Origin of the sequence: Aureimonas glaciei (genome assembly GCF_014643375.1) — a bacterium.
Taxonomy (GTDB): Bacteria; Pseudomonadota; Alphaproteobacteria; order Rhizobiales; family Rhizobiaceae; genus Plantimonas; species Plantimonas glaciei.
The window spans coordinates 1-56,822 of sequence record NZ_BMJJ01000018.1 but is presented as its reverse complement, the minus strand read 5'-3'; the positions used below and the strand labels follow the sequence as shown (position 1 = coordinate 56,822).

The window sequence follows — 56,822 nt, the reverse complement described above, 5'->3', positions numbered from 1 at the left end:
TCGAAGCGTGGTAGCAGACTGATAGCAGGAGGATGAGGCCGCGTGATACGCAATAATAATTTCTGGCACCCTAACCCGTTGAATTTGCTATCCCCCGATAGGTCTTGGCGTCCGGTGGACGCTCGGGCAAACTGACTCTTAATCAGCGGGTCCACAGTTCGAACCTGTGCACACCCACCATCACTTCCGCCGATACTGCAATTCTCTAATCAATTATAGCTGATTAGAGTTGAGGAGTTGTGCTACAAAGGTGGCGCACATGACCTTTCGATTGGTCTCCTCCGTGAAGCGTAGCTGTTCCGCAAATTCCTACTTCGTCCAACGCATTCGGACAGCGCTTCGGGAGCGCGCGGCTGGCCTACCGGGTGCGCTTCATCGGGAGGACGACGACCAGTGAAAGCTATAGCCGCAATCGGGAGCGTTATTCTCCTAACGTGCGTGGTGCCTTCGGCTGCCTTTTGCACCGACACTTCCTTCTATGGCAATGCCCCTGCTGCGCCGGGCGCGCTCGGTAAGCCGTCCGTCCCCTATTGTCTCGCAGGATATTCATATTCGCGAACGCATACTTGCGAGACTTGGGAGCTAGAGAGCTACAAGAGCGACGTTGAGACCTACATCAGGAAGCTGCGAACGTATGCCGAGGAAGCGCAAACGTTCGCCAATGAAGCGGTCAACTTTGCAAACCAGGCCGCTGACTTCGCCTCCTGCCAAGCCAAGGAGGTGGCAACCCAGCACGAGTGAGGCACTACACACATTCTGCCCTGTGGAACGCTGCAGGCAATTCTCGGTGCTGCGATGTGCATCTGACAAAGTTGGCGACGGGGCGCGTGGCCACCAATCTTCAGCAGGCGACCGCCATCCCCGTGCCTCATGGAATCGGATACGGCAACCATCTTCGCTCCACTCTCATGCGTCGCCCGGAAGATGGCGCCGTGCCCATAGGCAGGCTTTGGGTTGGGCATCAGGAGCCCACATGCAGAGCGCCTTCGCAAACAACCATCGTTAGCCTCGCCCGACAGGCCTCGGCGGAACGCTTTTCATCCATCCCAGCGCTGCGCGATTCGCCGCCATCCCGCCGGCCCTTTGCCCGGCGGCGCCCATGCTCCATCGCGGAGGCTGGCGCTCCCGCGCGCGGGAGCCGCTGGGGATGACGGTAAGCGGGTAAGACTGTCGCCGGCGATCCAGGATTTTGTGGGTGATGTCGCACCGGCAAGGGCCGGCTCGCTCGCCAAGCGCATCTCGAAGCCGCTATCGTCCGCACATCGATTTGCAGCCAAGGTCCTCTCGATGAACGCTTCCTCCCCCACAGCCTTTGATCTCACCGGCCGAATCGCCCTCGTGACCGGCGCCAGCCGCGGCATCGGGGCGGCGATCGCCGTGGCGCTGGCGAAGGCCGGCGCGGACGTCGCCATGACGGCACGCCGCGTCGGGGACCTTGCCGAGACGGTCGCGGCGATCGAGGCTGTCGGCCGGCAGGCCCTGCCGCTGTCCCTCGACGTCACCGAGATCGCCGCCATGCCCGAAACCTTCGCCACGATCGAGGCTCGCTTCGGCCGACTCGACATCCTCGTCAACAATGCCGGCACCGAGGAGGTGCGTCCGTCGCTCGAGGTCGACGAGGCGCTGTGGGATCGGATCGTCGACACCAATCTGAAGGGCGCCTTCTTCGTCGCCCAGGGCGCCGGACGCCTTATGGCGAGGGGAGGCGGCGGCAGCATCGTCAATCTCTGCTCGGTGACCTCCTTCGTCGGCATTCCGACGGCAGTGCCCTATGGCGCGTCGAAGACCGGCCTTCTCGGCATGACGCGGGCGCTCGCCGCCGAATGGGCGGCGCTCGGCATCCGCGTCAACGCCATCGCCCCCGGCTATTTCCGCACGGCGATGACCGATGCCTTCTATGCCGACGAGGCCTGGGAAAAGGGCATGCGGGCGAAGATCCCGATGGGTCGTTTCGGCGCGATGGGGGATCTCGGCGACGTCGCGGTGTTCCTCGCCTCCTCGGCGTCGGGCTATGTCACGGGTCAGTGCCTGACGGTCGACGGCGGCTTGCTGGCTTCGATCTGACGGTAGAACGACCGGCGTAGCGTGCCGCGTCCTGCAGGGCGAACGCTGCCGACATTCTCGCCAATTCCGCGGCTGCCTCGTCTTGAAGCAGTCGGCCGAACCTGTATAGACTTGTCTAGGTATCTCGGCCGTCTCGGCCGCAACGAGCCTTTGCGCCGGGAGTGGCCGTGTCGGGTAAGCACGCTGAAATCGCTGTCTCCGTTCGGCATGTCGATATGGTCTACAACGGTCAGCACGCCGTCGCCGACGCCTCGTTCGAGCTGCAGCGCGGCCGTTTCCTGACCATTCTCGGGCCCTCTGGCTCCGGCAAGACCACCCTGTTGCGGATGATCGCGGGCTTTCAGGCGTCGACCTCGGGCGAGATCGCGATCAACGGCCGGCAGGTTTCCGACGAGCCGCCGCACAAGCGCTCGATCGGCATGGTGTTCCAGAAACTGGCGCTGTTCCCGCATCTCACCGCCGCCGAGAATGTCGCCTTCCCGCTGAAGATGCGCCGCTTCGATGCGCGCGAGATTCCGGCGCGGGTGGCGCGCTATCTCGATCTCGTGCAGCTCGGCGGCTATGGCGACCGGCGCATCCACGAACTCTCCGGCGGCCAGCAGCAGCGCGTCGCCATCGCCCGGGCGCTGGTCTTCGAGCCGGACCTGCTTCTGCTCGACGAGCCGCTGGCCGCGCTCGACCGCAAGCTGCGCGAGGAGACTCAGCTGGAGTTCCGCCGCATCCAGCGCGAACTCGGCGTCACCACCATCAACGTCACGCACGACCAGCGCGAGGCGCTCGTCGTCTCCGACGAGGTGATCGTGATGGACAAGGGCCGGATCCAGCAGATGGCCGAGCCGACCATCACCTATCGGCAGCCGGCGACGGCCTTCGTGGCCAATTTCATCGGCGTCACCAACCGGCTGGACGCCCGCGTCGAGGCCGTGACGTCGGATACGGTAGTCCTGCGCATCGGCGCCATGACGGTGTCCGGCCGGCCCACCGGCAACGGCGCGTTCCCGGCCGTCGGCGACGCCGTGGTCGGGGCGCTGCGCGCCGAGCAGATCCGCATCGCATTGGAGGCCGAAAGCCTCGCCGGGCTCGAAACCGTGGTCGCCGGCACGGTCGCGGACATGATCTTCGAGGGCGAGCGGGTGGTCTACCAGGTCGCGGTGCCGGCGCTCGGTGGTCTGGTGCTCAGCGTCTTCGACCACGATCCTGCCGGCCATGCGCCGCGGCCGGCGGGCAGCACGGTTGCGCTCGGCTGGAACGTCCGCGACCTTCTCGTCTACATCCGACCCTAAACCCACACCAACCCAAGGAGACCCGCATGGCCGATGGCACGAACCTCACCGCACTCTCCCGCCGCCGCTTTCTCGCCGGCACCGCCGCCGTGGGCTCCTTCGCTGGCGCCTCGGCGCTCGGCCTTGGCCGCGCCTTCGCGCAGGAGCCGGAAAAGCCGGCGGAAATCATCGTCCGCGCCTGGGGCGGCAGCTGGGTCGACGCGCTGAAGGCCGGCGTCTCCGATAGCTTCACGGAGATGACCGGCATCGCCGTTCGCCACGACCTCACCGAGGACAACGAGATCCAGCCGAAAGTCTGGGCCGCCGTGGCGCAGAAGCGGGTGCCGCCGATCCACATCAACTGGGACACCACCACCAACGCCACCAAGTCGGCGCTGCGCGGCGTCACCGAGGACCTGTCGGATCTGCCGAACCTCAAGAACGTCTCGGATCTGGCCAAGCCCGTCGGCCTCGACGGGTTCCCGATCGTCAACACCTACGGCTACGTCTACGTCCTCGCCTACCGCCCCGAGGCTTTCTCGGACGGCCCGCCGACCTCGTGGACGGCGATGCTCGACCCGAAATTCAAGGGCCGCATCGCGCTCTACAACGACGGCATCGGCTTCCACTTCCCGGCCCAGGTCGCCGGCGGCGGCAAGCTCGAGGACATTCCCGGCAACATGCAGCCGGCCTGGGACTTCATCGCCAAGATCAAGGAGCAGCAGCCGCTGCTCGGCGAGGACCCGGACTTCACCACCTGGTTCCAGAACGGCGAGATCGACCTTGCCTGTACCATCTCGACCAACGCCCGCGAGGCCAAGAAGAACGGCGTGGACATCGCCTGGGTCGTGCCGGAGGAGGGCGCCAAGTTCGACACCGACGGGCTGTGGATCCCGAAGGGCCTGCCGGAGAACGAGCTGTACTGGGCCAAGCAGTACATCAACCACGCGATCACCAAAGAGGCCCAGCAGGTCTGGCTCGACGGCCTCGGCCTGCCCGGCGTCGTGCCCGGCCTGACGCCGCCGGACGATCTCGTCGGCGACCCGTCCTATCCGACGCAGCCGAAGGATTTCGAGCACCTGATCCGCATCTCCTCCAAAATCCAGGTCGAGAACGAGAGCGAGTGGTTCGGCAAGTTCAAGGCGATCATGCAGGGCTGAGCGCCCGCCTTCGGACCCGCCGCGCCTCGGCGGCGGGTCCCTCTCTCCCCGACCGGAAATCCTGATGCCGCTCCGTCCCGCCCGCCGCGCCTATCCGCTGTCCTGGCGCGTCCTCGATGCCCTCGAGACTGCTGCCGGCGCCGTCTGGCCGCGCTCCTTTGCAAAGGGACTGCCCTATCTGATGCTGCTGCCGGCGGTGCTGCTGGTCGGGCTGCTCGTCCTCGGCCTCGTGGAGATCGCCGACCTCAGCCTGCGCACCCTCGACACTTCCACCTTCCTGCCGTCCGAGGACTGGTCGCTCGCCAACTATATCAGAGCCTTTTCCGAGCCGCTGTTCTTCACCGTGGCGCTGCGCAGCCTTGGCGGCGCGCTGCTGGTGACGGTGGTGACGCTGATCCTCGCCTTCCCCTATGCCTATGTGATGGTGCGCACGCCCTCGAAAGCGCTGCGCAAATTCCTCCTGATCGCGCTGTTCCTGCCCTTCTTCATCGGCCAGGTGGTGCGCGCCTATGGCTGGCTGATCATCCTCGGCAATCAGGGGCTCGCCAACGAATTCCTCGGCCTGTTCGGCATCGGTCCGATCCGACTGTTGTTCAACTACTGGGCCGTGCTGTTCGGCCTCGTCCAGTACATGCTGCCCTTCGCCGTGCTGATGCTCGCCCCGGCGCTGACCGCAATCCCCGAGGAGATCGAGGCTGCCGCCGGCTCGCTCGGCGCGAGCTGGGTGAAAGTGTTCAGCCATGTCGTCATCCCCATGGCGCGGCCGGGCTTCATCGGGGCCGGCCTCGTGGTGCTGACCCTGTCGCTGACCGATTTTGCCATTCCCGCCATTCTTGGCGGCGGCGGCCAGGATTTCATCGCCAACGCGATCTACGACCAGTTCTTCCGCACCTCCGACCAGGGCATGGGCGCGACGCTGACCATGCTGCTCGTCGTCGCCGGATCCGCGCTCGTCGGCGCGGTGTTCGCTCTGTTCGGCGCCGGTACGCTGGCGCTGGGAGCCAGGCGATGAGCGCCTCCCGCAGCAAGTCCTTCACCCTCAACGGCTTCGTCATCCTGGCGCTGGTGATCCTGTCGGCGCCGACGCTGGTGGTGCTCGGCGCCTCGTTCACATCCGGCAACCTCATCACCTTTCCACCGGACGGGTTTTCGCTGAAGTGGTACGCCAAGGTGTTTGCGGCGAGCGACCTGCGGCGGGCCTTCTTCCGTTCGCTGCAGGTGGCGGTGATCTGCACCTTGATCGCCATCCCGGTCGGTACGCTCGCCGGCCTCGCGCTGACGAAATACCGCGTGCGCTTCGGACAGGGGTTGCAGATCTACCTGCTTCTGCCCTTCACCATCCCGCTGATCGGCTCCGGCATCGGCCTGATGCTGGTCTTCGGCGAGGCGGGCGTTCTCGGCTCGCTCTGGCCGGTGGGCGTCGCCGCCTGCGTCATCAACCTGCCCTTCATGATCTGGGCGGTGACGGCCAGCGCCGCCTCGCTCGACCCGGACCTGGAGCTGGCCGCCGCCAGTTGCGGCGCGCCGCCGCTGCAGGCCTTCCTGTTCGTGACCCTGCCGGCGGTGATGCCGGGCGTGATCTCCGGCTCGCTGCTGATGTTCATCCTGGCGCTGAACGAATTCCTGGTCAGCCTGCTCCTCGTCGACGCGCGGATCGTCACGCTGCCGGTGCAGATCTACAATTCCATCCGCTCGATCATCACCCCGGACCTCGCCGCCATCTCCGTGGTGTTCATCGCCTGCGCGGCGGCGGCGATCTTCGTGCTCGACCGGCTGGTCGGCCTCGACATCTTTCTGAAATCCAAGTGACAGGGACTGCGATGCCCGAGATCTGCTCCTTCCATGATCTTTCGACGCTCGACGCCAAGGGCCGCGCCGCGCTGACGCGGCGTTCGGAAACCGACCTCTCCGGCTTCGTCGAGCGGGTGAAGCCGATCATCGAGGCCGTCCGCACCGAAGGCGACGCCGCGCTGCTGCGCTTTGCCCGCGACTTCGACAAGTCCGAGGTGAAGCCCGGCCAGATCAAGGTCTCCGAAGCCGAGTTCGACGCGGCCTTCCAGGCCGTCGATCCCGAGGTGATCGAGTCCATCCGCTTCGGCATCGACAACATCCGGCGATTCCACGAGGAGCAGAAGCCGGAGCCGATGTGGTTCAAGGAGATGCGCCCCGGCTCGTTTGCCGGCGACCGCTGGACGCCGATCCAGTCCGCCGCGCTCTACGTGCCGCGCGGCAAGGGCGCCTTTCCCTCGGTGACGATGATGACCAGCGTCCCGGCGGTCGTCGCCGGCGTGCCGAACCTCTGCATCGTCACGCCGCCGACCCCGGACGGCTCGGTCGATGCCGCGACGCTGGTCGCCGCGCGTCTTGCCGGCGTCGAGACCGTCTACAAGGTTGGCGGCGCGCAGGCGGTGGCCGCCGTCGCCTACGGCACGGAGACGATCGCGCCGGTGCTGAAGATCGTCGGGCCCGGCTCGCCCTTCGTCGTCGCGGCCAAGAGCCTCTTGTCGGGCGTCATCAACACCGGCCTTCCGGCCGGCCCGTCCGAGGCGATCATCTTTGCCGATGAGACCGTCGACGGCGCGCTGGCCGCGCTCGACGTCCTGATCGAGGCCGAGCACGGACCGGATTCCTCCGCCTACATCGTCACCCATGACCGCAAGGTGGCGGAGGCCGCGATGGCGGCACTGCCCGGTTACTGGGAAGCGATGACCGAGCAGCGCGTCGGCTTCTCGCAGACCGTGCTGCAGGGTGCCTATGGCGGCATCATCCTGACGGCCTCGCTGGAGGACAGCTACGCCTTCATCAACGACTACGCGCCGGAGCACCTGGAAATCCTGTCGATGGAGCCGTTCCGCCATCTCGGCCGGATCACCGAGGCGGCGGAAATCCTGATGGGGCCGCACACGCCGATCACCCTCGGCAATTTCGTGCTCGGCCCGAACGCCGTGCTGCCGACCAGCCGCTGGGCGCGCACCTACGGCCCCCTGTCGGTGACCGACTTCCTGAAGCGCTCGTCGATCGGCTACGTCACCTCCGCTGGCTATCCGGAACTGGCGCTGCACGCGCGGCGGCTCGCCCGCTACGAGGGATTTTCCAGCCACGAGAACGCCATCTCGGAAATCCGCGACCGGCTGCTGTCGGGCGAACGGGGATGAAAGCGGCGCGCCTCTACGCTGCCGGCGACATCCGCGCCGAAGAGATGCCGGCGCCGCCGGCCCCGGGTCCGGGTGAGGTGCTGCTGGCGGTCGAGGCCGCCGGCATCTGCGGCTCGGACTTGCACAATTTCCGCACCGGCCATTGGATCAGCCGCTCGCCCTCGGTGGCTGGGCATGAGCTGGCGGGGCGGTTAGTGGCCGTCGGTCCCGGCGTGGAGGGCTTTTCACCGGGCGATCTGGTCGTTGCCGATTCCCGCGTCTGGTGCGGCACCTGCAGCGAGTGCCGCGACGGACGAAAACAGTTCTGCGAAAACCTCGGCTTCGTCGGCGAGGTCTGCGATGGCGGGTTTGCCGAACAGGTGGTTTTGCCGGCCCGGCTGCTGCATGCCGTCGATCCCGCGCTGGATCCTGCGATCGCGGCGCTGGCCGAGCCGCTGGCCGTCGCCCTCCATGCGGTGTCGCGCCTGGCGCCCGCGCCGGGCAGCGCCGTGCTCGTCGCCGGCTGCGGGCCGATCGGCGGGCTGGTGGCGCTGCTGCTCTCGCGCCGCCACGACGGGCCCCTGCTGATCGCCGAGCGCCATGCCGGCCGCGCGGCGCTGGTTGCCCACGTCACCGGCGCGCGCCTCGTCACGCTCGACGCGGGCAGCATTGCTGAAGCCCTGAACGGCGCCCGGCTGATGGCCGCGGTCGAGGCGACCGGCCAGATCCCGGTGCTGTCGGCTCTCCTCGACCGTGTCGCCGGTGGCGGCCGCATCGCGCTGGTCGGCATCTTCCATGAAACGCTCCATCTCGATCCGAACCGGCTGGTCGAGCGCGGCGTCGCGCTTCTCGGCTGCCACGCCTTCGCGGACGAGATGGCGGAGGCGGCGGCGCTCTTGCCAGAACTGGCGCCTCAGCTGCGCCGCTTCGTCGCCGAGGAGATCGCCATCGACGCCGTGCCGGCCGCGTATGAACGGCTGCTGGCCGGGCAGGGCGCCGGGCTGAAGACCATCGTCCGGCCGGCGCTGCCATGAGCGTTCTGCGCGAGGCGGCGAGCCCGCTCTACGAGAAGGTGAAGGTCTACGTCCTGGCCGAGATCGAGAAGGGCGCCTGGGTCAGCAATGACCGGCTGCCCTCCGAAAACCAGCTGGTGCAGTCGCTCGGCGTCTCGCGCATGACCATCAACCGTGCGCTGCGCGAGCTCACCCATGAGGGCGTGCTCGTCCGCGTGCAGGGCGTCGGCACCTTCGTCGCGGCGCCCAAGCCGCGCTCGGCGCTGCTCGAGATCGCCAACATCGCCGCCGAGATTTCCGCGCGCGGCCATGCACACCGCGCGAAGGTGCTGGCGCTGGACCGCTTCGTGCCGCCGGCGGACATTCTCGCCTCGTTCCAGTTCGCAGAGCCGAGGGTGGTGCAGCATTCGCTGGTGCTGCATCTCGAAGACGAGCGGCCGGTGCAGCTGGAAGAGCGCTTCGTCAATCCGGACCTCGTGCCCGACTACGACCGCCAGGATTTCACGGCCATGACCACCTACGACTACCTGCAGGGCGTGACGCCGCTGACCGAGCTCGAACACGTCATCTCCGCCGTCGCCGCCGACCCTGTGAGCGCCGACCACCTCGGCATCGAGCCGGGCGAGCCCTGCCTTCTCCTGCACCGGCGCACCTGGACCGGAACGACGGTCGCGACCGTCAACCGCCTGACCTATGCCGGCAAGCGCTATTCGCTCGGCAGCCGCTACAGCCTGGAGACACGGCCATGACGCTGACCTTTGCCAGCATCGGCGACGCCCGCTTGGCGGCGAAGCGGCGGCTGCCGAAAATCTTCTTCGACTATATCGACGGCGGCTCTTCGGCCGAGGAGACGCTCGCGGCCAGCACCGGCGATTTCAGCCGCTGGCAGCTGGAGCAGCGGGTGCTGGCCGGCGTGCAGCCGCGGAAGCTGGCGACCGATTTCCTCGGGCGCCGCAACGCGCTGCCCTTCATGCTCGGCCCCGTCGGCTTCCTCGGCCTGTTTGCCGGCAAGGGCGAGATCCTCGCGGCCAGGGCAGCCCATGCCGCCGATATCCCGACCTGCCTGTCCAACTTCTCCATCGCCTCGCTCGCCGACCTCCGGCAGGCCGGCTGCGACGGCCCGCTGCATTTCCAGCTCTACGTTCTGAAGGATCGGGGCCTTGCCGAAACCTTCGTCGCGGCGGCGGAGGTGGCCGGCGTCGACACGCTGTTCCTTACCGTCGACACCGCGGTGACCGGCGTGCGCGAGCGCGATGCCCGCAACGGCTTTCGCGCCGTCACCCGCATCGGGCCGCGCATGGGCTTCGGCATGGCGCTGCGGCCCGCCTGGTGCCTCGACATGCTGAGGGCGGGAAAACCCGGCGTCGGCGCGGTGCGCGGCCAAACCGAGTTCGGCGCCGGCATCCTCGAACAGGCCGCGACGCTGTCGCGGCTGATCGATCCGGCGCTGTCCTGGGGCGATGTCGCCTGGTTGCGGCGGCGCTGGACGGGACGGCTGGTGATCAAGGGCATCCTCCATGCCGACGACGCGCTTCGCGCCCGCGACGCCGGGGCCGATGCCATCGTCGTCTCCAACCATGGCGGACGCCAGCTCGATGGCGCGCCCTCGACGATCGCCGTCCTGCCGGAGATCGTCGACGCGCTCGCCGGCGACATGGAAGTCCTGATCGACGGCGGCTTCCGGCGCGGCACCGATATCATCAAGGCCATCGCCCTCGGCGCTTCCGGCGTCCTGCTCGGCCGTGCCACCGCCTTCGCCGTCGCGGCCGGCGGCGAAGCGGGCGTCGCCCGGGCCATCGATCTCCTGCGCGGGGAGATCGACGTCACCCTTGCCCTGATGGGCCTGTCTTCGGTGGACGAACTGAAGGCCAAGGGGCGCGGCGTTCTGCGAAAATCACGCTGAGGGCGGAAGAACCGAGGTCCGATACCGTCCGTCCGGAGCCTGGGTCGCGGGCGATGCCCACCCGCCGACCGTCCTCCCGTCGCGGGTGGACCGCGTCCGATCGGCAGCAAGTCTCCCGGGGCATCTAGCCGCCCCGGTCCCGCCGATACTCCAGGTCGAAAAGCACGTCGCTTCCCAGGTCATACGTCTTGCACGGCGCGCGCAAGGCCTGGTCGAGGCGCTCGATGGCCGGGAGGTTCAGCCCGGCCGGGCCCGAGCCGATGACGATCGGCGAGATGGCGACATGCAGCCGGTCGATCTGGCCGCTGTTCAGGAAGGCGCCGATCGTGTTGGCGCCGCCTTCGACGAGCACTGAATGGAGGCCGCGGGCGGCCAGGGCGCCGAGGATCGAGTGGGGCGACAGCCGGCCGTCGATCGCGTCGAGATGAATGATGGTGTCGGCCGCGTCGCGACACTTCGCGCGGTCGCGGATCACCAGCGGCGGCGGGCCCTTGCCGCTGAGCAGGCCGGCATCGCTGGGCATGCGTCCCGCGGGATCGATGACCACACGGACCGGGCAGGGGCCTTCGACGTCCCGCACGGTCAGCTGCGGGTCGTCGGCGACGACCGTGCCGACGCCGACGATGACGGCGTCGACCAGAGCGCGCAGCCGGTGCAGATGGAGAATCCCGTCTGGGCCGGAAATATCGCGGGCATCCCCGCTCGCCGTGGCGACGCGGCCGTCGAGCGACTGGCCGACCTGGGCGATCACGAAGGATGACCGCGAGCGGCAAACCAGCGGGGAATAGACCTGCCAGGCCGGATCGTCGCGGTCCGGCTCCGCCGTTGCGCCGCCAGCCGATCGCTTCAGGCGCAGCAGCGCCTGCCATGTCTTGTCGCTGACGGTCAGCCTTTGCATGGGGTCATTTTTCGCCTCGTTCTGCGTTTTCAGCGGTGCCTGTGCTCGTCGGGCGATCGCTCATGGCCCGCACGAATGCTTCCCGGAACGACCACATGGCGATGACGTCCCCGTCCCCTCGCGGCACCATGCCATCGGTCAGCGCCATCGCGTCGAGACGCTGGAGAAGGGCGGGATCGTTGGCGATGACGTGGAAGGGAACGTCGCGCGTGGCATCCTCGCCGGTCACGATTCCGGCCGGCTGATGGTCGCCGAGGACGACGAAGACCGCGTTTTCGCCGAACTTTGCGACGAACGCGCCGATCGTCTCCAGCGCATAGTCGATGGACAGAAGGTACTGCGCCCGCACGCGTTCCGGGTCCGCCCAGATGGCGGCGGGCGTGTCGCCCGAGAGCGCCTGCGCATTGAAGATCCGGCCGTCGCCGACGTCCTCCCAGGGAACGAGCGTCGGGATCGGCGTCCACGGCGCATGGCTGGAGATCAGCGCGGCTTCGACCATGACGGGCGCCGTCGACTGCGCCACGATCCGGTGGGCGGCCGTCAGCGTATACTGGTCCGGCATCGTCACCCAGTTGAAGGGCAGACCGCGATAGCCGAGCCCGGTCGACGCGTAGACGGCGTCGTAGCCGAAATAGGCGCTTTCGGGCCAGTCCATGGTAATCGCGGGCATGACCGCAACGGTATGCCAGCCCGCGTCCCGAAACAGCGCGTTGAGGCTCTTGCGCGCGCTGGCGATCATGCGTCCGTAGCGATTCTGGTCGGTGACCGGCAGGCCGGAGAGCAAGGCTCCGTGCGCGAGCCAGCTCTGTCCGCCGACGGTTGGCGACGTCATCCAGCCCGACCGCGCCGCATATCCGGCCTTGCCGATGAGGTCTTCAACGGCGGCCAGGCGCGGGCCGATCCGCTCGCTGTAGGCCGGGTTCGACAGGACGCTGCGGCCGTAGGATTCGACGAAGAGCACATAGACGTCGCGCCCCGCGAGCGCCTGGAACAGCTGTTTCTCTGAGAGATCGCCGAGCGGATCCTCGGCAAGCTCTGCCTCGAAGCGGGCGAGATCGCGCGCGGACTGGCGCATGAGCGCGACCCGGTCGACCGCATAATCGGCGGCGCCGAGCGCGAAGACCGGGGCGGGGTCGGGCGTCTCGCGCAGCCAGATCACGAAGACGCAGGCGACCGCGGCCAGGACGGCGGCGAAACCGCCCGCCAGGCGGCGCCTCGGCGGGCGGATCGTCCTGGCGCCGGCGAGGCACCAGGCCGTCAGCGCCGTCGCCCCGACAAAGCAGAGGAGCGCGCCGGCGACCGCGGCCGCGGCCTTCGCCGGGCCGACCGTCCCACTGAAAAGGGTCCAGCCGTCTTTGAGGAGAACGAGATCGAAGAGCGGGTTGAAGGGACGGCCGAGCGCGGTGCTGGTCCCGAGATCAGCCAGCTTCGACAGCAGGAGCAGGGCCGCAAGGACAGTGAGGGTTGCCAGTGCAAGACGGAACAGCCAGCCGCGCAGGAGGAGCAAAAGGCTCGCGGCGACCAGCACTTCGACCGGAACGCCGTGCAAGGCATCGACGGAGAGGTCGGACGGGCGAGACGGCAGCATCACCACCCCCGCCAGAAGGACGCAGCCGACGAGAAAGCGAAGCGCGCCGAACCTTGCCGCCGTCTTTTCGGTCCCGCCGGGCGGCGGATCGGAACGGGCCGGGGTCATGAGCGCTCGGCGACGGGAGTGGATGGCGGCGGAGCGATGCCGCGACGGGCGGAGAATCCCTCGCGCGGCGGGCGCCTCACGATTCCGGTGCCGCGGCGCCGGAAGGCGCGTGCCGGCGCGACAGGCCCGCTCACGGCTGCGCCCCCTCGGCTTGTGAGGGCAGCAGTCGCGCGTAGACGTCCCCGGAGGCGCCGGAGCGACTGATCATGCGCAAGACCGGGCGAAATTCTGCCAGTGTCATCCAGTCCGGGCGGTGAAAGCGCTGGCGCTCGCCGACGACCAGGTTGCATTCGTAGGATCCGAGCTCCGACAGGCGGTCGAGGCAGCGCTCGGCAATGTCCATCGCGGCGGGCAGGTATTCGAAGGAGACGAGCGGCAGCGCCTGCGTCAGCCCTTCCAGCACGTCGGCCTCGCTGCCCTCCACGTCGATCTTCACGAAATCCGGCCGGCCGTATCGAAGGATCAGCGCGTCCATCGTGACCATCGGGACGTCGATCTCCTCGTCCCACTCGACGCCTTCAAAGCCTTCTGCGCAGCCGATCCGGCCGGGCCAGTCGGGCCGGATGCTCGACAGCGTCGGGTGGCGCTGCGAGATTTTGAGCCGGGCAGTGCCGGATGTGCGTCCGACGGCCTCGCCGCGAACGTCGATGGCGCGGCCGGAGGCCATCCTGTCCAGCATCCGCCGGAAGGCCGGTTGCGGCTCGACCGCAACGACGCGGGCGCCGGCCTTGGCCAAGGCCAGCGAGCGGTTGCCGGCATGGGCGCCGATGTCGAAGGCCAGCGCGCCGGGTTCGACAAGGTCGCGCATGAAGCGCCGCAGGGCCCAAACCCGCCATGGCTGCCCGTGATAGACCAGGAGCGAGCGCACGAGCCCGATCGCGGAGGCGAAGCGGGAGGCCATCCTATCCGGTCTCTCGACCGGCGCCGTGCCGGACCTGCCCGAACAGGTCGCGCCCGAAGGAGGCCGAGAGCAGGAGAAGCGCGGCCAGCGCGACGGCGTTGGAAAAAGGCGGCTCGACCACCGGTGTCATCACCGCGCACAGCGCGGCGATCTGGATCACGCAGACGGCTTTGCGCAGGGCGCTCGGCGGCAGCTTTTTCGACAGGCGCGGCAGAATCGCGTGGATGGCGAGATAGACGTACCGCATGGCGCCGAGGAGAATGACGAAGAACCCGGCCTTGCCGCTGGCATAGGCCAGAAGGGAGAGAACGAGGATCATCAGCGCGTCGACCTCCATGTCGAAGCGTTCGCCGAAGTTTGAGCCCGTCCCCTGCGCGCGGGCGGCGTAGCCGTCGACGCCGTCGAGGACCAGCGCGATGATGGCGACGGAGACCAGCGCCCAGGCGAGCGTTTCGTCGCCGCCGGGTCCGAGGCGTTCGACCTCGACGAGCGCTGCGGCGACGAGCGCCGTCAGGCCCGCCCGGAACCCGGTGATCATGTTGGCAATGCCGAGCCGGCGATGCGGATGATCGTCGAGGCCCGCCAGCGCGACGACGACCACACCGCCATAGACGAACAAGGCGATGACGACGAAGCGCCAGTCGGAAGCGGCGAGTTCCGCCGCGGCCGGCGCCGCCAGCGCCAGGGCCACGGCGAGAACGCCGAAGACGAACAGGGCTTCCAGCATCACCGGGCGGATGCTCGGCCGGCTGCCGAACAGCCGGGCGGAGATCGCGCGGGCTGTTGAGCCGGCCTCGCTCATTTCCTGACCAGGGCCGCGGTGATCGAGGCGACGTCGAGCAGGTGTCCCGCGCGCCGTGCCTTCGTCGCGAGGTAGTTCCGGTTGTCGCCGGTGACTTCCCCCAGCACCGGCGTCCGGCGCGTGACCGTGATGCCGGCCTTCTCCAGGAAGGCGGCTTTCGACGGGTTGTTCGTCAGAAGGTCGACCTTCGAAATCCCGAGGACGCCCAGCATGGCACTGGCGGCGTGGTAGCGCCGTGGGTCCGGGCCAAAGCCGAGGGCGGCGTCGGCATCGATCGTGTCGAGCCCGCGCGACTGGTAGCCATAGGCGCGCATCTTGGCGCCGATACCCGTGCCGCGCCCCTCATGGTCGAGGTAGAGGAGAACGCCGCCGCCGCGCGCGGCCATCGTGCGGAGCGCGCCGTGCAGCTGATCGCCGCAATCGCATTTCAGCGAGCCGAAGAGATCGCCCGTGATGCAGGAGGAATGGATGCGCGTGGGAACGGAGCGCTCGAGATCCGGGTCGCCGACGACGATGGCGATCTGATCGCGCTGCGAGAGACCGCCGCGGAAGACGATGAACTCGCTCTGCGGCAGGTCCGGCAGCGGCACGATGGTCCGCGCGACGATCTCGAACCGCTGCTCTGCCTCGCTCGCGATCTTCATCTCGTCCGGCGTGACCTGCGCGATCCCGGCGAAGGCATCGTCGTCCGGTTCGATCTCGACGACGACGAGCGCCGGCAGGAGAAGCGCCAGACTGGACATCAAGGCGAGTTGGGACAGCTCCGCCGGCGCCTCGGACCAGGTCTCGGGCTTCTCGACATCGAGGCGATAGCCGAGAGCGCAGGCGCGCTCGAACGAGGCGTCCCGAAGCGAGACGAGGGCGCCGGTCGTCGTCGCCAGCCCTATCGCCGTGGCCCGCGGCGGTGTCAGATAGATCGAGTGGGTTCCCTCGGTCACCTCGGCGAAGCGATCATAGCCGGCGGCGCTGGCCGCATCGAGCGCCATGGCGGCGAAGCTGCGATCGGAGCGGAAGACGATGGGGCGTCCATAGCGCAATTCGGCCGCCGCGATCTCACAGGAGCGATGCGCGACATCAGTGGGCCCGAGGAACGCCTTCGATACTCTGCCCACGCCCGCGTCGGTCTTCAGCATTGATGCGTCCCGGTTCTGGTTGATCTGCCCGCTCGCCAAAAACTAGGCGCAGCATCGCGCTTTGCCACTTCATGGCGCTGCGTCAATTGGGCGCGAGAGGTGGCGAATTGGCCCGCCTCTCTATTTACGAAACCCCGGACCGCCCAAAGGTTCATCGTTCGAAAAGCTTCGCCCTTGCAAGATAGCTATTCCTTCAAAGCCTTATGGCTGGAAGCCGAAAATCGTCCGGCGCTGCGCGAGGGCCGAGTCGCGCCGACAAATGACGGGGATGTGATCGTTTCCGCCCGCTTTGGAGCGATCAGCCGCGGAACGGAATCGCTCGTGGCCACGGGAAAGGTGCCGCCGGGCGAAGCGGCGCGCATGCGCGCGCCCTTCCAGGAAGGGGATTTTCCTTTCCCCGTGAAGTACGGCTACGCCGTCGCCGGCATCGTCGAGGAGGGGCCCGACGGCTGGGCCGGTCGTGCGGTCTTCTGCCTGCATCCGCACCAGAGTCGTTTCACCGTCCCTGTCGAGGCGCTTCGTCCCGTTCCCGGCGGCGTGCCCCTCGGCCGGGCGGTGCTGGCCGCCAACATGGAGACCGCGCTCAACATCGTCTGGGACGCGGGCATCCAGCCCGGCGACCGGGTCGCGGTCGTCGGTGCGGGTGTGGTCGGCCTACTCACCGCCTTCCTGGCGGCCTCGATTCCCGGCACTGAAACCGTCGTGATCGACATCGACCCGCAGCGCGCGGCGACGGCGGCGCTGCTCGGGCTCTCCTTCGCCATGCCCGAGCAGGCGCCGGTCGATTGCGACGTCGTCGTTCATGCCTCGGGATCGCCCGACGGGCTTTCGGTCGCCCTGGCCGCCGCCGGTTTCGAGGCGCGCCTCGTCGAGGCCAGCTGGTATGGCGACAGGCTCGTCTCGGCGCCGCTCGGCCAGGCCTTCCATTCGCAGCGGCTGACGCTGGTGAGCAGCCAGGTCGGGCATGTCCCGGCATCCCGGCGAGCGCGCTGGAGCCGGACGCGGCGGCTCGATCTCGCGCTCGCACTGCTCGCCGATCCCCGACTCGACGCCCTCCTGCCGGCCGAAACCGCCTTTCTGGACCTGCCGCGCGTCTACGCGGACATTCTCCGGGACCCGGCCACCCTTTGCCATCGCATCCGCTACTGAAAGGATCCTCCATGTTCGCCGTCGAAGTCACCGACCACATCATGATCGCCCATTCGCTCCCCCGTCCGGTCTTCGGGCCGGCGCAGGGCATGCATGGGGCCACCTTCACCGTGGATGCGGCCTTCTTCACCGTCGATCTCGACGAGGACGGGCTGGGCGTCGATATCGGCGCGGCGATGGAAGTCCTCGCCGAGGTGCTGAAACCGCTCAACTACGGCAATCTCGACGAAATGCCCGCCTTCAAGGGCAAGGTGACGACGACCGAGTTTCTCGCCAAGCATATCTTCGAGGCCATTGCGGCGCTGATCGCCGCCGGCCGCATGGGAGAAGCCGGCGGGCGGGTGGAGCGCCTGCGCATCCGCTTGCACGAGTCCCACGTCGCGCGCGCCTGGTACGAGGCAGCGCTTTGAACCGACCCCTCGTCTTCGCGATCCCCGGCGACATCATGACGAAGACCGGCGGCTATGCCTATGACCGGCGGATGATGGCCGAACTGGAGAGGCTCGGCTGGTCCGTGACGCATCTGGCCCTGCCGGACGCCTTTCCCGATCCCGAGCCCTCCGATCTCGCTGAAACCGCGCGGCTTCTGGCCGGGATCGGTGACGGCACGCCGGTGCTCGTCGACGGCCTTGCCTTTTCGGCGGCGCCGGACGTCTTTTCGCCGGAAGCGGCCCGCCTTCGCCTCATTGCCCTCATCCACCATCCGCTCGCCCTCGAAACCGGTCTCGACGCCGAGCGGGCGGACGCCCTCCGCGTCGCCGAGACCCGCGCCCTCACGCTCGCCCGGGCCGTCGTCGTCACGAGCGCCATGACCGGCCGGACACTGACCGAAGCTTTCGGCGTGGCCGCGACGCGGATCACGGTCGCCGCGCCTGGCACCGATCGTCAGGCGCAGGCCAGGGCCGCGGGCGCGCCGCCGCTGATCCTTTCGGTCGGGACGCTCGTCCCGCGCAAGGGCCACGACGTGCTGATCGCTGCGCTGTCCAGGCTTGGCGACCTCGACTGGCGTTGCCGCATCGTTGGGGACGCGACACGCGACCCGCGCCACGCCGCCGCCCTGGCCGCGCTGCTGGACGATCTGGATCTGGCCGACAGGGTGACGATGGTCGGCGGCATGGACGATGTCAGCGCCGAATTCGCCGCTGCCGATCTCTTTGCGCTCGCCACCCATTACGAGGGGTACGGCATGGTCTTCGCCGAGGCGCTGGCGCACGGGCTTCCGATCGTCGGCACGCGCGCCGGGGCGGTGCCCGAAGTGGTGCCGCCGGAGGCCGGCATTCTCGTCGAGCCGAACGATGCGACGGCGTTCGGGAAGGCGTTGCGAAGCCTCCTCGAGAACACGGCGCTGCGCCGGCGCACCGCCGAGGGCGCGTGGCAGGCGGGACAGCGGCTTCAGACCTGGGAAATGTCGGCGCGGCTCATCGACGACACGCTTCGGGGGATCGCGGCATGAGCGGGTTCGAATCCGACTGGCTCTCGCTGCGCGAGCCCGCCGATCGCCGGGCACGGGACCGGGACCTGCTGACGATGGCGGCCGACCATGCATCGACGGCGCGGGGAGCCGTCGTCGATCTCGGCTGCGGGACCGGTTCGACCTTCCGGGCGCTCGACGGGCTTCTGGCGGAGGGAACGCCCTGGATCTTCGTCGACGACGACGCGGCCCTTTTGGCGCGCGCGCAGGCCCTGCAGGCGCCGTCCGCCCGCGCGCGGGTCAGGTTGCATCCCGCCGATCTTGCCGCCCTCGACGACGGGCTCTTTGACACCGCCGCGATGGTCACCGCCTCGGCGCTCTTCGATCTGGTCTCCCAGCGTTTCATCGACGCCTTCGCGGACCGGATGGCAAGCCGCGGCCTCGCTGTCTACGCTGCGCTCACTGTCGACGGCCGCATCGCCTGGGACAGCCCGCATCCGCTGGACGGAGAAATCGTCGAGGCCTTCACCGCCGACCAACGGCGCGACAAGGGCTTTGGTCCTGGCCTCGGCGGCGATGCGGCAGCGCGTCTTGACGAAGCCTTCCTCGCCAGGGGCTACACGGTGCGGTCCGCGCCGAGCGACTGGACACTCGGTGCCGACGATCTCGCTTTGCAGGAGGCGTTCCACGCGGGACTGGCAGGGCCGGCCGGTGCGGCGATGGGCGGGAAGGTGGGCGATTGGCTCCGCCACCGCGCCGATGCCGCCCGCGCCGGCGCCCGCGTCCGCGTCGGCCATCGCGACATGTTGGCGCTGCCGCCCGTCTGAAATCCCGATCGCGAAGCTTTCGGCGCCGCGATCCGTCGGCGCCGATGGGGCGGATCCCAGGCGCCCGGCGCCTCAGATGATGCGATAGAGCGTGGCGTCGCGGCGGAAGACGTGGTGGAGGAGGACCCCGCCGAGGTGCAGCAGGAAGAGGACGAGGATCGTCCAGCCGAGCACCATGTGGATGGTCATGAAGATTGGAGCGAGCGCCGCGTCCTTGCCGACCGGGCTCGGGATCGGCAGGATTCCGAAGAGGCTCAAGGGAAAGCCGAAGGCGTTGGTCGCGAGGAAGCCGGCGATAGGCATTGCGATCAGCGCGACATAGAGCGCGACATGCACGGTTCCGGCCAGGCGCGCCTGCCAGGGCGGCATGGGCTCGTGCGCCGGCGCGCCGCGCACGAGCCGCACCGCGAGCCGCGCCAGCATGATCCACAGGATCAGGAACCCGAAGGATTCATGCAGGAGATAGGCGATCGTCTTGTTCTCCTCGGCCAGGAACTCGATCACCATTCCGGCGGGCCAGACGACAAGAACCAGCGCCGCGACGATCCAATGCAGCACCCGGGAGGCGGCGGCATAGCGGGACGCCTGCGGCAGCCCCTGGGCGATGCCTCTCTCGTCATACACCTGCATATCCAAGGCCTTGGGTTCGGGGCGAGGGGAGATCGGGCTCGCGCCTCAGTGTCGCTTTCCCGTCTCCCTGCGTCAATTGCCTCGGTGCCCGCAGTAGCCGGCCGCACGCGCTGTTCCGCGCGCCTCCTCCTGACGACGACGACCCTGCCAGTGCGAGCGCGATCCCTCTGGAAACGGGCGGAGGTGGTCCAAAGCGCGGCGAGGCCGAAGAGCGTCGGGAAGCCCGATTGAGGCGCGGGAACGGCCCGCCCGTTTTGGCACCTTTTTCGAGCCCAAGTCGCTTGCAAGACTTCCTCGCCGGGGATGGCATGTTAACCCACTGGGTCTGAGGGCTCGGTCGAGCCTATTGCGTCCGCCGTCGGAGAGGGATCCTTCGTGATTCACGCGGTCCACCGCTTTCTGCGTCGCGAACCCTGAGCGCAGGCCGTTTCGGGCCCTGGCTGCGGCCGAGGGCATTTCCCTCTTCGCCTGTCCCGCATCGTTTTGATGGTCCGCCGTCACCGTCCTCCTCATCGATCGGGCGCTCTTCCGCCGATGCGGAACCGGGGACCGGCGACAGAGAGGCGCTGCTCGACAAGCGCTTCCGGGCCGACGTCCGAGCGGTTGCCGTTCGGCGGCGTCTGTCAGCAGTCTTGCGAAGTCAACAACACTGACAAATTTCGACGCTAAGTTATCAATATCTCTTACAATAGATCATTTAAGTTAAAGTCAGGTTCAATACAGCAATAGATTTTATCAGATAGCCAAGACCAGATCAGAAATCGATGGGGCATTCATCCTGGTTCGATACAATATTGTGTCGCTTACTATCGACGGATATCGCCATCAAGTGGAGAGATGAAGGGTCATGGACGGTGGCTTCATCGGGTCGAGGTGGGGTCGGTGGTGTTTGTTGCCCAGAACAGCGTCCGTGAAAGTCAAGGGGACGAAGAAAAACCTCTGGGGAGCATTCATCGCGTCAATGAATCAAAGTGCCCTATTCGGATAATGCGCCGAAGTCGGGTGGAAATAAGCCAAAATATCAGTTTGGCAAACTAACGGCCGCGCGCCAATTGTCGGAGAATGAAGAAATGGCCCTTGTGAAGAAAACCGCGCTCGGTGGATCGACGAGCAGTGCAGCGTCGCCCGAGGCGCAGAGCCTGGGTCGGTTGTCCCGGCTCGCCGACGAAAGCCGGCGCAACGTGCGGACCCACGCCCGGCAGCAGAAGTCGGCCGAGCGCATCGCCAGCGCAACGGCCGAGCTCGCGGCCGGCATCAGCGAATCCGCTTCGGCCGCCGAAGAGCTGCGCAAGGCCATGGAACTCATCGCCGCCGGAGCGGAGGAGGCATCCAGCGCCACCGAGGAATCTCGGCGTGCCGTCACGCTGATCGCCGGCACGCTCGCACAGGCCAAGAACGGTGCGGAACTGTCGCGCAGCAAGACCGACGCGCTCAGAACCCTCGTCGGCGACGTTTCCCGTCAGATCGGCGCCAGCGTCGACAGCATCGGCACGGCGGCCGACCGGCAGGCTGCCTCGGTCACCATGGTCCTCGACCTGGAGCGCCAGGCCGCCAGCATCGGCGAGATCGTCGGCGCCGTCGGACGGATCGCGGACCAGACCAACCTCCTGGCGCTCAACGCCGCGATCGAGGCGGCCCGCGCCGGTCAGCACGGCAAGGGCTTTGCCGTCGTCGCCGACGAGGTTCGCACCCTGGCGGAGACGTCTGAAAAGAGCGCAAGCGAGATCCAGCAGCTGATCGGCACCATCCAGGGCGACGTCAGCACCATCGTGGAGGGGATCAACCGCTCCGCCGAAACCGCGCGCGCCGAGGTGGTCAAGGGACGGGCGATCTCCGTGCAGCTCGACGAGATCCGGACCGGCATGGGGCGCGTCCTCAAGGGCGCGGAGGAGATCCTGCGCTATTCGGTCGAGAGCGAGCGGGCGTCGGTCGAGGCCCAGAAGGGATCGGAGGCGATCGCCGCGGCGGCCGAGGAACAATCGGCGGCGTGCGAGGAAGCGCTGAAGACGATCGATCAGCAGACGACGGCGCTCTCGCAGAGCGATCAGGCCTCGAACGAACTCTCGGCGCTGGCCGAAGAGCTGAAGAACGCCACCGACGTCGGCAAGAGCGCCGAGGGCGTTGCCTCCGCCGCGGAAGAGCTGTCGTCGGCGGTGGAGGAGATCAACCGCGCGGCCGCGCAGATCATGACGGCGCTCGATCAGATCAACCGGGGTGCCCAGCAGCAGTCCTCAGGGGCTCAGCAGGCGGCCGCCGCGACGTCGCAGATCGAGCGCGGCTCGCTCGTCACCCAGCAGCAGGCGCGCGACTCCCTCGAACTCGGCCAAGCGATGGCGCAGCAGATCGCCGACAGCAGCGTTGCGATCGGGGCGCTGATCAGCGCCGTCAGCGCCTCGCTGGAGGAGACCAACCGAACCCGCGACCAAGTCAACGCTCTCGAACAGGTGAGCCGCCGCATCGACAAGATCGTCGACGCGATCTCGACCGTCGCCATCCAGACCAACATGCTGGCGGTCAACGGCTCGATCGAGGCGGCGCGCGCCGGCGAATTCGGCAAGGGGTTCATGGTCGTGTCGACCGATATCCGCAATCTCGCCCGGGATTCGGCGGAGAATGCCGACCGGATCAAGGATCTCGTCAAGTCGATCCAGGACCAGGTCGTGGCGGTGCGGCTGGATCTCGACGGCATTTCCCATCTGGCCGCGCAGGAAGTCGAGAAGAACAAGGCAATCACCGCCAATCTCACGGTCGTGCGCGCGGATCTCGAAAGCGTCGCCGCCAGCAACCAGGAGGTCCTCTCCGGCAGCGACGAGATCGTCCGCTCCATCGACGAGTGCAAGCGGGGGATCGAGCAGATCACGGCCGCGGCCCAGCAGGCGGCGACGGCCTCCGGCCAGGCGCAGCAGGCCTCGCGCGAGCAGGCCAAGGGGGCAGAGGAACTGGCCGCCGCCATCGAGGAAGTCGCCGCCCTCGCCGACGAACTCCAGAACCTCAACTGAGGTGAGCGCCGAGGAGGCGTCGACCATGTCCGACAACAACGAGGCGGGGCCTCTCAGCCCCGCGGTACCGCTGGCCGACAGCCGGGCCAGGGACGAGCTGGGACCGACCGAGGGCGGCGCGGCGGAAGGCGCCACCGTGCGCCAGTTCGTCACCTTCCAGATGGGGGAGGAACTCTTCGCCGTGCCGCTGACGGACGTCCAAGAGATCATCCGCCTGCCGAGCATCGTCGAGGTGCCGATGTCCATTTCGAGCCTGGAGGGGCTCGCCAACCTCCGCGGCTCGGTGCTGCCGATCATCAACCTGCGCCGGGTCTTCAACCTCGACCCGACCCAGCACAACGATGCCACCCGCGTCGTCGTCGTCAACAAGCGCGGACTGGTCGGCTTCATCGTCGACCGCATGTCGCGCGTGGTGACCGCCGAGCCGCGCGAGATCGAGACGGTCGGCCGCAGCGGCTCGACCATCGAGACCGAGCTTCTGGAAGGCGTCGTCAAGCGCGGCCAGTCGATGATCATGATCCTCGACACCGACCATCTGACGGGCCAGCTGCAGACCCCGCCATCCCACCGCCCGCGTCGCGAGAATGGCGGAACCTTCGTCGACCGCGGCGACGGCGAGGGATCGTCGGACGAGGTCCAGCTCGTCTCCTTCGAACTCGACGGCCAGGAATACGCCCTGCCGATCGAATGCGTGCAGGAGATCGTCCAGGTGCCCGAGAGCATCAGCCGGATCCCGCTCGCCTCCAGCCATTCGCTGGGGATGATGAATCTGAGGGACCGGCTGCTGCCGCTCGTTAGCCTGCGCTCGATGTTCGGCATGCCCGCCGCCCCGGTCGGCGAGCAGAGCCGCATCGTCGTGGTGGCCCATTCCGAAGGCGGTGCCGAGATGACGGTCGGCGTGGTCATCGACACGGCAAAGGAAGTGCTGCGGGTTCCGCGCTCGATCGTCGACCCCGTCCCGGCGATGTTGTCGGCGGGCGGGCAGGCCAACGAGGTGGACCAGATCTGCCGGATGGAGGATGGCCGCCGCCTGGTGTCGATCCTGCGGGCGGACCAGCTCTTCCTCAACTCGGCGGTGCGTGCCGCGATCGACGATGCAGATCTTGCAAGAGGGAAAGATGCCGTGGGTGAACCGGAGACACAGAGCAGCCATCCGATCGACGAGGACGAGCAGTTCGTCGTGTTCCGGGTGGCGGACGAGGAATACGGGGTGCCGATCGAATCCGTCCAGGAGATCGTGCGCATTCCCGACCAGCTGACCCGGGTTCCCACGGCCCCGTCCTTCATCGAAGGCGTCGTCAACCTGCGCGGCTCGGTTCTGCCGGTGATCGACCAGCGGCGTCGTTTCGCGCTCCCCGACATGGAGCGAAACGACCGGCAGAGGATCGTCGTGTTCCTCATTCACGGCATGCGGACCGGCTTCATCGTGGATTCCGTGTCCGAGGTCCTGAAGATCTCCAAGTCGCGCATCTCGGACGCGCCCGACATGTCGCTGCAGCACGGCAGCGCCATCACCCGGGTGGCCAACATCGTCGAGATGAAGCGCATGATCCTGATGCTGGAAGTGGAAAAGCTTCTCGACCGGTCGGAGACGGCCTCGCTCAAGGCGGCTGCCTGACGGCGCGGCCGGGGCGCGGCCCGGGCGCTGCGATGCCGGGCCAGCCTCCGGGCCCCGGCATCGGCCCCGCCCCGGCAGGGGCATCGGGCGCAGCGCCCGGTGCCGCCTTCACCCACGATCCACCATGGCCCCTGAACAGCCAGAGACACCCATGACCAAGCTTCTGATCGTCGACGATTCGGCGCTGATGCGGAAATATCTCCGCGAAATATTCGAAGCCGAAAGCGCCTTCACGATCGCGACCGCCCGCAACGGGCAGGACGCGCTGGCGCAGATCGGGAGTTTCAATCCGGATGTGGTGACGCTCGACGTCAACATGCCGGAGATGGACGGCATCACCTGCCTCGCCGAGATCATGACCAGCGCGCCGCGCCCCGTCGTGATGGTGTCGTCGATCACCCGCAAGGGCGCCGAGGTGACGCTCGAGGCGCTCAAGCTCGGAGCCGTCGACTTCGTCGAAAAGCCGGGCGGCACCGTCTCCTTGAACATCGACAGCATTCGCGGGCACATCGTGGCGACCGTGAAGGCGGCCGCGCGCGCCAAGCCGCGCCGGGCGCGGGGCCTCGTCGACCGTGTCCGCCATGCGGCGGAACAGGCGGCGCAGCCGCGCCCGCTCTCCGCTTCCGAGAACGCGAGCGGTCTCGTTCTCGTCGGCGTCTCGACCGGCGGCCCGCGCACGCTCGAGGACATCCTGCCGGAGCTGCCGCAGGATTTCCGCTACCCCGTCATCGTCGCGCAGCACATGCCGTCCGCCTTCACCGCCTCCTTCGCGGCGCGGCTGGATACGATCTGCCGGGTCAAGGTCGTCGAGGTGACGGGCCCCATGCCGCTAAAGCCGGGCCATGTCTACATCGGTCGGGGGGATGCCGACGTCGTCGTCGAGAGCCGCCTGGGGCGCCCGGTGGTGAACACGGTGAAGCTCGACGCCCAGTATCTCTGGCATCCCAGCGTCGAGCGCCTCGTCAAGTCGGCGATGGGCGTCCTCGATCCGCGCGCTCTCCTGGCGGTGCAGCTGACCGGCATGGGCAATGACGGCGCACCGGCCATGACCGAGCTGCGCCGTCTCGGCGGCCGCACCATTGCCGAGCACGAATCCACGGCGATCGTCTTCGGCATGCCGGCCGAACTGATCCGTCTCGGCGGTGCCGACAGGATCCTGCCCTCCGATCGGATCGCCGATCAATTGATCACCTGGAGCAAATGAGGTTTCGCCGTGCCCCTGATCCTGTCTTCAACTGCCGCCGAGCCCGTTCTCGAACCGGTCGCCTCCATCGACCGATCCAGTCTTCCGGACCGGCTGGCCGATGACGACGTCGCCGTCCGCCGCGAGGCCGTCCGCTTCGCCGCGCAGCTCGGCCTCGCGCAGACCCTGTCGGACCATCTGGCGAACGAGCCGAACGGCGCCCTCCGGGAGACCATTTTCACGACGCTCGTCCGGCTGGCGGACGAGGCCAGCGTGCCGCCGCTCGTCGCGCTCCTGCGCAGCGAGGATGTCGGCCTGCGCAACGCGGTGATCGAGACGCTGCAGGCGATGGGCGACATCGCGCTGCCCGAACTGGAGAGACTGCTGGCCGACCCGGACGTCGATGTCCGGATCTTCGCGATGAACGTCGCGCAGTCGCTCGGCACGCCGAAAGTGCCGGCCCTGGCCTTGCGGGTGCTGACGACGGATGAAGACGTCAATGTCTGCGCCGCGGCCGTCGAGGTGCTGTCGGAACGCGGCCATCCCGACATGGCGGACGCCATCCGGCAGTCGGCGGCCCGCTTCCCCGATCAGCCCTTCCTGGCCTTCGCCATTCGCGCCGCCGTCAAGCGGATCGGCTGACGTCATGGCTCTCGAACTCTCGACCAGCCAGCCGCCCGTCATCCGCGACGAGGACTTCCTCGTCTTCCGGGAGTATTTCTACCGCAAGACCGGGATCATGTTCGCCGACAACAAGCGCTACTTCGTCGACAAGCGCCTGCAGCATCTGATGACGCAGGGCGGCCACCGCAGCTTTCGCGGCTATTTCGACACCGTGTGCTCGCGCAGCGACGCCAGGGCGATGCAGTCCCTGGTCAACGCGATGACCGTCAACGAGACGTACTTCTACCGCGAGGAGTACCAGTTCAAGTGCCTCGTCCAGTCGATGCTGCCGGAAATCACCCGGACACGGCCGCGGGGTGACACGGTCAAGATCTGGTCGGTGCCGTGCTCGACGGGCGAGGAGCCCTATTCCATCGCCTTCTATCTGCTCGAACACTGGAGCCAGGTGGATGACTTCAACATCGAGATCTTCGCCTCCGACATCGATACCGAGGTGATGCAGCGGGCCAAGCTCGGGATCTATGCGACGCGCTCGCTGCAGAACGTCTCCAAGCAGACCCTGGCGAAATACACGACCGATGTCGGCGACGGCAACCGGCAGGTCATCGAGCCGCTGCGCAACTCGATCCACTTCTCGCGCGTCAATCTGCTCGACCTGCCGAGGGGCGACAGGGTCCACAACGCCATCGACGTGGTCTTCTGCCGCAACGTTCTGATCTATTTCGACGACGTCTCGCGGCGGACCGCGGCGGAGGCGCTCTTCGAGACCTTGAGGCCCGGCGGCTTCGTCTGCCTCGGCCATTCCGAATCGATGAGCCGCATCTCGTCGCTGTTCCAGATGCGCAAGTTCGCGGACGTCATCGTCCACCAAAAAGCCCCATAGGATAGGAGCAAGGCTCGTGGCGCACGCCCTGATCATCGATGACTCGAGCACGGTGCGGTTGTACTACCGCGAAGTGCTGGAAGCGGACGGCTTCACCGTCGACGAGGCCCTCAACGGCATGGAGGGGCTCGAGAAAGTGATGATGGAGCGCTTCGATCTGCTGCTCGTCGACGTCAACATGCCGAAGATGGACGGTTACACGTTTCTCCAGCAGCTGCGTCAGATGCCCGAGATGCAGGACATCCCGGCGATGATGATCTCGACGGAATCGCAGGACGTCGACCGTGCCCGGGCCTATGCGTCCGGCGCGAACGTCTACATGGCCAAGCCGGTCCATCCGGTCGAACTCGCCGCCGTCGCCCGGTTGATGAGCGGCCAGGCTCTTGAACGGATCCCGGCATGAACCCGCTTCTCGCCCAATTCATTCCAGAAGCCCGCGACCTGCTCGATCAGGCCGGTGCCGGCATGCTGGTGCTGGAGCGCAACGCCAGCTCCGACACCGCGGTCAACGACGTGTTTCGCGCCGTCCACACGCTGAAGGGCTCCTCCGGCCTGTTCGACGTCGGGCCGCTGACCCGGCTCGTGCATGCGGCCGAAGATCTGCTCGGCGAAGTGCGGCTGGGCCACCTCTCCGTGACCGGCGAAATCATCGACCAGCTGCTGGAGAGCCTCGATCTGGTCGGAAGCTGGATCGATGCCCTGGAACAGCGGCACGTTCTGCCGGGCGACGCCGAGGCGGAAATGGCTAAGCGCGTCGCGCTGCTGCGCCACTGGCTGAGCGAAACCGAGCCCAATGCGGCGGCGCCGGCCGAGCTGGCGCCGCACCTGCGGCTCCCGCCCGACTGGCTCGTGCATTTTCCCGAGGAGACGCGGGCCGCGCTCTACTGCAATCGCACAAGCGAGAACCTCCTCGCCTGGTCGTTCGAGCCGGACGAGGGCTGCTTCTTCCGCGGCGACGATCCCGTCGCCATGGTGCGGCAATCGCCGGGCCTGCTCGCGGTGCGCGTGCTGCCGCGAGACGGCGCCTTTCCCGATTTCGAGAGCTGGGATCCGCTGACCTCGGTGCTGCGCTTCGAGATCCTCAGCGATGCCAGCCGGGCGACCATCGACGAGCACATGCGCTACGTCGCGGAAATGGTGGAGATCCGCGAGATCGGCTTCGCCGACCTCGCCATCCCGACCGGCCGGCGGGCCGGCGGCCCGGTGTTTGCCGATTTCGGGTCGATCGCGCGCGCGCATCTGGCCAAAGGCGATCTACCGGCGCTGCGCAACGCGGCCTCGACGCTTCTCGGCATGGTCGCGCCTGCCTGCCTCCAGGCCGCGGCGCTGCGCTGGTGCCTGGTGCTGACGCAGGAACCCGAGTCGACCGACCTCGACGCGCTGGCGCGGATGACGGAAGCGGCGGCGACGGGCGAACTGCCGCCGAAGCGAGAGGCCGATCTTGTGGCGGAAGGGCCGCCGGCAACGTCGCCTCCTAGGGCGGGCGCGGTGCAGCCGGACCATGCGCTCTGCGCCCGCCTGGCGCGGGAGCAGGCCACCGTCCTCGAAACGCCGCCCGCGCCAGGCATCGCGCAGGGCCGGCTCGAGGCCGTGGCAAAGGTCCTGACCCATCTCGGCCGGGCGACCGGACGCCCCGTCGACGCGGCGGTCGCCGAAGCGATGGCGGCGCAGGCCCGGTCCGGCGACCTGTCGGGCTTGCATGCCATCGCGGCGCGGCTGGCCGATCCCACCGCTACCGCCGATCCCTCAGAGCCGGTGGTGGAAGCCAAGCCGGCGGCGGCCGCCTTCGCTGCGGCAGCGGTCGCCCCGGCCCCCGCGCCGAGCGGCGACGAACCGGCGCCCGCCGCGGCGGCCGGCGACGGCAAGGCCATCGCACGGGTGCTGCGGATCGATCAGGCCAAGATCGATTCCATCATGAATTTCGTGGCCGAATTGATCGTGGCCAAGAACGGACTGTCCTACCTCGCCACGCGCGCCGAGCATGTGCACGGCGCCCGCGCCGTCGCCCGGGAGATCAAGGAGCATTTCGCCGTCATCGACCGGATCACCCAGGATCTGCAGGTCGGCATCATGTCGGTGCGCATGATGCCCGTCGGCCAGGTCTTCCAGCGTTTTCCGCGCCTGGTGCGGGACATCTCCCGCAAGCTCGACAAGAAGATCAATCTCGTCATCGAGGGCGAGGACACCGAGGCGGACAAGAACGTCCTGGAAAGCCTCGCCGATCCGCTGATCCACATGGTCCGCAACAGCCTCGACCACGGCATCGAGACGCCCGAGGACCGGCGCGCGGCCGGCAAGTCGGAGGCGGGAACGCTAAAGATCACGGCCCGCCATGAGGGCGACTTCGTGGTGATCGAGGTGCGGGACGACGGCAAGGGCATCGATCCCGAGACGGTCAAGCAGAAGGCCTGCGACCTCGGCCTGATCACGGCCGAGAGAAGTGCGCAGATGAGCGACGAGGAGGCCTGCAACCTCGTCTTCGCCGCCGGCTTCTCGACCAAGGAGGAGATTTCCGACCTGTCCGGCCGGGGTGTCGGCATGGATGTGGTGCGCTCGGCGGTGGTGAAGGCGGGCGGCGACGTCGCGCTGCGCTCGACGCTGGGAGTCGGGACCTCGGTGATCGTCCGCCTGCCGCTGACCATGGCGGTGACGCAGATCGTCACCATCGATTGCTGCGGTCGCCTGTTCGGCGTACCGATGGATCAGGTGGTCGAAACCGTGCGCGTCGCCCGCAGCCAGATCCACCGTCTGAAGACGATGGAGACCTTCGTGTTGCGCGATACCATCATCCCCATGGCCCGGCTGCGCAGCCTGATGAACCTCGTTCCTCTGGAAGAGGAGGCGGTGCCCACCGAAGAGGCCGTCATGGTCGCCCAGGTCGGCGGCGAGCGGGTCGGCGTTGTGGTCGACGGTTTTCGCGAACGCATGGAGGTCATCGTCAAGCCGCTGGAGGGCGTGCTCGAGGGCATGGCCGGCTTCTCCGGCACGACGCTGCTCGGCGACGGGCAGGTCCTCCTCATTCTCGACCTGCAGGAGATGCTGTGATGGCTTTTACCGTGACCGACGCCGACGTGATCTTCGAAGGCGCCTGCTCGATCGAGGAGGCCGAGGATCTGCATGCCGCACTGAAGGGCCGTGAGGCGCCGCGCTTCGACCTGGCGCGCGCCGGCCCGCTCCACACGGCGATCTTGCAGATCATCATGGCTTCGGGCGGCACGGTCTCGACGATGCCGTCCGAGCCGGACCCTCTGCTCGCGGCGTGTCTCGCGGCGAAACGCAAGGGATGACCGGGGCCGCGATGCCGATCCATGTCATCGCGGTCGCCAACTGCAAGGGCGGAACGGGCAAGACGACGACGGCGGTCAACGTGGCGGCGGAGCTGGCCCGAAGCGGCCTGCGCGTGCTGCTCGTCGACTTCGATCCGCAGGGGCATGCCGGTCTCGGATTTGGCATCCGGGCCGAAAAGGGCGCGCCGACGGCGCACGACCTCCTGCGCGGCGGCCTGGCCGATCCCAGCGACGCGATCTGCCTGACGGCGGTCGAGGGCGTCGACGTGCTGCCGTCTGACCGCACCTTCCGCAACCTGTCGGCCGACGATGATCCCAGCGCGTTCCTCGAGGCCCTGCATGGTCTGCGCAACCGCTACGACGTCGCGGTGGTGGATACGCCGCCGGCGGCCGAAACCCCGATGCGGGTGGCGCTCGGCGCGGCGAACACCGTGCTGATCCCGACGCAGCTCAACCATCTTGCCCATGACGGACTGCAGCAACTCTTCCGGCTGCTCTTTGCCGGCGCGGTCGGGCCCAATCCAGGGGCGGCGACCTTCGCCATCGTCCCGGTGCAGGTCGACATGCGGCTGCGTCTGCAGCAGCAGATCCTGGCCGAGCTTCTGTTCGAATTCGGCCATAACCGGATCTTTCGCGGCATCCGGACCGACGTCGCGCTGGCCGAGGCTTTCGGCAGCCGATGCCCGGTGCGCCACTACCGTCCCCAGACCCGGGGCGCGGTGGACTACACGCTTCTGGTGCAGGACATCCTGCACTTCTGGCCCATCGCGGGCGGAAGACGCGAAGCCTAGACTTTGGCTGCGGCGGGCTCTTCTGCCGCCGCCAGGATCGGCAGGCGCAGGCTGACGCGGGTTCCCCGGTTCGGCTCGCTATCGATATGCGCGGTGGCGCCCCAGGATTCGGCGATCGCCATGACCACGGAGAGGCCGAGACCACTGCCGGTTCCCGGCGCCTTGGTGGTGAAGAACGGGTGGAAGGCGCGCGAGAGGAGGTGCGGCGGCATGCCGGTGCCGTTGTCCCGCACGGCCAGGCGCAGGAATCCCCGCGACGCGCCGTCATCCTGGCGATCGTCCTCGCGCGACAGCTCGATGCGGACGGTCCCCGCGCCGCCGATCGCGTGTTCGGCATTGCGCACCAGGTTGAGCAGGATCTGCGACAGCTCGGCCGGCTCGCACAGGACGCGTTCCATCCCGCAATCGACGGCGAGTTCGAGGACGAGAGCGGGCGGCAGCACGGCCTGAAGAAAGGTCACGGCGCTCTCGACCACCGGGGCGAAGACGACGGGCGCGACCTTTGGCAGGTCGCGGCGCGCGGTCATCAGGATGCTCGCCACGATCGAGGCCGCCCGGCTGGCGCATTCGAGGATCAGTTCTGCATTCTGCGATGCGTCGCTGCCGGCCGGCTCGTCCTCGATGATCAGTTCGGCGAGACCGGTGATGGGCTGCAGCAGATTGTTGATCTCGTGGCAGATGCCGCCGGCCACCTGGCCGAGCGACTCGAGGCGAGGGTGGTCCGCATTCAGGCGCTGCTCGCGCTTGAGGAGCGCGATGCGTTTTTCGTCGGCGATGGAATAGGCGATCATCAGCTGCGTTAGGCAGGCCGAGGCGCGCTCCAGCACGGTGACTACACAGGAAGAGGGCGCCCCCGACAGGAGACCTTCTTCCTGAAGCCTTCGGCAGGCCCGCTCGTGCAGTCCCGCCATCTCGACGATCGGCACGCCGGCGGCCACCAGAGCGGCGCCGATGTCTTCTATCCGGCCGAGATCGTCTTCCCGGGCCTCGCCGGCATAGGAAAGCACGAGCTCGACGTAATCGGCCCCCGGGTCTTCAGCATGGTTCTTCCCCGAGGAAGCAACAGACCACGCCGACATCGTCCGGCCGGCGGTCGGGGGACATCGCCAGGTGCCTCGCGATGTCGGCAGGCGAGCCCGTCAGGAAGAGCTGCTCGACGTCCAGCCGCGCCGGGAGCCCGTCGGTCCACAGCAGCACGGCATCGCCGTCGCGCCATGCCGCGGTTTCGGGCGCCGGGCGCCGGATGCCGGTCCCGACGATCCCCGGGCTCCCCTCGTAGCGAAACACCTCACCGGCCCGGAAAAGCGCCATGCGGACATTGCCGACACCGGCAAAGCGCAGGGTCCGGCAGCCGGTGTCGAACTGCACCACCGACATGGCCGCACCCCGGCTGTTGCGGATGGCCTGATCGACCGAGCCGATGATCTCCTCGGCCGGCAGGCTGCGATCGGCCTCGGCCTCGACGATGGCGCGCTCGGACGCACGGGCCGCCTCGGCGCCGTGGCCCAGGCCATCGACCAGACAGACCGACCAGATCTGCTTCTCCTGCCACCAGGTGAAGGCGTCGCCGCAGGGTTCGCCCGCGTGCTTGGCGATGCGGTGGGCGCCGACGATCATGGGCGCCAGAACGTCGCGGTCACCCGCGTGCCGGTGCCGGTCTCGGATTCGATGGCGAAGTCGTCGGCGAGCCGCAACACGCCGGGCAGGCCCGCCCCGAGGCCCCGATTGGTGGAATAGCCGTCGCGCATGGCGAGGCCGAGGTCGGGAATGCCCGGCCCTGCATCCAGCGCCACGATCTCGATGCCGATCCGGTCGTCCTCGGCCAGTCGGCTGAGGCGGATCGAGCCGCCGGGATAGGCGTGAAAATGCAGATTGTGGGCCAGTTCCGATACGGCCGTGGCCAGGCGATAGGAGGCGGCGCTGCGGAAGCCGAGCGCCAAGGCGAAATCGCGCGCCTGGCGGCGAACGTCGGCGACGTCGATTTCGTCGAGGATCGTCATCATCAGCCTGTCGCTCACGGTCTCAGGCTCATGGTGATCTGGATCACCGTCCGGCCGGGATTGCTGTCGATGAGGAGGTGATCGGTCAGCCGCTCGACCGCCGGAAGCCCGAGACCCAGACCCTTGCCGGTCGTAAAGCCCGGCTGAAGCGCGGCGTCGACATCCGCGATCCCGGGACCCTCGTCCGAGACCACGACGCGGATGGTGCGGGTTCCGTCGGGCTCGGTCTCCTCGCAGATCTGGCAATGGCCGCGCAGCCCGTGCTGCAGCGTGTTGCGGGCCAGCTCCGAGATCGCGGTGGCCAGGCGCGTCTGGTCGACGATGCGAAAGCCCATCGCGCGCGCCAGATCCCGGCCGGCCTGTCGCGCCGCGATGACATCCGCCTGGCCCGAGATCGCCATCGTCATGAAGAAGGGCGTGGTCATGGCAAACATCCGCCATCCCCCGTGCCGCCGGCAAGGGGCGAAGCTGTGAGGGGGGAGGGCATCGACTTCATGCTTCCGTTTCCGACATCCGGTTCCGCCTTCGCTCGCCGACGCCTCGGCAGTCCATCGAACCGGCATGGACGCGGCGCCACCGCCGCGCTCAGGCAGACCGAGGGAGGTCTTCATCCCTCTCACGAAGCACGTTGCGCAGCTTCTCGACGCCGGCCTCCAGATCTATCGCCGCGTCGATCCCGATGATCTCGCGGCCGATCTCGACGAGGGTCAGGGCCACGATGGGCTGCATTCCCGTCAATACGACCTCGCCGCCGATCAGGCGTACCATGCGCGTCGTCTCGTTCAGGGCGCGGGCAACATAGGAGTCGATGACGTCGAGCCCGGTGACGTCGAGGACGATCCCGTCCGCCTTGCCCCTGCTGATGAGGGCGAGGATGTCCTCCTGCAGCAAGAGGACCTGATCGTCCGTCAGGTCGAACTGGATCGATGCCAGGAGGATACGCCCCAGCCGCAGGATCGGGACGCGGCTCATGCCAGCGCCGATCGCGCCACCGACTGCCCGACCCGCTGCCCCAGCATCCGGAGCGCCTCGATGAGCCCGTTGTGAAGGGTGCCGCGCGTGTGCATCCCGCGCAGGTCGACATCCAGCTTGACCAGGGTCTGAGCGGCATCCGGGCTGATGCCGGTGAGAATGACCTGCGCCCCCAGCATGTTGGCCGCGCCCACCGTCTTGGTCAGATGCAAGGCGACGCGGGTGTCGATGATCGGCACGCCGGTCACGTCGAGAATCGCCACGAGGGCGCGCTCACGGGCGATCGAGGTCAGGAGATCTTCCATCACCTGCTGAGAGCGCCGTGTGTCGACGACGCCGACGAGCGGCAAGAGCAGGATCTGCGGCCAGATCTGCAGGATCGGCGTGGACAGATCCAGGATTGCCCGGCTCTGCCGTTCGATCAGCCGCTCGCGGGCCGTGGTGTGGGCTTCGGCCGCCTCGATGGACAGCCGGTCGACGATGCCGGACACGCGCCGCAACTCGGCCGTCAGGCGGGCGCCGTCGGACGCGAAGGCCTCGACGATGAAGGGCAGCAGCGCATCGCGGAAGGACAGCATGAACAAAAGGGTCTCGCCGGCCGACAGGCCCTCCCGCGCATGCGCCGCGCTGACGCGGCTGGCCAGCGCCGTCAGGGTGGCGCGGTGATCGCTGCCGGCCCTTTCCGCCTCGTCCTCGTCGACGACGAGATAGCGGATCAGTTCCGAAATCACTTCGGCCGCCTCGGTGCGCAACAGGCTGCCGATTTTCGGCAGGTCCGAGCGTTGGGCCAGAAGCCCCGCCGCGCAGACCTGCCACGCGCCGATGACGTCCGATCGGCGACCGGCCAGAATCTGACCGAGATTGCCTGCATCCCTAGAGACCAATGCCGTGACCTTCCATGCGATTTTGCCCCTCGAGAAGTTCGCCGACGAGGCTCGTCAACGTCGTTTTTGCAAATGGTTTCATCAGGACCCTGTCGGCCCCGGCCTCGCCGGCAGCCTTCGCCGAATTGGCGATCGGCGACCGCGGATCACCCCCGGTGATCGCGATGATGGGCACGGCGTTTCCCGATGCGCGCGCCTGCCGGATGAATTGCAGGCCGTCGCCCCCCTGCATCCACAGATCGGCCACCACCAGATCGAAGCGCCCCTGCTTCAGAAGCTGGGTCGCCTCGTCTCCGCTGGCGCAGTCGGTCACGTCATGACCTTCCCTCGCCAGGAATTTATGCAATGTTGCTCGGACAAGGTGCGAATCTTCCACAAGAAGGATTGCCGACATCGACTTTACCAATCCATCCGTAATATGATCCGTTTATATTTTCAGCGGCCCAATCAGAACAGCTGGATGTTCATGACAGGGGAGGCCGAATTGTCATGGCCACTGGCGGATAGGTGTCCCTGACGCTGGCTGTCCATGACGTAACTGTCAAATAGCGCGTCGAGCTTTTCCGAAAGTGGCGTTTCATCTTCGATGGCCAGCTGCGACTCCAGCTGGGAACGGGTGAGAGACAGGTGTTCCTCGACGGTCTGGGCCATGAACACCAGCTGCTCGATCTGCTGGCGGTTGATGTCCTGAAACTGCATGCTGGCCATCATCTCCATGATCGGCTCGGCAATGGAAACGTTTCCCTGCTCCACCTTGCCCAAGACGTCGCGCTGGTGGGCGAGAAGCGTCGTGACGTTCTCGGTCAGCGAGTCCAGTGCCGATACGATGCTGGTCATCGACTCCTGTTCCAGCCTTTCACGCGCTTGCTTGTGCTGCTCCAGGCCGTCGGTCACGGTGGTCGTCAGCGCCTCGACACTGGCGTTGATCTGCTGCGACAGCTGATGCACCTCGGCGGCGAGCTTGCGGATTTCCTGCCCGATGACCATGAAGCCGCGGCCGTGCTCGCCGACACGGGCGGCCTCGATCGACACGTTGATCGACAGCATGGAGGTCTGCCGGGCGATCTCCGTGATGCCGGCCAGGGCGCCGATCGTCTGCCTGGTTTCCGCGACGATCTTTCCCCGCTGGATCCCGCTGGCTTTCGCCTCCAGCCGCTGCTGCGCGACGAACTCGTCCAGCATCCGCCGCGACGTCTCGATCTGGGCCTCGATCTCCCGGACGATGCCGGTGACCCGTTCGTTCGATCCGGACTGCTCGATGAAGCGCATCAGGCTGGTGATCTGGTCATCCACCGCCGTGAGGCCCGTCATCAGCCGCGCCGCCGCCTTCTCGCCGACATCGGTGACGCCATCCATCTGCTTGCACAGGATGTCGGTGTAAACCGAGTGCGACCAGAGATCGTCGAGCACGCGGTCGAGCGCGACGGGGGGCGCCTGGGTCGCTGGAAGCACCGGCGCGGCGAAGTCTCGGCGTCCCGGCGCCTCGCTCCCATCGGCGACGGCGGGCTCGACTGCGGGAGCGGGGCTCGACGCGACCACCGGCCCCGGCAGCGCGAGGGCAGGGCGCCGGCGCCAGACGGTCGCGGCGCCGACGAGGCAGGTGACGGCGCCCAGCCAGGGCTGAACTGCCGCCGGCAGCTGGGGGTGAAGCAGAACCGACGCAACGCCCGCAGCGAGCACGGGCAGGAAGCGCCAGAGGTCGGCGCCGGCCGTTTGCGTCAGCACGCTGGCGAGGGACGACGGCCGCTCTCCTGGGCGCCGCCGGAAGGCGACGGCCGACATTATGCCACCGGAACCAGTTGGCGGACGACTTGGAGCAGGGAGGCCGGGTCGACCGGCTTGACCAGCCAGCCGGTCGCGCCGGCCGCCTTGGCCTGGCTGCGCTTTTCGGGCTGCGAGTCGGTCGTCAGCACCAGCATCGGGGTGAAGCGGGTCGGGCCCAGCCGCCGGAGCTTGCCGATCAACTCGACCCCGTGCATGCCGGGCATGTGGTAGTCGGTGATCACCAGTTTCGGCGCCAGCCCCTGCGAGACCTTGTCGATGGCGGCCTGGGCATTGGGCGCAGACTCGGTCGCATATCCCGCCTTGCGCAAGATCGCCGACATGCTCGACAATATGGTGGGGGAATCGTCAACCAGTAGTATCGTCGCCATGCCGGACTCCTTTTGTTTTCCGAAAATTACAGGCGGCAGGTTAAAAAACCGTGATATACACTTGAGATAATCTTGGAGCTAGGCGGCATCAAGGTAGTCGACGTTGATTTGATAGTTATTTCTGGAAGACAATAGTTCATAAGGAGGGCGATATACGTCCATATCTATATCGCTTACTGACAGAGCGATATCGGTCGCAGCGTTCCTCGGGCGGCCCGCTCAAGCTGGCGAGCGATGCTCGCACGGCAGCCGGCGGGCCGTCGCCGTCTCCGCCGCGGACCGAACCAACCTGTCTGCGACCCGCGACGCGCGTGCGATACGGTCGCCCCGAAGTCTGCCAGCCGTTGCGCCTGCCGGATCGGGCGGTAGCGGGCCTCTCGCCTTGTGGCGCTCAGGCCTTTTGGTCCGGCGAGGCGAACCGCGCCTCCACCAGCATCGCCACCGCGGCGAACGTGTTGTCCGCGGCGAGCTTCATCAGGATGTTGGCGCGGTGGACCTCGACGGTGCGCACGCTGAGCCCGAGGTCGTGGGCGATGGCCTTGCTGGCGCGCCCCGCCGCAATCGCCTCGAGCACCTCGCGCTCGCGCTGGCTGAGCATTGCCAGGCGCCGGCGTGCAGTCGAGGCTCGCGCATCGCGCGCTGCCGTCACGCGCCAGGCGGCGAGGGCGCGCGCCACCATCGACGTCAGCGTCGCCTCGCAAAAGGGCTTCTCGATGAAGTCCATCGCGCCCTCCTTCATCGCCTCGATGGCCATGGCGACGTCCGCGTGCCCGGTCATCACGAGGAAGGGCAGGTCGGACCCGGCCGCGCGCAGCGCGCGCAGGAGAGCGATGCCGTCCAACTCCGGCATGCGCACGTCGCTGAGGATGCAGCCCGCCACGCCCTGGGCATGGGCGGCGAGAAAGGCGGCGCCCGAGCCATAGGTCCGCACCGGCATGCCATGGGTCGCCAGGAGAAAGGAGATCGACCGCAGCACCGCCGGATCGTCGTCGATCACGTGGACCTGGGGTTCAGGGGACATGGCGCTCCTCGGCAAATTTCGGCAGCGTGAAGCGGAAGGTCGTCCCCTGGCCGGATTGGGACTGCGCCTGGATCCGCCCGCCATGCGCTTCGATGATGGTCCGGCAGATCGACAGACCGACGCCCATGCCGCTGGGCTTGGTGGTCTGGAAGGGCTGGAACAGCCGGGCGGCGATCTGCGGATCGATCCCGCCACCACTGTCCTCGATCACCACCTCCTTGAACGCCCCATCCTGCACCGATGCCGCGGTGATGGCGAGGGTGCGGAGCGGCCGGTCCGCCATCGCCTCGGTGGCGTTGCGCAACAGGTTGAGGATGACCTGCTGGATCTGCACCCGGTCGACATGCACGGCGAGATCGGCCCCGATGGCGACCGTCAGGCTGATGCCGAGATGGGTCGAGCCGACGAGCGCCAGCCCACAGGATTCCCGCACCAGGTCGCCGAGATTGGTCGCCTGCCGCCGCCCGTCCGCCCGGGACACGAAAGCGCGGAGCGAGCGGATGATTTCGCCGGCCCGCAGCGCCTGGCCCGTCGCCTCGCCGATCGCGTCCGCGAAGATCGCCGCGGCGTCGCCGGCCAGCGGCGCCTCCGCCGTCTCGAGAAGCTTTCGGCAGCCGCCGAGATAGTTCGAGATCGCCGTCAGGGGCTGGTTCAGCTCGTGCGCCAGCGCCGAGGCCATCTCGCCGAGCGCCGTGAAGCGCGACATGTGCAGGAGCTCGGCTTGGATCTCCCGCAGGCGATCCTCCGCCTCCCGCTTCTCGGTCAGATCGCGCAGGAAACAGGTGAAGAGCCGCTCGGTCCCGGACGTCATTTCGCCGAGGCAGAGGTCGACGAGGACGGTCGACCCGTCCTGACGCCGGCCCATCGTGGTGCGGCCGGGGCCGATGCCAGTGACGTCAACGACGTCGCCGCCGGCGCGCCCCGGGCCGGCGCTGCCAAGGATCTCCGGGAGCAGGACGGCGAGACTGCCGCCGACCAGGGCGTCGGGCCCGTAGCCGAACAGCCGCTCGGCCGTCGGGCTGGCGGAATGGATGCGGCCGAACTCGTCGACGACCACCATTCCGTCGGGGACGGTCGCGAGGATGGATCGCATCTGAATCTCGCCGAGCTTGCGCTCGTGGATGTCCTCCGTTGTCCCATACCAGCGGATCACACGGCCGTCGGCATCGTGCCGGGGAAAGGCGCGGGTGATGAACCAGCGGTACTGACCGGCCCGGGTCAAAACCCTGTGTTCCATCTCGTAGGGCTGGCCGCTGGCCACGGCCGCGTCCCAGGCCCTGCGCATGTCGGGGCGATCGTCGGGATGCATCGCGTCGGCCCAGGACGCGCCGAGAGCCTGGTGCCCGGTCAGCTCCGCCCAGCGGTCCGACACTCGGTCGATCATGCCGTCGGGCCGTGCCGTCCACGGCACCTGCGGATTAAACTCGACGGCGTGGCGGTAGTTGTCCTCGCTCTCGCGCAGGCGCTCCTCAGCCAGAAGCCGCCGGGATTCGGCGAGGACCCCCGCCGTTGTCTCGGTGCAGGCGCAGAAGAGACCCTCGACCGCCCCTTCCGAGGCGCGCACGGGCGTGTAGGAAAAGGTGAAATAAGCATCCTTCATGCCCTCGCCGCGGTCGAGGACGATATGGAAATCGTGCATGTAGTCCGCATCGCCCGCGAAAACCCGATCGACCAGCGGTCTCAGGCTCTCGGCCGCCTCGTGCCAGACCTCGAAGAAGGGTCTCCCTAGCGCGCCCGGATGCTTGGTGCCCAAGAGCGGCGCGTAGGCGTCGTTGTAGATCATGAGGCGCTCCGGGCCCCAGGCCAGGAACATGGGCTGCTTGGCCGCCAGGATCAGCGCGACCAGCGTCGCGGCGCTGGCCGGCCAGGCGGCCTTCGGGCCGAGCGCGGTGCGCGACCAGTCATGGGCGGCGATGGCTCCCGCCATGGCGCTCGCTTCGGCGTCGCCCAGGGCGGTCCGAGGCGGGAAGAGGGGTACATCCATCGCGCGTCTTTCGGTTCGTCCGGGGAGGAGGTCCGTCGACCGGGCGCCTCTGCGCCGGGTCGGGGAAAGCCTGCAACCCAGGCCGTCTAAGCCGCGCGGATGGGCGGCTGGAGGTGGGTGGCTTTCTCTGCCACGACGCTCAGAAAGGCTTCGACACAGGCCGGGTCGAACTGCCGCCCGGCCTGTTCGGCAATGTATACGATCGCTTCCTCGCGGCTCCAAGCCCGCTTGTACGGCCGGGCGCTGGTCAGCGCGTCGAAAACGTCGGCGACGGCGGCGATCCGCCCGGCGAGGGGTATCTCGGTGCCTTTCAGATGGTTCGGATAGCCGGTGCCGTCCCACCGCTCGTGATGCGTGGTGGCGAGCACGGAGGCCAGCTGCAGGAGGTCGCAGGACGAGCCGGCCAGGATGTCGCCGCCGATGCGGGCATGCTCGCGCATGTGCTGCATCTCGTTCTCGTCGAGGAGTCCGCGCTTCAGCAGCACTTCGTCGCGGATGCCGACCTTGCCGATGTCGTGCATCGGCGCGGCGAGCTCGATGTCGCGGCAGGTCTCGGCATCGAGCCCCAGCGCCCGGGCCATGGCGCCGCACATCCGGGCCATGCGCGTGGTATGGGCCGCCGTGTCCTCGTCCTTGTAGCCGGCCGCGAGCGTCAGGCGATGGATGATCTCCTCCTCCCGCCGCCGCAGTTCCTCCGTCGCCGCCGCCACTTCCTCGCGAAGCCAGGCCTCCCTGTCGGCCAGCTTGCGCTGGACCTGGCACAGCCGCGACAGGTTGCGGATGCGCACCATGAAATCCACCGGGTCGATCGGCTTGCTCAGGAACTCCACCGCCCCGGCCTGCAGCGCCGCGAGGCGAAGGTCGGCTTCGTTGTCGGCCGTCACCATGACGATGGGCTTGTCGGTGGAGCTCAGATTGCGCCGGATCACGCCGATGAGCTCGATGCCGCTCATGCCCGGCATCTGGTGGTCGACGATCGCCATGTCGAAGGCCAGGGTCGGCAGCGCCTCGGCCGCCTCGATCGGCGAGGCGAACGGCAAGGCGACGCAGTCTCCCGTGCGCTCGATCAGCTTGCACATGAGCATGCGGTTCGTCTGGTTGTCCTCGACGACGAGGATCTCGATCTGGCTCGTCATCCTGTCCTTCCGAGCGCGGCGCGATCGTCGCGCAGGCGTTCCAGCCGGGCCGACAAAAGCCCGTGCGCACCCTTTGCCACCGGCGTCTGCCGCAGGGATTCAGCGATCGTCGCCATCGCGGGATAGCCGATGCTGGCGGCGGCGCCCTTGAGCGTGTGCAGCACGCGGTCGGTCGTCGCCTGGTCGTTGCGCGCCATGGCCGCATGCAGGTCGTTCAGGAGCAGGGTGGCGTCGGCCAGGAAAGCGTCGCGCAGTTCCTCGAACCCGTCCTCGCCGATGGCGTCGACCAGCTCGGCCACGCGGCTGGCGTCGACGGCGACCTCGTCGCGGTCGAAACCGTCGGTGGCCGTGGGGGAGGGGCCGATCGGGGCGGGCTCGCGGTCATCGGCCGCCTGCCGCCCCTCGGCCCGCGGACCCCATTCGGCGATCAGCGCGCCGAGGCGCGCCATCGATACCGGCTTGGACTCGAAGGCATCCATGCCGACCGCCCTGCAGCGCTCGCGGTCGCTGTCAGACGCATTGGCGGTCAGGGCGACGATCGGGATCGTCGCCTGCCATCCGCCCAGCGCCCGAATGCGGCGGGTCGCCTCGATGCCGTCCATGACGGGCATCTGCATGTCCATGAGGACGAGATCGAAGCGCTCGGCCTGCACCATGCGCAAGGCGGCCTCGCCCTCCTCGGCGACCACCACCGTCTGCTCGAGCTTTTCCAGAAAACGCCGGGCGACCGTGCGGTTGAAGGCATTGTCCTCGACCACAAGGATGCGGAGCCGCTGAAGCGCCTGTTTCTCGGCCGCCTGCGGCGGTGTCGCCGTCACGGCGCCGGCCGGGGCGGCGGGGGCGGGGATCTCGAACCAGAAGCGGCTGCCGATACCCGGTTCGCTGTCGACGCCGATCGTGCCGCCGGCCGCCTCGACGATGCGCTTGCAGATGACGAGGCCGAGGCCAGTGCCGCCGAAACGCCGCCCGATCGTGCCGTCGACCTGGCTGAAAGCCTGGAACAGGAGCGGCCGCGCGCTACCCGGAATGCCGATGCCGGTATCGGCGACGACGAAGCGCAGGCGCGGTGAAGCGGCCGTGCCGGCGGCCGACACAGTGAGATCGACCGATCCGTTCTCGGTGAACTTCACCGCATTGCTGAGGAGGTTCAGGAGAACGCGGTAGAGGCGCGTCGGGTCGCCGAGGAACCAGCCCTCGACGTCCTGGTTCACCAGCGCCACGACATTGCCGCGGTCGCGAGCCCGTCCCCGGACGATGGCGATGGCCTGGCGGGCGACAGCGATAGGATCGTAGGGGATCGTCTCCGCCGGGATGTCGCCGTGCTCGATCTTGGCGAAGTCGAGGATTTCGTTGATCACCTCGAGCAGCGCCGCGCCGGACGTCTCGATCGCCCGAACGCTTTCGGCATCCTCTTCCGCCAGCGGCGAGCCCCGAAGCAGTTCGGCCATGCCGAGGATGGCGTTGAGCGGGGTGCGGATCTCGTGCCCCATCGTCGCCATGAAATCGGATTTCGCCCGGTTGCCGGCTTCCGCAGCCCGGAAGGCTGCAGACATCTGGTCGGCGACGACCTGGATCTGGTCGCCCGCCGCGCGCGTCGCGCCGAGACGGCGCACCAGGAGGAGGATGAGAAGCCCGACGGTCAGACCAAAGGCCAGCACCAGCGAGGCGGTCCTGTCCTGGAGCTCCATCACCTCGGTGCGCGCGTCGGCCCGTGCCGTGGAGACGACGGAATTGGTGCGCACGAGAAGCCTTTCGGCGGCCGCCACGATCTCGGCGACGCGCGGCAGGATCGCGCGCACGGCCCCCACGCCGCCGCTTTCGCGGAGCGTGGCGAACACCCCTTCCAGCGCTCGTATCCCGGCATGCACCTGTTCCCGCGCGACACGGATCTCGGGATCCTCTGCGAAATAGGCGCCGTAGCGGGCGGTGTCGACGATCGCCATGCGGGAGTAGAGGATGTCGTAGCGCAGCATCAGGCTATCCAGAGCCTCCGGGGCCAGCGTGCCGGTGCGATCGACGTCCTTCAGCGATTCGAGCAGCGTGCGGGCCTCCCGGCCGGTCTGGTAGACGGCCCAGAGAGCGTCCTCCCTGATGCCGTCCTGCGTGTCCTTCTGCCGGCTCGACAGATGCAGATAGGCGCCGACGAGGAGAGCCAGAAGCAGCAGCGAAGTGGCGATCAGCGCCCAGGTCGCGCGCGCCGATTGCCGGACGATCTCCCGCCCCTGGGCCAGTTCAGGGGTCATTCGAGAACCTTGACTTCCTTGATCTGCCAGACCGACCGCGAGAAGTATTTCTCGTTGTAGAGAGCCGGATCCTGGTCGAACGGATAGATCAGGAACACGGGACCCTTGTCGCGCACCGACATCAGCTTGCCGTCCATCCGCGTGGCCAGGATCGTGTCCAGATCGGTCGCGTCCTCGAGCGGGATGTCGGCGGCATAGTCGTTCAGGGCGACGAGGCGGATCGTCTTGCCCTGCGCGCCGACGGCCGACAGAACGGCGCGAAGCAAGGGCCCGCTGAAGGTGGTCTTGCCGGGGGTCCAGGGGGTTTCCATGGTGCCGGATCGGCCCGTCAGCGCTTCCAGCGCCGGCAGGTCGAACGCGGCCACGCCGTCGCCATTGCTGTTGGCGATGGCGCCGGTGACGGTGAGGACTACCGCGCCTTCCGGCGCCGACAATTCCCCGGCCGTCGCCCCGGCGTGCCAAACCAGGGCCGCGACCACTGCAGCAAGAACACGTTTCATCTCGAATGTTGCTCCAGGAACAGGGCGCCGAACGCGGCTGCCGTCCGGATCAGGTTGACCGAGGAGGATGGAATTGATCTTAACTTGCGCCGAAGTTTTTTCATCATAAACTCGGTATAAATACTTATAACGATCGCGTTTTTATGCTTAATTGACTGTAGTTAGTACTTACGAAGGTGGCTGCGGCGCGGCGGGCGATGCCTTGGGCTCGGTGCCCCGTGCTTGCCGGCAAAGGAGCCGGCGAGGGAGGGTCGATGCCGCTTTCGACCGCCGGAAAAGCCGTAGCCGTGCCGCCGCCGGCCGCGGCGGCCCGGCCAAGCTTGATCGAAATCAAGGATGACTGACGATCCCGGGACTAGGCATGCCGCTGCGCTCGACACCCGTCACGGCGCGCCGACAGGTTCTGGCGAGGAGATCTTTCGATGGCATCCATGAGGGCAGCAATCTTCATCGAACCCAACCGCATCGTGCTCGGCGAAAAGCCCATTCCGGAGGTCGGGCCGCTCGATGCGCTGATCCGGATCACGACGACGACGATCTGCGGCACCGACGTGCATATCCTAAAGGGCGAATATCCCGTCGCCAGCGGGCTGACCATCGGCCACGAGCCGGTCGGCATCATCGAAAAGCTCGGCTCGGCCGTAGAGGGATTTGCGGAGGGCCAGCGGGTGATCGCCGGCGCGATCACGCCGAGCGGCACCTCCAACGCCTGCCTCTGCGGCTGCCACAGCCAGGACGGCGCCGGCACCAAGCACGGCTTCAAGCCGATGGGCGGCTGGCGCTTCGGCAACACGATCGACGGCGCGCAGGCGGAATATCTGCTCGTGCCGGACGCCATGGCCAATCTCGCTCCCATCCCGGACGGGCTCACCGACGAGCAGGTGCTGATGTGCCCCGACATCATGTCGACGGGCTTTTCGGGCGCGGAGAGCGGCGCCGTCAAGATCGGCGACACGGTGGCCGTCTTCGCGCAGGGGCCGATCGGGCTCTGCGCCACGGCCGGCGCCAAGCTGATGGGCGCGACGACCATCATCGCGGTGGAATCGGTGCCGGCGCGCATGGAAATCGCCCGCAAGATGGGCGCCGATCACGTCGTCGACTTCACCCAGGGCGACGTCGTGGAGCAGATCATGGCGCTGACCGACGGGCGCGGCGTCGACGTCGCGATCGAGGCGCTCGGGCGCCAGGAGACCTTCGAGGCGGGCCTCCGGGTTCTGCGGCCGGGCGGCACGCTCTCCTCGCTCGGCGTCTATTCCAGCGATCTGACCATTCCGCTGGGCGCCTTCTCGGCCGGCCTCGGCGACAACAAGATCATCACCACGCTCTGCCCCGGCGGCAAGGAGCGCATGCGCCGGCTGATGGCCGCAATCGAATCGGGGCGGCTCGACACGCGCCCCCTGGTCACGCACCGCTTCAAGCTCGACCGGATCGAGGAAGCCTACGACCTCTTCGCGCACCAGCGCGATGGTGTCCTGAAGGTCGCGATCACCCCCTGACCCTCTGGGAGGAGGACGGGCGACCGCGGCTCCGGCCGGCGGCCGCCCCAGCCCGCCGTCGATCCACACGGGTCGGCGGCAGCTTCTGTCATCGAGCCTCCCGCAAAGGGTCATCGCATGAGCACCCGCAATTTCGACGCGCTGTTTTCGCCCCGCTCGATCGTTCTGATCGGCGCCAGCGACAGGCCGCATTCGGTCGGCCAGGTCGTCGGCCAGAACCTCTTTTCCGCCGGCTTTGCCGGCCGGATCATGCCGGTGAACCCGCGCCGTCGCGTGGTCGGCGGCCAGGCCTGCTTTCCCTCGATCGACGCGCTGCCCGAGACGCCGGACCTCGCGGTCGTGGTCACCCCGGCGGTAACGGTGCCGGGGATCATCGCCGAACTGGCGGACAAGGGCTGCCGCGCGGCGGTGGTGATCTCCGCCGGCCTCGACGCGCCGTCGGGGAAGACGACCCTCCGCCAGAAGATGCTGGATGCGGCCCGCCCCTCGCTCCTGCGCATCGTCGGGCCTAACTGCCTCGGCCTGATCTCGACGCCGGCGGGGATCAATGCCAGCTTTGCCCATCTGACGCCGGCCCAAGGCGACATCGCTTTGGTCAGCCAGTCCGGCGCGATCGTCACCGCCGTACTCGACTGGGCCGACGCGCGTGGCGTCGGCTTTTCCCATGTCGTCTCGCTCGGCGACATGGCGGACGCCGATTTCGGCGACCTGCTCGACTTCCTGGCCGCCGACCGCGCCACCCGCTCGATCCTCCTCTATGTCGAGAACGTCACCTTCGCCAAGAAATTCATGTCGGCCGCGCGCATTGCCGCCCGCGCCAAGCCCGTCGTCGTCGTCAAGTCGGGCCGCAGCGCCGCGGGGGCGCGGGCGGCGCTGTCCCATACCGGCGCGCTGGCCGGGTCGGACATGGTCTACGACGCCGCCTTCCGCCGCGCCGGGCTCCTGCGCGTCGCCACGATCGAGGAGTTGTTCGAGGCGGCGGCGACGCTGGCGACGGGCATGCACATCGATGGTGAGCGGCTGACGATCCTTACCAATGGCGGCGGCGCAGGGGTCCTTGCGGTCGACGCGCTGGAAGCGCTCGGCGGGCGGCTGGCCGAGATGAGCGCCGAGACGCGGGCAGCGCTCGACGCAGTGCTACCGGCGATGTGGTCGCGCGGCAATCCGGTCGACATCATCGGCGATGCCGAGGGTGAGCGCTATGCGCGGGCGCTGGAGATCCTGATGGCCGATCGCGGCAGCGACGCGATCCTCGTCCTCAACTGCCCGACGGCGGTCGCCGACGGCATGGCGGCAGGCCGGGCCGTCGCCGAGGCGGCGATGCGGCGGCCGCATTTTCCGCTGCTGACCAACTGGCTGGGCGGCACCGCCGCCGGACCGGTGCGCGCCTTCTTCGCCGCCGAAAAGATCCCGACCTTCGAAAGCCCCGACGACGCCGTCCGCGCCTTCACCCATCTCACCCAATACCGGCGGAACCAGGAACTGCTTCTGGAGACGCCGTCGGCCGGGGTGACGATTGCGCCCGCTTCCCTCGGCGCGGCGCGAGCCGTTCTGTCGGCGGCGGCGGGCGAGGGGCGCACGGTCCTCAGCGAGGAGGAGGCCAAGCAGGTGCTCGGCCTTTTCGGCATTCCCACTGTGCCGACCTTCCTCGTCGCCACGGCACAGGAGGCGGTCGCGCGCTTCGAGGCGATCGGCGCGCCGGCGGTGCTGAAGGTCGTCTCGCCCGAGATCAGCCACAAGTCCGATGCCGGCGGCGTCCGGCTGAACATCGCCTCGGCGGCCGAGATGGCCGAGGCCGTGGCGACGATGACGGCGACATTGGCGAGGACCGCGCCGAATGCCCGCATCGCCGGCTTCACCGTCCAGAAGATGGTGGTGCGGCCGGACGCGCAGGAACTGATCGCCGGGATCGCGTCCGACCCGACCTTTGGGCCGGTCATCCTGTTCGGCCGGGGCGGCAAGGCGACGGAGGTGATCGGCGATCGTTCGATCGGTCTGCCGCCGCTCAATTCCGTTCTGGCCCGCCGGATGGTCGAGGGCACCGCCGTCGCCCGGCTGCTCGCCGGCTTTCGCGACGTGCCGCCCGTCCCCATGGACGCGCTGACCGATGTGCTGGTGCGGCTGTCGGAACTGGCCGTGCTCCTGCCGGAAATCGGCGAACTCGACACCAATCCGCTTCTCGCCGATACGGGCGGCGTGCTCGCTCTTGACGCCCGCATCGCCTTGCGGCCGGCCGGTGCCGTGGCCATCGGTCCGGCCATTCTCCCTTATCCCCACGCCCTGACGCGGGAGATCGTCATCCGCGACGGCACCGCCTTCCGTCTCAGGCCAATCCGCCCGGAGGACGAAGGGGCTCTGGCGGACATGGTCGCCCGGTGCACCCCAAACGATCTGCGCCTGCGCTTCATGGCGGCGGTGAAGACCTTGCCGCACCAGGCGGCGGCGCGGTTCTCGCAGATCGACTACGACCGCGAGATGGCCTTCGTCGCCGTCGAACCGGACAGCGCCTTCGGAACGGGCCCGATCCATGGCGTCGTCCGCCTGATCGCCGATCCGGAAAACGAGGCGGCGGAGTTTGCCGTGCTGGTGCGCTCCGACATGAAGGGCAGGGGGCTCGGCACCCAGCTGATGACCGCCATCCTCGATTTCGCGCGGAGCCGGGGCCTGCGGCGGGTCTTCGGCGAGATCCTGCGCGAGAACACGACGATGCTGGACATGACACGGGAACTCGGCTTCCACGCCGACCCGTCGGGCACGGCCGGGACGGTCCACGTCACCATCGCGCTTGACCCGGCCCGATCCCCGCTGCCGGCCTGAACCGGAAGGCGGCCGAAGAGACGCGGCTCTTCAGAACCCCGGGGACGGACGACAAAGTCGCAAGGAAAAACCGGATGCCGAGGGACGGGCGGACCGCAGGCGGCGTCGTGCTGGGCCCGGATCTCGGCCCATCGTCGACGCCTCGCAGGCGTCGCCGACCCGATACGTAGAACACCTTAAGGGAGCCAACCGAATTTCAGCAGGCGGTTCCTGCGGTTAACGTCTGTCCATCGCAACAATACGGACCGACGGAGATTCCGATGCTGACCGTTTCTGCTGCCCTCGCCCCCAGCCCCGCCATGGTGGCGGCCAACGCCGAAAACAGGCTCGCGCGAAACGCCGCACCGGCTTTGCCGTCGCGGGGCTCGATCGGGGTCGCCGGCGCGCCGCGCCAGGTGCCGACGTCGGTCGCACTGGCCGGCCAGGTGCTGAACTTCGCCGAGGGCCGCGAAATCTACGCCGAGGGCGAGGCGGTCCGCTCCTTCTACAAGGTGATCGACGGTGTCGTCAGGACCTGCACCTTCGCCAGCGACGGCCGTCGCCAGATCGACGGCTTCCACGCCGAGGGCGAAATCTTCGGCCTGGAAATGAGCGACGAGCATCGCCTGTCGGCCGAAGCGGTGACCGATTGCACCGTCGTCGCCTATCGCTGGGCCGGCCTCGCCTCCTTCAACGGCGGCGACGGCGAGACGGCGCGGGCCGTGTTCGGCCTGGCCATGCAGTGCCTGGAGCGGACGCGCGACCATTCGCTGCTCCTCGGCCGGCGCAGCGCCGCCCAGAAACTCGCCGCCTTCCTGCTGGATCTGGCGGAGCGCGGCGGCGAGGATGGCGGCATCGACCTTGCCATGAGCCGCCAGGACATCGCCGACTATGTCGGTCTCACCATCGAAACCGTCTCCCGCACCTTCTCGCAGTTCGAGCGCGATCATCTCATCGCGCTGCCCTCGATCCGCCACGTGGTCCTGCGCAACCGTTCCGCACTGGTGGAACTGGCGGACTAGGGTTTCGGCCCAGGAGGGTGCCGGCCGGATGCGATGAGCCTGACAGGCCTTCCGATCGCCTTTGCCATCCATGGTTGCCGAGCGCATCCGTCCGTCCTACCTCCGGCTGATGCCGGGCGCGATGCGCCGAGAGCCCGCGAGGATCCGCGCCATGATCGACATGCCGGACGAGGCGGTCGTCCACTTCCTCAAGCGCACCGCCTTTGACGGCATCGACCCAAGTGCGGTCGAGACGGCCACCACGCATATCTCGCTGCTGCTGCTCGGCGGGGACCTTGTACTCAAGCTGAAGCGGCCGGTTCGGCTGGCCTATCTCGACTTCTCGACGCCTTCGCTTCGCCTGGCCGCCTGCCACCGCGAGCTGACCCTCAACCGCCGCACCGCGCCGCAGCTCTATACCGGTGTTCTCCGGATCACCCGGACGGCGGACGGAACGCTTCGTCTCGGCGAGGACGGCGAGAGCGGCGACGAGGGCGAACTCGTCGACGCCGTCGTCGCCATGCGCCGCTTCGACCAGGCGACCCTGCTCGACCGGCAGGCGGAAGCGGGGCTGCTCGACGCGCCCCTGATGGACCGCCTGGCTGCGACCATCGCCACCTTTCATCGGAGCCTTCCCGCGGACGCGGACAAAGCCGGCGCGGCGCGGATGCGGCGGGTCCTCGATCTCAACGAGGCATCCTTTGCCGCGACTGGCCTCTTCGCGGCCGACGAGAGAGCCGCGCTCGATCGCCGGATGCGGTCGCATCTCGCGCGCCTGTCGCCGCTGCTCGATCGCCGGGCAGCGGCTGGATGCGTGCGTCGGGGGCATGGCGACCTGCACCTGCGCAACATCTGCCGGATCGAGGGGGAGCCCGTCCTCTTCGACTGCCTCGAATTCAGCGAGGACCTCGGTACGACCGATGTCCTCCACGATCTCGCCTTCCTCTTGATGGACCTCTGGCACCGCGGGTTGGAGGCCGAGGCGAATCGGCTGATGAACCGCTATCTCGACCACACGCACGACGAGGCGGGACTGGCGGCGATGCCCTTCTTCATGGCCTTGCGGGCGTCGGTGCGCGCGCATGTCGCGGCGACGGCCGCGGCGGACGCTGCGGCAAGCGAGGCGGCGGCCTTTCGCACCACGGCGCGGCGCTACTACGACCTCGCCCTTGATTTGCTGCGGCCGCGCGACGCGGTTCTCGTGGCGGTCGGTGGTCTGTCGGGCTCTGGCAAGTCCAGTGTCGCGGCGGCGCTTGCCGCCCGCATTGGACCGCGCCCCGGCGCCCGAACCCTGTCCAGCGACCGGTTGCGCAAGCACCGGTTCGGCGTTTCGCCCGAAACGCGGTTGCCGGAGGAGGCCTACGGCGCCGACGTTACGGCCGCCGTCTACGGCGACCTCGGCCAGGCTAGCGTCGGCACCCTCGGCTGCGGCCATGCCGTGATCGCCGACGCGACCTTTGAGCGTCCGGACGAGCGCGAGCGGATCGCCGCCGTGGCCCGCGCTGCGGGCGTCGCTTTCGTCGGCCTCTGGCTGGACGTGCCGGCGGACACCTTGCTGCGGCGCGTCGGGGCCCGCCGCGGCGACCCGTCCGATGCCACGCCGGACATCGTCCGCCGCCAGCTCGAACGCGGACCGGGCGCGGTTACCTGGACGGTGGTGCCGGGCGAGGGAACGCCCGCAATGGTGGCGCAGCGGGCGCGCGCCGCCGTCGAGGCCGCGCTGGGCCGCGACCCCGTCAGCCGCCTGCCGGATCCTGCGCCTTCCTGACTCCGGCGCGTCAGGACGGAGCCGCGACCAGCCGCTCCTTGACCCAGCGGACGATCTGATCCGCCGACAGGGCACCCGACACGCGGGCTGCCTCCTTTCCGCCGACGAAGAGGATCATCGTCGGAATGCTGCGTATGCCGAGCCTGGCGGCGGCGGTCTGTTCGGCCTCGGAATTCAGCTTGGCGACGCGCACAGCCGAGCCGAGCGTCTGGGCCGCCGCCGCATAGGCCGGCGCCATCGTGCGGCAGGGCCCGCACCAGGGCGCCCAGACGTCGACGAGGACCGGAAGCGTGCCACGGGAAACCTGACGGTCCAACTGACCGCCGTCGACATCCATAGGCAGGCCGGAGAAGAGTTTGGCGCCGCACTTGCCGCATTTGGCGCCCTCGAGCGGCCTCCCCGGCGGCAGGCGGTTGACGCCGCCACAGCCGCCGCACACCACGCGCGTTTCGCTCATTCCATTCTCCTCGCCGCCTCGTCGCCGGCCACCGGCATCATGCCCGGCCGGGCCGCCTTCGGTTTGACCTTGCGCAATGTCGCTCCGCATCCGCCGTGCTGTCCTGGCGCCAGCGGTGCCCGGCACCGCCGACATGGAGCACAATGATGATCTTGCCGAATGGCACCCTCGTGGCCGTCGCGGACGGAAAGCACGTCAAACTCTTCCGCAACAGAGCCGCCGAGCCGCATCTCGACCTCATTGCCGTGGAGGACCCTGACCTCGACGCCCTCCATCCGGCCTCCGGCGGGCGGCACCGGCACAGCGGCGGCAATCCCGATTCCGACCGGGCCGCGGAAGACGCCTTCGCCGCGGCCGTCGCCAAGCACCTGAACGGGCTGGCGCTCGGCGGGCATCTCGACGCGCTCTTCCTCATCGCCGATCCGCGCACGCTCGGCGAGATGCGGCGCCACTTCCACGCCGGGCTCGCCGCGAAGATCGTCGGCGACCTCGCGAAGGACCTGACGGCCCATTCCGTCAAGGACATCGTCACCGCCATCCGCCATGCCTGACGGCGCGCGCGGGCCGTCGAAGTTGGTCGTCTCCGGGAGTTCGCTATGCTTCGCATCCTCCTCATGCCGGTTCTCGCCCTGTCGCTCGCCGGTGCCGCCAGCGCCGAAAACTGGGGCGATCCGGCCAGTGGCCGACGCATCGCCGAGCGCTGGTGCGCCGCCTGCCACATCGTCTCGCCGGAGCAGACCTCGGGCATTGCCGACGTCCGGAGTTTTCAGGCGATTGCGGCGCTCACCGAAGATCCCCAGTCACTCGCCACCTTTCTCGCCGATCCGCACCCGGTGATGTCCAATATCCAGCTGACCCGGCGCGAGATCGGCGATCTCGTCGCCTACATCGCCAGCCTGCGCTGAGGGCGGGCGGCCGATCGTCTCGGCCATCGGAACTTCGGGCGGTCGGGGCATGGTCGGTCGGTTCCCTTGCGTTCGATCAATGCGCCGCCAGCCGCAGACGGGCTGAGTGTCGGAGCACGACAGGGAGGTCGCCATGCCCGCCGATGACAAGCCGCGCCGACTCGACGAGATCATCGATGCTGTCGAGGACGAGGAAGCCCTCGTCAAGAACCGCATCGAACGCGCGGGCTTCTGGGTGTGGGGACGCGTCCTCGCCTTGGCGCGCCTTCTGCGAGGCGCGCCCAAAGCCCGTCGACACAGGCCTTTCTGATCTATCCCGGCCGCGCGGCGATCGATCCGGCAGCCACGACTGCTCTGCCGACCGAACGGGTCGGCCCCCAATTCGTTGTCCCGATATCGCCCTGGCTGCCCGCATGGCCCGTCGCCGGAAACGCTCACCCTTTCGAGGAGCTGCCGCATGACCATCGCCGAGACTTTCCCCGCCGCCGACGAGATGGCGCTTGTCGATCGCTACTGGCGCGCCGCCAACTATCTCTCGGTCGGCCAGATCTACCTGCTCGACAATCCGCTGCTGCGCGAACCGCTGAAGGCCGAACACGTCAAGCCGCGGCTGCTCGGCCATTGGGGGACGACGCCGGGGCTGAATTTCATCTATGCCCATCTCAACCGGATCATCCGCGCGCGCGACAGCTCGGTCCTCTATGTCTGCGGCCCTGGCCATGGCGGCCCCGGCATGGTCGCCAACACCTATCTGGAAGGCAGCTACAGCGAGATCTATCCCGATATCGGCCAGGACGCCGCCGGGCTGAAGCGGCTGTTCCGGCAGTTCTCTTTTCCCGGTGGCATTCCGAGCCATGCGGCGCCGGAAACGCCGGGCTCGATCCACGAGGGCGGGGAGCTCGGCTACGCCCTGCTGCATGCCTATGGCGCGGCCTTCGACAATCCCGAACTCGTGGTCGCCTGCGTCGTCGGTGACGGCGAGGCGGAGACAGGTCCGCTCGCCGCCTCCTGGCACTCCAACAAGTTCCTCAATCCCGGCCGCGACGGGGCGGTGCTGCCGATCCTGCATCTCAACGGCTACAAGATCGCCGGCCCGACGCTTTTGGCGCGCCTGGAGCACCAGGAACTGGCCGACCTCTTCTCCGGCTACGGCCACGAGGTGATCTTCGTCGAGGGCGCCGACCCGATGACGATGCACCGGGCGATGGCCGAGGCCATGGACCACTGCTTCGACCGCATAGCGGCGATCCGGCAAGGCTGGCGCGAGGGCGGCGACAGGGCGCGGCCGCGCTGGCCGATGATCGTCCTGCGCAGTCCCAAGGGCTGGACCGGGCCGGTCGAGGTCGACGGCAAAAGGGTCGAGGGCTTTTGGCGGTCACATCAGGTGCCGATCGCCGACCCACGGTCCAACCCGGCGCATCTCGAGCAGCTCGAAGCCTGGATGCGCAGCTACGAGCCGGAAACCCTGTTCGACGCAGCCGGTCGGCTGGATCCGGCGCTGGCGGCCCTCGCGCCGTCGGGCGAGCGGCGCATAGGCGCCGTCCCGCAAGGCAATGGCGGTCTTCTCCGGCGCGAGTTGATCCTGCCCGACATCCGCGATTTCGGCCTGGAGATCGGCGCGCCCGGCACGACCACGGGCGAGGCGACGAGCGCGCTCGGTCGCTTCCTGAAGCGCGCGATCGAGCTGAATGCCGATGCCGCGAATTTTCGCATCTTCGGCCCGGACGAGACCGCCTCCAACCGCCTCGGCGCGGTGTTCGAGGCGACGGACCGGGTCTGGATGGAGCCCGTCGAGCCCTACGACGTCGCCCTCTCGGCCGACGGCCGGGTGATGGAGGTGCTGAGCGAGCATCTCTGCCAGGGCTGGCTGGAGGGCTATCTGCTGACCGGGCGACACGGCCTGTTCTCCTGCTACGAGGCCTTCATCCACATCGTCGACTCGATGTTCAACCAGCATGCCAAATGGCTGAAGGTGTCGAAGGAACTGCCGTGGCGGCGGCCGATCTCGTCCCTGAACTACCTCTTGACCTCGCATGTCTGGCGGCAGGACCACAACGGCTTCAGCCATCAGGACCCGGGCTTCATCGATCTCGTCGCCAACAAGAAGGCCGACATCGTCCGCATCTACCTGCCGCCGGATGCCAACAGCCTGCTCTTTGTCGCCGACCACTGCCTGCGCACCTACGACCGGGTCAACGTCATCGTCGCGGGCAAGCAGCCGGCGCCGCAATGGCTGTCGATGGATGCCGCCATCGCGCATTGCTCGGCGGGCATTGGACTCTGGTCCTGGGCTGGCACCGACGATGTCGGCCTCGAACCGGATGTGGTCATGGCCTGCGCCGGCGACGTGCCGACGGTGGAGGCGCTGGCAGCTACCGATCTCCTGCGGCAGGCGCTGCCGAACCTTCGCATCCGCTTCGTCAATGTCGTCGACCTGATGGCGCTGCAATCGCCCGACCAGCATCCGCATGGGCTGTCCGACGAGGATTTCGACGCGCTCTTCACCCGCGAGAAGCCGGTCGTCTTCGCCTTCCACGGCTATCCCGCACTGGTCCACCGCCTGACCTACAAGCGCAAGAACCACGCCAACTTCCACGTCCGCGGCTTCATCGAGGAGGGAACGACGACGACGCCCTTCGACATGGTGGTGCTGAACGAACTCGACCGCTTCCATCTGGCCATCGAGGCGATCGAGCGGGTGCCCGGGCTGAACGAAAGCGCGGCGGCGGTGAAGCAGGGATTTCGCGACCGGCTCGGCGAACACAAGCGCTATATCGTCGAGCACGGCGAAGACATGCCGGCGATCCGGAACTGGGGCTGGCCCTACCAGACGGGGGCCGAAGCGGGTGACTGACCCGGCCGTGGCCTTGCCGGACGACGGTCTCGTCCTGGCCGTCAACAGCGGCTCGTCCAGCATCAAGTTCGCGCTGTTCGGACCCGGCGACTCGCCCGCTCTGGTGCGCGGCACGCTCGCCGATGGCGCGCGACCGGGCTTCGAGGCGCGCGACGCCGGCGGCGCCGTGCTCGTCTGCCAGAGCCTTGCGGAGGGCACGCCGGCCGCCGCTGTCTTCGCCGGCCTCCTCGACTGGATCGAGACGTTTGCCGGGGCCGGGCGACTGACGGCCGTCGGTCACCGCATCGTCCATGGCGGCGACGCCTTTGCCGCCCCCGTAGAGTTGACGCCCGAGACGATCGAAGCCCTGGCGGCGCTGACGCCGCTGGCGCCGCTGCATCAGCCGCGGTGCCTGCAGCCGGTGGGCGTCATCGCCGCGCTGCGTCCGGGTCTCCTGCAGATCGGCTGCTTCGACACGGCCTTCCATCGCAGCATGGAGCCGACCGTGCGGCGCTACGGCCTGCCGCGGCGGTTCGAGCAGCTCGGAATCCGGAAATTCGGCTTTCACGGGCTGTCCTACGAGCACATCGCCGATCGCCTGCACGCGATGGGCAAGGACACGGGTTCGCCGACGGTCGTCGCGCATCTGGGCAGTGGCGCCAGCCTCTGCGCGATGACGGACGGCCAGAGCCGCGACACCACGATGGGCTTCAGCGTCCTCGACGGCCTGCCCATGGCGACCCGCTGCGGCGAAGTGGATCCCGGCGCCATCCTCTACATGCAGCGGCAGCTCGGGCTCGGGCTCGCGGAGGTGGAGGACATTCTCTACCACGACTCCGGTCTTCTCGGTGTCTCCGGCCTGTCCGGCGACATGCGGGAACTCCTGGACAGTCCCGATCCGCGCGCGGCCGAAGCGGTGGATCTCTTCACCTTCCACGTCGCCCGCCAGGTGGCGGTGATGGCGAGCACGCTCGGCGGGATCGAGCGCCTCGTCTTCACCGGCGGCATCGGCGAACACCAGGGCGCGGTGCGCGAGTCGATCTGCGCACGGCTCGCCTGGCTCGGGGTCGTCCTCGACGTCGAGGCAAACCGTCGCGGCGGGCCGTCGATTTCGGCCGGCGGCGGCCGGGTCACTGTCCTCGTCATTCCGGCCGACGAGGAGCGCGTCATCGCCCGGCACGTCCTGGCCTCTCTCCCGCGTTAGAGCGTTTCAGGTTTTGCTGGAAGCATAGCCGGCGCTTGCGAAATAGTTGCTGCATTCGTCTGGGCCGATGGTGGTGACGAGGTTGCCGAGATGGCGCCAGG

The 56,822-nt window shown here is 68.1% G+C and carries 52 protein-coding genes; 31 read left to right on the top strand and 21 right to left on the bottom strand.

Annotated elements, in window-relative coordinates; genetic code table 11:
• Positions 1–1,287: 1,287 nt before the first annotated feature.
• From IEX88_RS25065 to IEX88_RS25025, 9 genes are all read left to right on the top strand, one after another.
• On the top strand, positions 1,288–2,064 hold the full coding sequence (locus tag IEX88_RS25065; protein WP_188855211.1) for an SDR family NAD(P)-dependent oxidoreductase: 777 nt from the start codon (positions 1,288–1,290) through the stop codon (positions 2,062–2,064).
• Between the two features lie 215 nt (positions 2,065–2,279).
• Entirely contained in the window at positions 2,280–3,347 is a 1,068-nt protein-coding gene (locus IEX88_RS25060) for an ABC transporter ATP-binding protein (RefSeq protein ID WP_188855234.1), read from the top strand.
• Between the two features lie 26 nt (positions 3,348–3,373).
• The gene (locus tag IEX88_RS25055) at positions 3,374–4,486 is read left to right on the top strand and encodes an ABC transporter substrate-binding protein (RefSeq protein WP_188855210.1); all 1,113 of its coding nucleotides are present in this window, start codon (positions 3,374–3,376) and stop codon (positions 4,484–4,486) included.
• Positions 4,487–4,550: 64 nt separating this feature from the next.
• Positions 4,551–5,498 (top strand): ABC transporter permease, encoded by a 948-nt coding sequence (locus IEX88_RS25050; protein WP_188855209.1) that lies wholly within the window; start codon positions 4,551–4,553, stop codon positions 5,496–5,498.
• Complete coding sequence (locus IEX88_RS25045; protein WP_188855208.1) at positions 5,495–6,295, top strand: ABC transporter permease; 801 nt, start codon at positions 5,495–5,497, stop codon at positions 6,293–6,295. The genes IEX88_RS25050 and IEX88_RS25045 overlap by 4 nt, the downstream gene beginning before the upstream one ends.
• Positions 6,296–6,306: 11 nt before the next feature.
• Entirely contained in the window at positions 6,307–7,641 is a 1,335-nt protein-coding gene (gene hisD / locus IEX88_RS25040; RefSeq protein WP_188855207.1) for a histidinol dehydrogenase, read from the top strand.
• Positions 7,638–8,654: a zinc-dependent alcohol dehydrogenase gene (locus IEX88_RS25035; protein ID WP_188855206.1), complete on the top strand. Its 1,017-nt coding sequence runs from the start codon at positions 7,638–7,640 to the stop codon at positions 8,652–8,654. The genes hisD and IEX88_RS25035 overlap by 4 nt, the downstream gene beginning before the upstream one ends.
• Positions 8,651–9,382, top strand: coding sequence for a histidine utilization transcriptional repressor HutC (hutC, locus tag IEX88_RS25030; RefSeq protein ID WP_188855205.1), 732 nt, complete (start codon positions 8,651–8,653; stop codon positions 9,380–9,382). Before IEX88_RS25035 ends, hutC begins: the two co-directional genes overlap by 4 nt.
• Positions 9,379–10,536, top strand: coding sequence for an alpha-hydroxy acid oxidase (locus tag IEX88_RS25025; RefSeq protein ID WP_244640493.1), 1,158 nt, complete (start codon positions 9,379–9,381; stop codon positions 10,534–10,536). The genes hutC and IEX88_RS25025 overlap by 4 nt, the downstream gene beginning before the upstream one ends.
• A 124-nt stretch (positions 10,537–10,660) precedes the next feature.
• Here IEX88_RS25025 and IEX88_RS25020 read toward each other — a convergent pair whose 3' ends face one another.
• The 5 genes from IEX88_RS25020 to ribA form a co-directional block, all read right to left on the bottom strand.
• Entirely contained in the window at positions 10,661–11,434 is a 774-nt protein-coding gene (locus IEX88_RS25020) for a RibD family protein (protein WP_188855204.1), read from the bottom strand.
• Between the two features lie 4 nt (positions 11,435–11,438).
• Positions 11,439–13,130, bottom strand: a complete 1,692-nt coding sequence (locus tag IEX88_RS25015) for an alkaline phosphatase family protein (RefSeq protein WP_188855203.1) — start codon at positions 13,128–13,130, stop codon at positions 11,439–11,441.
• A gap of 130 nt (positions 13,131–13,260) precedes the next feature.
• Positions 13,261–14,031, bottom strand: a complete 771-nt coding sequence (locus tag IEX88_RS25010) for an FkbM family methyltransferase (RefSeq protein ID WP_188855202.1) — start codon at positions 14,029–14,031, stop codon at positions 13,261–13,263.
• Position 14,032: 1 nt separating this feature from the next.
• Positions 14,033–14,833 carry a CDP-alcohol phosphatidyltransferase family protein gene (locus IEX88_RS25005; RefSeq protein ID WP_188855201.1) on the bottom strand — a complete coding sequence of 267 codons (801 nt, stop codon included), beginning with the start codon at positions 14,831–14,833 and terminating at the stop codon, positions 14,033–14,035.
• On the bottom strand, positions 14,830–15,966 hold the full coding sequence (gene ribA / locus IEX88_RS25000; protein WP_188855200.1) for a GTP cyclohydrolase II RibA: 1,137 nt from the start codon (positions 15,964–15,966) through the stop codon (positions 14,830–14,832). The genes IEX88_RS25005 and ribA overlap by 4 nt, the downstream gene beginning before the upstream one ends.
• A 321-nt stretch (positions 15,967–16,287) precedes the next feature.
• Between ribA and IEX88_RS24995 the strand changes: the two genes are divergently transcribed.
• Genes IEX88_RS24995 through IEX88_RS24980 form a run of 4 tightly spaced genes read left to right on the top strand, consistent with a single transcriptional unit; the run spans position 16,288 to position 19,353 of the window.
• Complete coding sequence (locus IEX88_RS24995) at positions 16,288–17,115, top strand: zinc-dependent alcohol dehydrogenase (protein WP_244640492.1); 828 nt, start codon at positions 16,288–16,290, stop codon at positions 17,113–17,115.
• An 11-nt stretch (positions 17,116–17,126) separates the two neighbouring features.
• Entirely contained in the window at positions 17,127–17,525 is a 399-nt protein-coding gene (locus IEX88_RS24990) for a 6-pyruvoyl trahydropterin synthase family protein (RefSeq protein ID WP_188855198.1), read from the top strand.
• On the top strand, positions 17,522–18,568 hold the full coding sequence (locus IEX88_RS24985; protein ID WP_188855197.1) for a glycosyltransferase family 4 protein: 1,047 nt from the start codon (positions 17,522–17,524) through the stop codon (positions 18,566–18,568). The genes IEX88_RS24990 and IEX88_RS24985 overlap by 4 nt, the downstream gene beginning before the upstream one ends.
• Positions 18,565–19,353 (top strand): methyltransferase domain-containing protein, encoded by a 789-nt coding sequence (locus tag IEX88_RS24980; RefSeq protein WP_188855196.1) that lies wholly within the window; start codon positions 18,565–18,567, stop codon positions 19,351–19,353. The genes IEX88_RS24985 and IEX88_RS24980 overlap by 4 nt, the downstream gene beginning before the upstream one ends.
• 72 nt (positions 19,354–19,425) lie before the next feature.
• Here IEX88_RS24980 and IEX88_RS24975 read toward each other — a convergent pair whose 3' ends face one another.
• Positions 19,426–19,977, bottom strand: a complete 552-nt coding sequence (locus IEX88_RS24975) for a cytochrome b (protein ID WP_373289666.1) — start codon at positions 19,975–19,977, stop codon at positions 19,426–19,428.
• A gap of 1,076 nt (positions 19,978–21,053) precedes the next feature.
• Here IEX88_RS24975 and IEX88_RS24970 point away from each other — a divergent pair.
• The 9 genes from IEX88_RS24970 to IEX88_RS24930 all read left to right on the top strand — a co-directional run bounded on the left by IEX88_RS24970 (position 21,054) and on the right by IEX88_RS24930 (position 31,368).
• A complete protein-coding gene (locus tag IEX88_RS24970) occupies positions 21,054–22,982 on the top strand; it encodes a methyl-accepting chemotaxis protein (RefSeq protein ID WP_188855195.1) in 1,929 nt (642 codons plus the stop codon).
• Positions 22,983–23,007: 25 nt separating this feature from the next.
• Complete coding sequence (locus tag IEX88_RS24965) at positions 23,008–24,600, top strand: chemotaxis protein CheW (RefSeq protein ID WP_188855194.1); 1,593 nt, start codon at positions 23,008–23,010, stop codon at positions 24,598–24,600.
• Positions 24,601–24,751: 151 nt separating this feature from the next.
• Positions 24,752–25,804 (top strand): chemotaxis-specific protein-glutamate methyltransferase CheB, encoded by a 1,053-nt coding sequence (cheB, locus tag IEX88_RS24960; RefSeq protein ID WP_188855193.1) that lies wholly within the window; start codon positions 24,752–24,754, stop codon positions 25,802–25,804.
• A 9-nt stretch (positions 25,805–25,813) separates the two neighbouring features.
• Positions 25,814–26,425 (top strand): HEAT repeat domain-containing protein, encoded by a 612-nt coding sequence (locus tag IEX88_RS24955; RefSeq protein WP_188855192.1) that lies wholly within the window; start codon positions 25,814–25,816, stop codon positions 26,423–26,425.
• A gap of 4 nt (positions 26,426–26,429) precedes the next feature.
• Positions 26,430–27,290 (top strand): CheR family methyltransferase, encoded by an 861-nt coding sequence (locus IEX88_RS24950; protein ID WP_188855191.1) that lies wholly within the window; start codon positions 26,430–26,432, stop codon positions 27,288–27,290.
• Between the two features lie 16 nt (positions 27,291–27,306).
• Positions 27,307–27,693, top strand: a complete 387-nt coding sequence (locus tag IEX88_RS24945; protein ID WP_188855190.1) for a response regulator — start codon at positions 27,307–27,309, stop codon at positions 27,691–27,693.
• Entirely contained in the window at positions 27,690–30,335 is a 2,646-nt protein-coding gene (locus tag IEX88_RS24940; protein WP_188855189.1) for a chemotaxis protein CheA, read from the top strand. Before IEX88_RS24945 ends, IEX88_RS24940 begins: the two co-directional genes overlap by 4 nt.
• An 11-nt stretch (positions 30,336–30,346) precedes the next feature.
• Positions 30,347–30,577 carry a hypothetical protein gene (locus tag IEX88_RS24935; protein ID WP_188855188.1) on the top strand — a complete coding sequence of 77 codons (231 nt, stop codon included), beginning with the start codon at positions 30,347–30,349 and terminating at the stop codon, positions 30,575–30,577.
• A complete protein-coding gene (locus IEX88_RS24930; protein ID WP_188855187.1) occupies positions 30,574–31,368 on the top strand; it encodes a ParA family protein in 795 nt (264 codons plus the stop codon). The genes IEX88_RS24935 and IEX88_RS24930 overlap by 4 nt, the downstream gene beginning before the upstream one ends.
• Here IEX88_RS24930 and IEX88_RS24925 read toward each other — a convergent pair.
• The 14 genes from IEX88_RS24925 to IEX88_RS24860 all read right to left on the bottom strand — a co-directional run bounded on the left by IEX88_RS24925 (position 31,365) and on the right by IEX88_RS24860 (position 44,261).
• The gene (locus IEX88_RS24925; RefSeq protein WP_188855186.1) at positions 31,365–32,375 is read right to left on the bottom strand and encodes a sensor histidine kinase; all 1,011 of its coding nucleotides are present in this window, start codon (positions 32,373–32,375) and stop codon (positions 31,365–31,367) included. The genes IEX88_RS24930 and IEX88_RS24925 overlap by 4 nt on opposite strands.
• 28 nt (positions 32,376–32,403) lie before the next feature.
• A complete protein-coding gene (locus tag IEX88_RS24920) occupies positions 32,404–32,985 on the bottom strand; it encodes a SpoIIE family protein phosphatase (RefSeq protein ID WP_188855185.1) in 582 nt (193 codons plus the stop codon).
• Positions 32,982–33,386: an anti-sigma regulatory factor gene (locus IEX88_RS24915; protein WP_244640491.1), complete on the bottom strand. Its 405-nt coding sequence runs from the start codon at positions 33,384–33,386 to the stop codon at positions 32,982–32,984. Before IEX88_RS24915 ends, IEX88_RS24920 begins: the two co-directional genes overlap by 4 nt.
• Positions 33,383–33,793 (bottom strand): anti-sigma regulatory factor, encoded by a 411-nt coding sequence (locus IEX88_RS24910; RefSeq protein WP_188855184.1) that lies wholly within the window; start codon positions 33,791–33,793, stop codon positions 33,383–33,385. Before IEX88_RS24910 ends, IEX88_RS24915 begins: the two co-directional genes overlap by 4 nt.
• Positions 33,794–33,953: 160 nt before the next feature.
• Positions 33,954–34,340, bottom strand: a complete 387-nt coding sequence (locus IEX88_RS24905; RefSeq protein WP_188855183.1) for an STAS domain-containing protein — start codon at positions 34,338–34,340, stop codon at positions 33,954–33,956.
• Positions 34,337–35,224, bottom strand: a complete 888-nt coding sequence (locus IEX88_RS24900; protein WP_188855182.1) for an STAS domain-containing protein — start codon at positions 35,222–35,224, stop codon at positions 34,337–34,339. The genes IEX88_RS24905 and IEX88_RS24900 overlap by 4 nt, the downstream gene beginning before the upstream one ends.
• Positions 35,214–35,618: a response regulator gene (locus IEX88_RS24895; RefSeq protein WP_188855181.1), complete on the bottom strand. Its 405-nt coding sequence runs from the start codon at positions 35,616–35,618 to the stop codon at positions 35,214–35,216. The genes IEX88_RS24900 and IEX88_RS24895 overlap by 11 nt, the downstream gene beginning before the upstream one ends.
• A gap of 53 nt (positions 35,619–35,671) precedes the next feature.
• A complete protein-coding gene (locus IEX88_RS24890) occupies positions 35,672–37,006 on the bottom strand; it encodes a methyl-accepting chemotaxis protein (protein ID WP_188855180.1) in 1,335 nt (444 codons plus the stop codon).
• On the bottom strand, positions 37,006–37,377 hold the full coding sequence (locus tag IEX88_RS24885; protein WP_188855179.1) for a response regulator: 372 nt from the start codon (positions 37,375–37,377) through the stop codon (positions 37,006–37,008). Before IEX88_RS24885 ends, IEX88_RS24890 begins: the two co-directional genes overlap by 1 nt.
• Before the next feature lie 391 nt (positions 37,378–37,768).
• Positions 37,769–38,398, bottom strand: a complete 630-nt coding sequence (locus tag IEX88_RS24880; RefSeq protein WP_188855178.1) for a response regulator transcription factor — start codon at positions 38,396–38,398, stop codon at positions 37,769–37,771.
• On the bottom strand, positions 38,388–40,382 hold the full coding sequence (locus IEX88_RS24875; RefSeq protein WP_188855177.1) for a PAS domain-containing sensor histidine kinase: 1,995 nt from the start codon (positions 40,380–40,382) through the stop codon (positions 38,388–38,390). Before IEX88_RS24875 ends, IEX88_RS24880 begins: the two co-directional genes overlap by 11 nt.
• Before the next feature lie 86 nt (positions 40,383–40,468).
• Complete coding sequence (locus tag IEX88_RS24870; protein ID WP_188855176.1) at positions 40,469–41,518, bottom strand: HD domain-containing phosphohydrolase; 1,050 nt, start codon at positions 41,516–41,518, stop codon at positions 40,469–40,471.
• Positions 41,515–43,761 carry an ATP-binding protein gene (locus IEX88_RS24865; protein WP_188855175.1) on the bottom strand — a complete coding sequence of 749 codons (2,247 nt, stop codon included), beginning with the start codon at positions 43,759–43,761 and terminating at the stop codon, positions 41,515–41,517. Before IEX88_RS24865 ends, IEX88_RS24870 begins: the two co-directional genes overlap by 4 nt.
• Positions 43,758–44,261 carry a putative pterin-binding protein gene (locus tag IEX88_RS24860; protein ID WP_188855174.1) on the bottom strand — a complete coding sequence of 168 codons (504 nt, stop codon included), beginning with the start codon at positions 44,259–44,261 and terminating at the stop codon, positions 43,758–43,760. Before IEX88_RS24860 ends, IEX88_RS24865 begins: the two co-directional genes overlap by 4 nt.
• A gap of 422 nt (positions 44,262–44,683) precedes the next feature.
• Between IEX88_RS24860 and IEX88_RS24855 the strand changes: the two genes are divergently transcribed.
• The 4 genes from IEX88_RS24855 (at position 44,684) to IEX88_RS24840 (ending at position 51,322) form a co-directional block, all read left to right on the top strand.
• Positions 44,684–45,757, top strand: a complete 1,074-nt coding sequence (locus IEX88_RS24855; RefSeq protein WP_188855173.1) for an NAD(P)-dependent alcohol dehydrogenase — start codon at positions 44,684–44,686, stop codon at positions 45,755–45,757.
• A 117-nt stretch (positions 45,758–45,874) separates the two neighbouring features.
• Complete coding sequence (locus IEX88_RS24850; RefSeq protein ID WP_188855172.1) at positions 45,875–48,574, top strand: bifunctional acetate--CoA ligase family protein/GNAT family N-acetyltransferase; 2,700 nt, start codon at positions 45,875–45,877, stop codon at positions 48,572–48,574.
• Between the two features lie 260 nt (positions 48,575–48,834).
• Positions 48,835–49,575: a helix-turn-helix domain-containing protein gene (locus tag IEX88_RS24845; protein ID WP_244640490.1), complete on the top strand. Its 741-nt coding sequence runs from the start codon at positions 48,835–48,837 to the stop codon at positions 49,573–49,575.
• A 151-nt stretch (positions 49,576–49,726) separates the two neighbouring features.
• A complete protein-coding gene (locus IEX88_RS24840; protein ID WP_244640489.1) occupies positions 49,727–51,322 on the top strand; it encodes a bifunctional aminoglycoside phosphotransferase/ATP-binding protein in 1,596 nt (531 codons plus the stop codon).
• Positions 51,323–51,332: 10 nt separating this feature from the next.
• On the opposite strand, the gene trxC is transcribed toward IEX88_RS24840, so the two are convergent.
• Positions 51,333–51,779 (bottom strand): thioredoxin TrxC, encoded by a 447-nt coding sequence (trxC, locus tag IEX88_RS24835; protein WP_188855171.1) that lies wholly within the window; start codon positions 51,777–51,779, stop codon positions 51,333–51,335.
• 146 nt (positions 51,780–51,925) lie between these two features.
• Between trxC and IEX88_RS24830 the strand changes: the two genes are divergently transcribed.
• The 5 genes from IEX88_RS24830 to IEX88_RS24810 all read left to right on the top strand — a co-directional run bounded on the left by IEX88_RS24830 (position 51,926) and on the right by IEX88_RS24810 (position 56,721).
• A complete protein-coding gene (locus IEX88_RS24830) occupies positions 51,926–52,330 on the top strand; it encodes a baeRF12 domain-containing protein (protein WP_188855170.1) in 405 nt (134 codons plus the stop codon).
• 45 nt (positions 52,331–52,375) lie between these two features.
• Positions 52,376–52,684: a c-type cytochrome gene (locus tag IEX88_RS24825; protein WP_188855169.1), complete on the top strand. Its 309-nt coding sequence runs from the start codon at positions 52,376–52,378 to the stop codon at positions 52,682–52,684.
• A gap of 133 nt (positions 52,685–52,817) precedes the next feature.
• Positions 52,818–52,994 (top strand): hypothetical protein, encoded by a 177-nt coding sequence (locus IEX88_RS24820; protein WP_188855168.1) that lies wholly within the window; start codon positions 52,818–52,820, stop codon positions 52,992–52,994.
• Between the two features lie 147 nt (positions 52,995–53,141).
• Positions 53,142–55,538, top strand: a complete 2,397-nt coding sequence (locus tag IEX88_RS24815) for a phosphoketolase family protein (RefSeq protein ID WP_188855167.1) — start codon at positions 53,142–53,144, stop codon at positions 55,536–55,538.
• Positions 55,531–56,721, top strand: coding sequence for an acetate/propionate family kinase (locus tag IEX88_RS24810; protein WP_244640488.1), 1,191 nt, complete (start codon positions 55,531–55,533; stop codon positions 56,719–56,721). The genes IEX88_RS24815 and IEX88_RS24810 overlap by 8 nt, the downstream gene beginning before the upstream one ends.
• Positions 56,722–56,822: the final 101 nt, after the last annotated feature.

Bases quoted from the DNA above. Each gene is read 5' to 3' on its own strand.
- IEX88_RS25065 (WP_188855211.1), top strand. From the start codon at position 1,288: ATGAACGCTTCCTCCCCCACAGCCTTTGATCTCACCGGCCGAATCGCC.
- IEX88_RS25060 (WP_188855234.1), top strand. From the start codon at position 2,280: ATGGTCTACAACGGTCAGCACGCCGTCGCCGACGCCTCGTTCGAGCTG.
- IEX88_RS25055 (WP_188855210.1), top strand. From the start codon at position 3,374: ATGGCCGATGGCACGAACCTCACCGCACTCTCCCGCCGCCGCTTTCTC.
- IEX88_RS25050 (WP_188855209.1), top strand. From the start codon at position 4,551: ATGCCGCTCCGTCCCGCCCGCCGCGCCTATCCGCTGTCCTGGCGCGTC.
- IEX88_RS25045 (WP_188855208.1), top strand. From the start codon at position 5,495: ATGAGCGCCTCCCGCAGCAAGTCCTTCACCCTCAACGGCTTCGTCATC.
- hisD (WP_188855207.1), top strand. From the start codon at position 6,307: ATGCCCGAGATCTGCTCCTTCCATGATCTTTCGACGCTCGACGCCAAG.
- IEX88_RS25035 (WP_188855206.1), top strand. From the start codon at position 7,638: ATGAAAGCGGCGCGCCTCTACGCTGCCGGCGACATCCGCGCCGAAGAG.
- hutC (WP_188855205.1), top strand. From the start codon at position 8,651: ATGAGCGTTCTGCGCGAGGCGGCGAGCCCGCTCTACGAGAAGGTGAAG.
- IEX88_RS25025 (WP_244640493.1), top strand. From the start codon at position 9,379: ATGACGCTGACCTTTGCCAGCATCGGCGACGCCCGCTTGGCGGCGAAG.
- IEX88_RS25020 (WP_188855204.1), bottom strand. From the start codon at position 11,434: ATGCAAAGGCTGACCGTCAGCGACAAGACATGGCAGGCGCTGCTGCGC.
- IEX88_RS25015 (WP_188855203.1), bottom strand. From the start codon at position 13,130: ATGACCCCGGCCCGTTCCGATCCGCCGCCCGGCGGGACCGAAAAGACG.
- IEX88_RS25010 (WP_188855202.1), bottom strand. From the start codon at position 14,031: ATGGCCTCCCGCTTCGCCTCCGCGATCGGGCTCGTGCGCTCGCTCCTG.
- IEX88_RS25005 (WP_188855201.1), bottom strand. From the start codon at position 14,833: ATGAGCGAGGCCGGCTCAACAGCCCGCGCGATCTCCGCCCGGCTGTTC.
- ribA (WP_188855200.1), bottom strand. From the start codon at position 15,966: ATGCTGAAGACCGACGCGGGCGTGGGCAGAGTATCGAAGGCGTTCCTC.
- IEX88_RS24990 (WP_188855198.1), top strand. From the start codon at position 17,127: ATGTTCGCCGTCGAAGTCACCGACCACATCATGATCGCCCATTCGCTC.
- IEX88_RS24980 (WP_188855196.1), top strand. From the start codon at position 18,565: ATGAGCGGGTTCGAATCCGACTGGCTCTCGCTGCGCGAGCCCGCCGAT.
- IEX88_RS24970 (WP_188855195.1), top strand. From the start codon at position 21,054: ATGGCCCTTGTGAAGAAAACCGCGCTCGGTGGATCGACGAGCAGTGCA.
- IEX88_RS24965 (WP_188855194.1), top strand. From the start codon at position 23,008: ATGTCCGACAACAACGAGGCGGGGCCTCTCAGCCCCGCGGTACCGCTG.
- cheB (WP_188855193.1), top strand. From the start codon at position 24,752: ATGACCAAGCTTCTGATCGTCGACGATTCGGCGCTGATGCGGAAATAT.
- IEX88_RS24950 (WP_188855191.1), top strand. From the start codon at position 26,430: ATGGCTCTCGAACTCTCGACCAGCCAGCCGCCCGTCATCCGCGACGAG.
- IEX88_RS24940 (WP_188855189.1), top strand. From the start codon at position 27,690: ATGAACCCGCTTCTCGCCCAATTCATTCCAGAAGCCCGCGACCTGCTC.
- IEX88_RS24930 (WP_188855187.1), top strand. From the start codon at position 30,574: ATGACCGGGGCCGCGATGCCGATCCATGTCATCGCGGTCGCCAACTGC.
- IEX88_RS24920 (WP_188855185.1), bottom strand. From the start codon at position 32,985: ATGATCGTCGGCGCCCACCGCATCGCCAAGCACGCGGGCGAACCCTGC.
- IEX88_RS24910 (WP_188855184.1), bottom strand. From the start codon at position 33,793: ATGACCACGCCCTTCTTCATGACGATGGCGATCTCGGGCCAGGCGGAT.
- IEX88_RS24905 (WP_188855183.1), bottom strand. From the start codon at position 34,340: ATGAGCCGCGTCCCGATCCTGCGGCTGGGGCGTATCCTCCTGGCATCG.
- IEX88_RS24895 (WP_188855181.1), bottom strand. From the start codon at position 35,618: ATGTCGGCAATCCTTCTTGTGGAAGATTCGCACCTTGTCCGAGCAACA.
- IEX88_RS24890 (WP_188855180.1), bottom strand. From the start codon at position 37,006: ATGTCGGCCGTCGCCTTCCGGCGGCGCCCAGGAGAGCGGCCGTCGTCC.
- IEX88_RS24885 (WP_188855179.1), bottom strand. From the start codon at position 37,377: ATGGCGACGATACTACTGGTTGACGATTCCCCCACCATATTGTCGAGC.
- IEX88_RS24880 (WP_188855178.1), bottom strand. From the start codon at position 38,398: ATGTCCCCTGAACCCCAGGTCCACGTGATCGACGACGATCCGGCGGTG.
- IEX88_RS24875 (WP_188855177.1), bottom strand. From the start codon at position 40,382: ATGGATGTACCCCTCTTCCCGCCTCGGACCGCCCTGGGCGACGCCGAA.
- IEX88_RS24870 (WP_188855176.1), bottom strand. From the start codon at position 41,518: ATGACGAGCCAGATCGAGATCCTCGTCGTCGAGGACAACCAGACGAAC.
- IEX88_RS24865 (WP_188855175.1), bottom strand. From the start codon at position 43,761: ATGACCCCTGAACTGGCCCAGGGGCGGGAGATCGTCCGGCAATCGGCG.
- IEX88_RS24860 (WP_188855174.1), bottom strand. From the start codon at position 44,261: ATGAAACGTGTTCTTGCTGCAGTGGTCGCGGCCCTGGTTTGGCACGCC.
- IEX88_RS24855 (WP_188855173.1), top strand. From the start codon at position 44,684: ATGGCATCCATGAGGGCAGCAATCTTCATCGAACCCAACCGCATCGTG.
- IEX88_RS24850 (WP_188855172.1), top strand. From the start codon at position 45,875: ATGAGCACCCGCAATTTCGACGCGCTGTTTTCGCCCCGCTCGATCGTT.
- IEX88_RS24845 (WP_244640490.1), top strand. From the start codon at position 48,835: ATGCTGACCGTTTCTGCTGCCCTCGCCCCCAGCCCCGCCATGGTGGCG.
- IEX88_RS24840 (WP_244640489.1), top strand. From the start codon at position 49,727: ATGATCGACATGCCGGACGAGGCGGTCGTCCACTTCCTCAAGCGCACC.
- trxC (WP_188855171.1), bottom strand. From the start codon at position 51,779: ATGAGCGAAACGCGCGTGGTGTGCGGCGGCTGTGGCGGCGTCAACCGC.
- IEX88_RS24830 (WP_188855170.1), top strand. From the start codon at position 51,926: ATGATCTTGCCGAATGGCACCCTCGTGGCCGTCGCGGACGGAAAGCAC.
- IEX88_RS24825 (WP_188855169.1), top strand. From the start codon at position 52,376: ATGCTTCGCATCCTCCTCATGCCGGTTCTCGCCCTGTCGCTCGCCGGT.
- IEX88_RS24820 (WP_188855168.1), top strand. From the start codon at position 52,818: ATGCCCGCCGATGACAAGCCGCGCCGACTCGACGAGATCATCGATGCT.
- IEX88_RS24815 (WP_188855167.1), top strand. From the start codon at position 53,142: ATGACCATCGCCGAGACTTTCCCCGCCGCCGACGAGATGGCGCTTGTC.